We start from the raw sequence: 56,829 nt of genomic DNA on the forward strand, positions 1-56,829 counted from the left end.
GTGACCGCGGGCCGTGACGAGCTGCTTTCTTTGCTTACTTTCTTTGCAGCAGCAAAGAAAGTGAGTGCCGCCCCGCACAGGGGCAACGCTAATAGACCGACACGAAAGCGGGATCCAGCGAAACCGAAACCAAAACGCAAAGCAAAAAGCAAAAAGCAAAAAGCAAAAAGCAAAAACGGACCGGCACCGACCGCTTCCATAAGCAGGAAGCACCCAGCACCGGTCCGCAGAGACCGACTCTCAGCTCAAAACCTTACTGACAAGCCTCACACTCATCGAAGCCCGGATCGCCGGGGCGCATCATACAGACGGGACCATCGGCTTCCTGAGCCGCCTCCACCGCCGGCGCGCTCGCGGCAGCAGCATTGAAGCCACCATTCCCGGCAGCCGACGCCGCACCGCCACCAAACCCGCCAGCCGCACCCGCCCCACCGTCACCGGAAGAAGAAGAAGGCACCGCATTCAACGCACCGTGCGCCACGGTCGACTTCTCGACGTGCGTCGCCGCCATCGTGCGGAGGTAGTACGTCGTCTTGAGACCGCGAATCCAAGCGAGCTTGTAGACCTCGTCGAGCTTCTTGCCCGACGCGCCCGCCATGTAGATGTTCAGCGACTGCGCCTGATCAATCCACTTCTGACGGCGCGACGCCGCTTCCACGAGCCACTTCGGGTCGACTTCGAACGCGGTCGCGTAGATCGCGCGCAGATCGGCCGGAATGCGGTCGATGCGCGAAAGCGTGCCGTCGAAATACTTCAGATCGGACACCATCACTTCGTCCCACAGGCCGCGCGCCTTCAGATCACGCACGAGGTAGTCGTTGACCACCGTGAATTCGCCCGACAGATTCGACTTCACATACAGGTTCTGGAACGTCGGCTCGATACACGCCGACACGCCGATGATGTTCGAAATCGTCGCCGTCGGCGCGATCGCCACGCAGTTCGAGTTGCGCATGCCGTACGTCGAGATGCGCGAGCGCAGTTGCGCCCAGTCCATCGTCTCCGAGGTATCCACTTCGACATAACCGCCGCGCGCCTCGGCCAGGAGCTTCAGCGAATCCTGCGGAAGAATGCCGCGATCCCACAGCGAGCCGCGATACGTCGCGTAACGACCGCGCTCTTCCGCGAGTTCCGTCGACGCGTAGTACGCGTAGTAGCAGACGGCTTCCATCGAACGATCCGCGAATTCGACCGCCTCGCCCGACGCATAAGGCGTACGCAGCAGATGCAGGCAGTCCTGGAAGCCCATGATGCCCATGCCGACCGGACGATGCTTCAGGTTCGAGTTGCGCGCCTTCGGCACCGCGTAGTAGTTGATGTCGATGACGTTGTCGAGCATGCGCATCGCGACGCTGATCGTGCGCTTCAGCTTCGCGTGATCCAGCGCGTAGCTGCCATCGGCCTGCTTCACCATGTGCGCGACGAGGTTCACCGAGCCCAGATTGCAGACGGCGATTTCCGTCTCGCTCGTGTTCAGCGTGATTTCGGTGCACAGGTTCGACGAGTGCACGACGCCGACGTGCTGCTGCGGCGAACGCACATTGCACGGATCCTTGAACGTGATCCACGGATGGCCCGTCTCGAACAGCATGCCAAGCATCTTGCGCCACAGTTGCGCCGCCGGCAGCTTCTTGAACAGCTTGATTTCGCCGCGCGCGGCTTTCTCTTCGTAAGCGACGTACGCCTTTTCGAAGTCGGCGCCGAACAGATCGTGCAGGTCCGGGCAGGTCGACGGCGAGAACAGCGTCCAGTCGCCGCCTTCGACGACGCGCTTCATGAACAGATCGGGAATCCAGTTCGCCGTGTTCATGTCGTGCGTGCGGCGACGGTCATCGCCGGTGTTCTTGCGCAGCTCGAGGAATTCCTCGATGTCGAGGTGCCACGATTCCAGGTACGCGCACACCGCGCCCTTGCGCTTGCCGCCCTGGTTCACCGCGACGGCCGTGTCGTTCACGACCTTCAGGAACGGCACGACGCCCTGCGACTTGCCGTTCGTGCCCTTGATGTGCGAGCCGAGCGCACGCACGCGCGTCCAGTCGTTGCCGAGGCCGCCCGCGAACTTCGAGAGCAGCGCGTTTTCCTTCAGCGCTTCGTAGATGCCGTCGAGATCGTCGGCGACCGTCGTCAGATAGCACGACGACAATTGCGAGCGATGCGTGCCCGAATTGAAGAGCGTCGGCGTCGACGACATGAAGTCGAACGACGACAGCACGTTGTAGAACTCGATCGCGCGCGCTTCACGGTCGATCTCGTTCAGCGACAGGCCCATCGCCACGCGCATGAAGAATGCCTGCGGCAACTCGATGCGCGTGCCGTCGACGTGCAGGAAGTAGCGGTCGTACAGCGTCTGCAGGCCGAGATAGCCGAACTGCAGATCGCGATTCTGATCGAGCGCGGCGCCGAGGCGCTTGAGGTCGAACTGTTGCAGCTTGTCATCCAGCAGGCCGGCTTCGACGCCGCGCTTGATGAACTGCGGGAAGTATTCGGCGTAACGCTCGCCCATTTCGGCTTGCGTCACTTCCTCTTCGAGAATTTCGCGGCGGATCGTGTGCAGCAGGATGCGCGCCGTGACCTGACTGTACGCCGGATCCTTCTCGATCATCGTGCGCGCGGCGAGAATGGCCGAATCGTAGACCTGCGACATCGGCACGCCGTCGTACAGGTTCTTCACCGTCTCCGCGACGATCGGCTCGGCGGACACCGCATCGCCCAGATTCGCGCACGCGGAGACGATCAGCGCCTTCAGCGCTTCGAGATCGAGCGGACGCGTGACGCCGTTGTCCGTCACGTTGATCGCGCCTTCGTGCGACTGCGCGTTTTGCGCGGCCGAGCGCTCTTGCGAACGCTGCTGCGTGCGCTTCTCGCGATACAGCACGTACGCGCGCGCGACGTTGTGCTCGCCGCCGCGCATCAGCGCGAGCTCGACCTGATCCTGAATGTCTTCGATGTGGAAAGTCCCGCCGTGCGGACGGCTGCGCACGAGCGCGCGCACGACGGCTTGCGTCAGTTGCTCGACTTGCTCGCGCACACGCGCCGAAGCTGCGCCCTGACCGCCGTTCACCGCGATGAATGCCTTCGTCACGGCGATCGCGATTTTCGTCGGCTCGAACGACACCACGCTTCCGTTGCGACGGATGACCTTGTAGTCGGCAAACGTCGTGTTCGGCGCGAGCGCCTGAGCGCCCACGCCCTGCGCACCGCTCATCGGCTGTGCGGATGCGCCTTCGAATGAAGTCGTGGCGTTTTCGGTGGTTTGCATGTGCAAAACTCCTGGTGTTCGATTGGTGCGGATGGTCCGCGGATTTATCACTTATGCCGCGCGCGTGACGAACTCGTCGTGAAAGTCGCGCGGTGTTTTGGCGGTCAAGCCGGGCTGTGAATGCAGCAGGCTGAAAACACGAATCGCGGCGCTTACGGCCCGCATTGTCATTGGCGTCTCATGCGGTGCCCGCGTTGGCGCGCGGTGTCGGTCGACGCAATTCGCGCTTGCTTGCCTGCCTTCTTCACGGTGCTGCTCGCTGGCGCCCGACGCGCCCGACGCCTCTCTCCTCGCAAAGAGAAACCGTCTCGCGCATCGCCCCGGGCCAGCCAAACTTCTTCTACGCCGGAAAGCCGACGGCGCCGGCTCACTGGAGCGGGCGCCGCGTCAACAACACAAGATCTAGTGCAAAGTACGTCTGTCGGCACCAAGTATAGTGGACAACATCGCAGTCTCAAAAAGTTTTATTTGCCCTGAGTCTGCGGCAGCGGGGTTGACTTTTGCTATAGCAAAGCGCGACAAGGCCTCGCGCGCGACGCTGCTGCGCCGCAACGAGAAAGACCTTACGCAGCGCTCAGATGTTGGATTGAAACGGAAAGAACGACGGCGGCAGCGCGCTGCCGTGACGCAGACGCGACCACTCGAAATGCGGGCCCGGATCGGTCTTGCGGCCGGGCGCGATGTCCGAGTGACCCGCGACTGCATCGATCGGATAGCGCTTCACCACGACTCGCACGAGCGCGGCGAGCGCGTCGTACTGCGCGTCTTCGAAGGGCACGCGATCGCTGCCTTCGAGCTCGATGCCGATCGAGAAGTCGTTACAGCGCTCGCGCCCGCAGAACGACGAGACGCCCGCGTGCCACGCGCGTTCGTCGCAGGAGACGAACTGCTCGATCGCGCCGCCGCGACGGATCACGAAGTGCGCCGACACGCGCATGCCGCGCAGATGATCGAAGTACGGATGCGCGTCGTGATCGAGCTTGTTGAGGAAGAAATCGGCGATGGCGTTCGTCGTGAAATCGTCGGGCGGCAGGCTGATGTTGTGCACGACGATGAGCGTCGGCACCGCGTCGCCCGGACGCGCCTCGAAGTTCGGCGACGGCAGGCGCGTCGCGTGCGTGAACCAGCCTTGCGCGTCGATATGCGGATCGCGCTGTCTGACGACGTTGGCGTTCATCGTGCGTCGCGTCCGGTCGGACGGGCCGCGTAATGGCGCGCGTGATCGCTGCAGCAGAAGCGCTCGCCCGCGACGATGATCGATTCGCTGCGCGGCGTGTGCACGCCACACTGCGCGCAACGGATGAGCGGATCGGCGAGTTGCGGCGCGCTCGCGGCCGCGCCGTTGCCATGACCGTTGCCGCTGCGGGCGCGGCGTGCGTCATGCGCTCCGCCCGCGGCCGCGCCGCCGGCTGGCGCGTCGCCCTGCTGCGCGCGCTCGTTCGCGCGGCGCAGCTTCTTCAGAAGCCACTGGCACAGGAAAAAGAGGACGATCAGAAAGAAGAAATTTCGCATCGATTCAATGCCGATAGATTCAGACGCTCAGACGACCGCGCGATGCAGCAGCACTTCGAACACGAAGCGGCTGCCGACGTACGCGAGCAGCAGCGCGGCGAACGACGCCAGCACCCAGCGCAACGCGGCGCGTCCGCGCCATCCGGAGAGGCGGCGCGCGGTGAGCAATGCGCCGAACATCAGCCAGGAGACGAACGCGAACACAGTCTTGTGATCGAAGCGCAGCGCGCGATCGACCAGTTGCTCGTTGAACGCGATGCCCGACACGAGCGTGAGCGTGAGCAGCACGAAGCCCGCCGCGATCAGGCGGAACAGCAGCTTTTCAAGCGTCAGAAGCGGCGGCAGCGTGTCGAGCCAGCTCGCGAGCCAGCCATTGCCGGTATGACGCGTCGCGAGGCCGCGCATGCGCTGCAGGCGGCGTTCGAGCATCAGCATGAGCACGGCGTGCAGCGCGGCGATCGCGAAGAGTCCGTACGCGATGTTCGCGATCAGGAAATGCAGCTTGAACATCGGCGCGGCGGAATACGACAGCACGCGCACGCCGCCGAAGACGAGCGGCAACAGCGACGCGATGCACGCGAGCGGCAATACGAGCAGGCGCAGGCCGTCGAGCGGAAAGAAGAAGCTCTCGATCCAGTAGATGCCCGCGCCGAGCCAGAACATCGCGGAGAGCGCGAACGCGAAGCCGAAGATCATCGCGTTCTGGGGAAAGATGGTCGTGTGCAGCAGGAGGCCGTGCACGAGCAACGCTACTAATAATAGAGCGCGGCCCAATCCGCCCATGTCCGGCGATTTTTTGGCCGCCGCCGGCGATGCGATGCCCGGAGGCACGCCGGCCAGCGCCGGCTCCACGGCCGTGTGGCGATGCGCGCGCCAGCCCGCTACGGCGAGTCCGCCATAGAGAAGCGCAGTGAGGGCATACAGTACAATATCCATGTTCGAAGTTTACACTAGGCCCTTGAATCACGACGTTTTCTCCCTTGCGGCAACGCGGGGCGATTACGTCGTTTTGCGCTGAAAAAGGGCCGCATTCACTACCGTTTCCCATGCTCGATAACCTGACTCAACGGATGGCCCGCGTCGTCAAGACGCTGCGCGGCGAAGCCCGGCTCACCGAGGCCAACACGCAAGAGATGTTGCGGGAAGTGCGTCTCGCGCTGCTCGAGGCCGACGTCGCGCTGCCGGTCGTGCGCGAGTTCATCGCGAAGGTGAAGGAAAAGGCGCTCGGCGAGGAAGTGCTGTCGAGCCTGTCGCCGGGTCAGGCGCTCGTCGGCGTCGTCCAGAAGGAACTGACGGCCGTGATCGGCGGCGATTACGAAGGCAAGGCAGCCGAGCTGAATCTGGCGGTCGCGCCGCCCGCCGTGATCCTGATGGCCGGTCTGCAGGGCGCGGGTAAAACCACCACGACCGGCAAGCTCGCCAAGCTGCTGCGCGAAAAGAGCAAGAAGAAGGTCCTCACCGTTTCCGTCGACGTGTATCGCCCCGCCGCTATCCGTCAGTTGCAGACGGTGACGGAACAGGTCGGCGCCGACTTCTTCCCGTCGGAAGCGGATCAGAAGCCCGCGGATATCGCGCGCGCGGCGATCGACTGGGCGAAGCGGCACTATCACGACGTGGTGATCGTCGATACGGCCGGCCGTCTCGGTATCGACGAAGCGATGATGAAGGAAATCAGCGAGCTGCACGCGCTGCTCAAGCCCGCTGAAACGCTCTTCGTCGTCGACGCCATGTTGGGGCAGGACGCGGTCAACACCGCGAAGGCGTTCAACGACGCGCTGCCGCTCACCGGCGTCGTGCTCACCAAGCTCGACGGCGATTCGCGCGGCGGCGCGGCGCTTTCGGTGCGCAACGTCACCGGCAAGCCGATCAAGTTCGTCGGCGTCGCGGAAAAGCTCGACGGCCTCGAAGTCTTCCATCCGGATCGCATGGCGAACCGGATTCTCGGCATGGGCGACATTCTCGCGCTCGTCGAGGAAGCGCAACGCGGCGTCGACAGCCAGGCCGCGCAGAAGCTCGCGGACAAGGTCAAGAAAGGCGGCGACTTCGATCTGAACGACTTCAAGGCGCAGCTCTCGCAAATGAAGAAGATGGGCGGCCTCTCATCGCTCATGGACAAGCTGCCCGCGCAGTTTCAGCAGGCCGCGCAAGGCGCGGACATGAACAACGCGGAAAAGCAGATGCGCCGCATGGAAGGCATCATCAATTCGATGACGCTGCAGGAACGCGCGAAGCCGGAGCTCATCAAGGCGGCGCGCAAACGCCGTATCGCCGCGGGCGCGGGCGTGCACGTTCAGGAGGTGAACCGCATGCTCAACCAGTACGAGCAGATGCGCGGCATGATGAAGAAGCTGAAAGGCGGCAACCTGCAAAAGATGATGCGCGGCATGAAGGGCATGCTGCCCGGCATGCGCTGACCCGCACTTTTATTGAACCCGCGTTCTCTTCGGGCGTCCGACTCGAAAGAAACGCGGGTTTATCATATGGCGCACGCCGCCGTTTTTTTCCACACTTAGAAGTCAGCCTTTCCCGCTTCCCCTTATGAATCGCGAAGAAGCCCTCCATATTTTCAGCCACTCAGAAGAGATCGTGACGGCTGACGAAGTCAACGCATCGATCGGCAAGATGGCCACGGCCATCAAGGCTGCGACGAAAGACGACTTCCCGCTCGTGCTCTCGGTCATGGGGGGCGCGGCCGTGTTCACCGGCATGCTGCTGCCGCATCTCGACTTCCCGCTCGAGTTCGATTACATCCACCTGACGCGCTATCGCAACGCCATCAAGGGCGGCAGCGAGATGCAGTGGCGCGTCGCGCCGGCGGAATCGGTGAAGGATCGCGTGGTGCTCGTGCTCGACGATATTCTCGACGAAGGCGAAACGATGGCCGCGATCCGCGATCGCATCATGGCGATGGGCGCGAAGACGTTTCTGTCCGCGGTGCTGTGCGAGAAGATCATCCCGAAGGCGAAGCCGCTGCGTCCGGATTTTTGCGGATTCGAAGTGCCGGATCGTTACGTGTTCGGCTGCGGGATGGACGCGAAGGGTTACTGGCGTAATCTGCCGACGATCCGGGCGTTGACGGAAGGGGCGTGATCCCCGCCCGTATCCAAAAGAAAAGCGGCCCGCGGGCCGCTTTTTTCATAGCTGATGCACGAAAGTGCGTATGCCCGTGAGCATCATCTCGACGGAAATCGCGACAAGGACAAGCCCCATCAAACGCTCGAAAGCCGTCACCACGCGCTCGCCGAGCCATTGCTGAATCTTCTCGGCGAGAATCAGCACGATCGCGCAGACGATCATCGTCACCGTGAGCGCGCCTATCCATTCGAACATTTTGCCGGGCGCCTGCGACGTCAGCAGCATCACCGTCGCGAGCGCCGATGGCCCCGCCAGCGCCGGAATCGCGAGCGGCACGATCAGCGGCTCGCCGCCGCGCGAATCGCCGCCCATCGCGCCGTCCGGATGCGGAAAGATCATGCGCAGCGCGATCAGAAACAGCACGATGCCGCCCGCGATGCGCAACGAGACATCGGTGAGGTTCATCGCGCGCAGGAAGCGATCGCCCGCCAGCATGAACACCAGCAGAATGACGAACGCGATCGCCACTTCGCGCAGCACGACCACGCGGCGCCGCTCCTTGGCGACGCCGCGCAGCGCGTTGATGAAGATCGGGATATTGCCGAGCGGATCGGTGATCAGCAGCAGCAGGATCGTCGCCGACAGGAAGTTGTACTGCATTACTTCGCGAGCGCGGCCCGCACTTTCCCGACGACGACATCGGCGGCTTCATCGACCGGCAGCAGCGTGGCTTCCGCGTCGCGGCGGCCCTGATATTCCAGCTTGCCTTCCTTCAGCCCGCGATCGCCGATCACGATGCGATGCGGCACGCCGATCAATTCCCAGTCCGCGAACATCACACCCGGACGCTCGCCGCGATCGTCGAGAATCACGTCGATGCCGGCCTGCTGCAGCGTCGCGTACAACTTGTCCGCCTGCTCGCGCACGGCGTCGCTGCGGTCGTAGCCCATCGGGCAGATCACGACTTCGAACGGCGCAATGGCTTCCGGCCAGATAATGCCCTTGTCGTCGAAATTCTGTTCGATTGCCGCGCCCAGCACGCGCGTCACGCCGATGCCGTAGCAGCCCATCTGCATCGGCGCGGGCTTGCCGTTTTCGTCGAGGAAGGTCGCGCCCATCGAATCGGAATACTTCGTGCCGAGCTGGAACACGTGACCCACTTCGATGCCGCGGCAGATTTCGAGCGTGCCCTTGCCGTCCGGCGACGGATCGCCCGCGACGACATTGCGAATGTCCGCGACTTCCGGCTCGGGCAGATCGCGGCCCCAGTTCACGCCGGTCGTGTGGTAATCGACCTCGTTCGTGCCGACGACGAAGTCGCTCATGTTCGCGACCGTGCGGTCCGCGATCACGCGCACCGGCTTCTTCGTGTTGAGCGGACCGAGGTAGCCCGGCGGCGTGCCGAACCATTCGACGATCTCGGCTTCCGTCGCGAAGCGATAACCCTTCAGGCCCGGCAGCTTGCCCGTCTTGATGTCGTTGAGCGAGTGATCGCCGCGCAGCATCAGCAACCAGATGGTCGGTTCGGCGCCTTCGTTGTCGGTCGCGAGAACGATCGACTTGATCGTGCGTTCCAGCGGAATGTTCAGAAGCTGCGCGACCGCCTCGCACTTCGCGGCGCCGGGCGTGGGCGTCTTCTTCAGTTCTTCGGTCGGCGCGGCGCGTTGCGCGATGAGCGGCAGCGCATCGGCGGCTTCGACGTTCGCCGCGAAGTCCGAGCTCGGGCAATACGCGATGTCGTCCTCGCCCGTATCGGCGATCACGTGGAATTCGTGCGAACCGCTGCCGCCGATCGAACCGTTGTCCGCCGCGACCGCGCGGAACTCCAGCCCGATGCGCGTGAAGATGCGCACGTAGGCTTCGTACATCTTGCGATACGACTCTGCGAGGCCGTCGAGGTCTTTATCGAAGGAATAGGCGTCCTTCATGATGAATTCGCGGCCGCGCATCACGCCGAAGCGCGGACGGATTTCGTCGCGGAACTTCGTTTGAATCTGATAGAAGTTCACCGGCAACTGGCGATAGCTCTTGATCTCGCGGCGCGCGATGTCCGTCACGACTTCCTCGTGCGTCGGGCCCATGACGAAATCGCGCTCGTGGCGATCCTTGAAACGCAACAGTTCCGGGCCGTATTGCTCCCAGCGGCCCGACTCCTGCCACAGTTCGGCGGGCTGCACGGCGGGCATCAGCAATTCGAGCGCGCCCGCGCGGTTCATCTCTTCACGCACGATGGCCTCGACCTTGCGCACCGAGCGCAGACCGATCGGCATGTAATCGTAGATGCCGCCCGCGACGCGGCGGATCATGCCTGCACGCATCATCAGCTTGTGGCTGACGATCTCGGCGTCGGCGGGAGCTTCCTTCAGGGTGCCGATGAAGAAACGGGATGCTTTCATTCAAATTTTCCAAATGCGGCGCGCTTCGGAGCGGATAGCGCCGAAGCAGGCGGATCAAGGTGAACGACGGAACGACCGGCGAGAAAAGAAGATTTTGCCGCCTGCCGGATGCTCTGGCAAAGACATTCACACGGATGCCCCGAATTGGGGTTCGTGCCAGTGCGTCGAGGCCAATAACTGTTTATAATCAAAGCAATTTTAAAGGATTTGAAGGTGGCTGTATGCTGGATCGTGAAGGCTTTCGCCCGAACGTCGGCATCATCCTCTTGAACGCGCGCAACGAAGTGTTTTGGGGCAAGCGGCTGCGTGAACATTCCTGGCAGTTTCCGCAAGGGGGCATCAAATACGGTGAGACCCCTGTGCAAGCGATGTATCGGGAGTTACACGAAGAAACCGGCCTGCTACCGGAGCATGTGAAAGTTGTGGGTCGCACGCGCGACTGGCTGCGTTATGAGGTGCCGGACAAGTTCATCAAGCGCGAGGTGCGCGGACATTATCGCGGTCAGAAACAGATCTGGTTTCTGCTGCGCATGGTGGGCCGCGATTGCGACATCTGCCTGCGCGCGACGGACCATCCGGAATTCGATGCCTGGCGCTGGAACGAGTATTGGGTACCGCTGGATGCGGTCATCGAGTTCAAGCGCGACGTTTATCAAATGGCTCTATCCGAGCTGTCCCGCTTTCTGCGGCGTACCAACTCCCGCGGTGAGCGCGGCGAGCGAGCCGCGCATCACGGGCCGCGCTATCCACGCGTCGTCCAGACGATGACGATCGAAGCTCCTGCCGTTACTGCCTCCGGCGCGGCAGTTCAGGCAGAATGCACGGTCAGCGAAGAAGTGCATGTGATCGTGCAGCGCTCATCGTGAATCCGGGCACTGCAACGCTTCGAGCACTTTGACACTCAACTCGATTGCGATCGATGGCACGGCGAACTTCTCGCCGTGCCATCTCGCTTTGTTCCGCCGGGCGGGCGCATGAAGCCCGCGCGCATGTTTCCGGGAAGACCCAATTGAAAGTGAATGCCTCACTCGCGGTAATCGCGGCATCCGCGGCAGCGCTCGCCGTGCTCGCCGGCTGTTCCAGCAACAAGGCGCCGTCCACGCAGGACGACGGCGTGTTCACCTATCTGCTCGACCGCAAGCCGAACTGGACCGAAGAAAAAATCGACACGATGCCACCGCTGCCGCAGGCATCGAATCTTGTCGCGTTCAACGTGTCGCAGAACACGCCGCTCACGTTCGCCGTCGACAAGACCACGCTCACGGTCGGCAAGGATGGCGTCATTCGTTACGTGATCGTCGCGACGAGTCCGGCGGGCGCGCGCAACGTCAACTATGAAGGCATTCGTTGCGACACCTACGAATGGCGTCGCTACGCGAGCATCAACGACGATCAGAACGGCTGGGATCAAGGTTCCGCATTCGACTTCAAGCGCATCGAAAACGGCGAGCTGAACGCGTATCAGGCGGCGCTCTATCAGGATTATTTCTGCACGAGCAAGCTGCCCGTCGGCACCGCGAAACAGATCGTCAACAACATGGAATACAAGCGCACGCAAAGCGTGATCAATCTGCGCTGATTGCGCCGCGCGTCGGCGTGACGATGTGAAAACGCCCGCTGATTCAGCGGGCGTTTTCGTTTCAGACGAGCACGAGATTGTCGCGATGGATCAGTTCCGGCTCCAGCATGTAGCCGAGCACCGATTCGATCTCGCCGCTCGGCCGGCGATGAATCAGCCGCGCCTCCGAACTGCTGTAGTTCGTGATGCCGCGCGCGACTTCCTGCCCTTGATCGTCGACGCACGCGATTACTTCGCCGCGATCGAAGGCGCCTTTCACGTCGATGACGCCGATCGGCAAAAGGCTCTTGCCGTCGGCGGTGAGCTTGTTGACCGCGCCCTTGTCGATGACGACATGCCCGCGCACCTGCAAGTGATCCGCCATCCACTGCTTGCGCGCCGCCATGCGTGCGGTGCGCGCGATGAGTTGCGTGCCGATGATCTCGCCCGATGCGAGGCGCGTGAGCACATCGGCTTCGCGGCCGCTCGCGATGACCGTGTTCGCGCCGCTGTGCGCGGCACGCTTCGCAGCGAGAATCTTGGTCAGCATGCCGCCGCGTCCTAGGCTCGAACCCGCGCCGCCCGCCATCTGCTCGAGTTCGGGCGTGCCGGCGTCGGCTTGCTCGACGAGCGTCGCGTTCGGGTCCTTGCGCGGATCGGCGGTGAAGAGGCCACGCTGATCGGTGAGAATGACGAGCGCATCGCCTTCGATCAGATTCGCGACGAGCGCGCCGAGCGTGTCGTTGTCGCCGAACTTGATTTCGTCGGTGATGACGGTGTCGTTCTCGTTGATGATCGGCACGGCCCCCAGGCGCAGCAGCGTGAGCAGCGTCGAGCGCGCGTTCAGATAGCGTTCGCGATCGGCGAGATCGGCGTGCGTGAGCAGAATCTGCGCGGTGCGGATGCCGTGCGCGCCGAAGCTGCTTTCGTAGACTTGCGCGAGACCCATCTGGCCGACCGCGGCCGCCGCCTGCAATTCGTCGATTTCGCGCGGTCGCTTTGTCCAGCCGAGCCGGTGAATGCCTTCCGCGATCGCGCCCGAACTCACGAGCACGACTTCCTTGCCCTGTTCGCGCAGCGCCGCGATCTGCGACGCCCAGCGCGAGATTGCCGCATGATCGAGCCCGCGACCGTCATTGGTGACGAGGCTCGACCCTACTTTCACTACGATTCGCTTCGCAGCGGCGATGACCGAACGCATCGTGCGCTTTCTCCTCGTGGTTGCTTTATTCCTTCGTTTCGTCGTCGCGGAAGCGCACGTCGGCTGCGAGATCTTCCGCTTCAGCCGCGCGCGATGCGTCCGAATGCTGCGAGATGTAATCGTAGATCGCGTAGGTGAGCGCCTCGCAGCCCTGACCGGTCAACGCTGAAATCTCGTAGACCGGACCGTCCCATTCGAAGCGCTCGACGAAATCGGCGATGCGCGCCTCGCGTTCGTCTTCCGGCACCATGTCGAGCTTGTTCAGCACGAGCCAACGCGGCTTCTCGTAAAGCTGCTCGTCGTACTTGCGCAGTTCGTTGACGATCGCCTTCGCTTCCGCGACCGGATCGACGTTTTCATCGAACGGGGCCATGTCGACGAGATGCAGCAGCACGCCCGTGCGCTGCAAGTGCCGCAGGAAACGATGCCCGAGGCCCGCGCCTTCCGCCGCGCCTTCGATGAGACCCGGAATGTCCGCGATCACGAAGCTCTTGCTCGGCCCGACGCGCACTACGCCGAGATTCGGCGCGAGCGTCGTGAACGGATAATCCGCGATCTTCGGCCGCGCGTTCGACACCGACGAGATGAAAGTGGACTTGCCCGCGTTCGGCATGCCGAGCAGACCGACATCCGCGAGCACTTTCAGCTCGAGTTTGAGCATGCGGCGCTCGCCCGGCTTGCCGTCGGTTTTCTGACGCGGCGCGCGGTTCGTGCTCGACTTGAAATGCAGGTTGCCGAGGCCGCCCGCACCGCCCTTCGCGATCAAGACCTGCTGATTGTGCTCGGTCAGATCGGCGATGATCTCGCCCGTTTCCTGATCCGAAATGATCGTGCCGACCGGCATGCGCAGCGTGATGTCGTCGCCGCCCTTGCCGTAGCAATCCGCGCCGCGGCCGTTTTCGCCGTTGCGCGCCTGATGCTTCTTGGAGAACCGGTAGTCGATCAGCGTGTTGATGTTGCGGTCGCCGACCGCGTAGACGCTGCCGCCGCGCCCGCCGTCGCCGCCGTCCGGTCCGCCGAACGGGACGAACTTTTCGCGGCGCATCGACGCGCTGCCATCTCCTCCGTCGCCGGCGATGACTTCGATCCTCGCTTCGTCAATGAACTTCATGCGTTGCTCCGTCCCGTGTATTCGCTCTATTTTGCCGTGACCGACCTGGCCGGTCACTCATAACCAATTTTTGACCGCACCAAATAAAAATGGCCCCGCGAACTTCGCGGGGCCATTTCTTCGGTCCTGAAGCCCGTGCGTAAAACTTACGCTGCCGGGACGACGACGACCGTGTGCTTCTTCGCAGCGCCCTTGGTCACGAACTTGACGTGACCGTCGGCCAGCGCGAACAGCGTGTGATCCTTGCCGATGCCGACATTCTCACCCGGGTGCATGCGCGTGCCGCGCTGGCGAACGATGATGCCGCCTGCGTTGATTGCCTGGCCGCCGTACACCTTCACGCCGAGGCGTTTGCTCTCGGAGTCGCGGCCGTTGCGGGAAGACCCGCCTGCTTTTTTGTGTGCCATTTGCTTAGCTCCTTAACCGATGCGCTTACGCGTTGATCGCGTCGATGCGCAGTTCGGTGTAGTTCTGGCGATGGCCAGCGTGCTTTTGGTAGTGCTTCCGGCGGCGCATCTTGAAGATGGTCACTTTCTTGTGACGACCTTGGGACACGACGGTAGCCTTGACGGAAGCCCCACTGACCAGCGGCGTACCGAACTGAATCGATTCGCCTTCGCCTACTGCGAGAACCTGGTCGAGCGTGATTTCAGCGTCAATGTCTGCCGGTATCTGTTCTACTTTAAGTTTTTCGCCAACGGCAACTTTGTACTGCTTGCCGCCGGTTTTTATGACCGCGTACATTGAGAACCTCACTCAGAATTCTTTTTCCACGCACCACGCGGGGAAAACACGCGATTATACATAGAGTTACGCTCGACGTCAAAGCGCCGTGACGATGCCCGCGCGGGCGGCGCAACGCGCGATCCGGCTCCGAACCTCGGCGAAAACGAAGCGAATCGCAGCCGAAATTCGCCGACATTGCGCGAGTCGGAACACCGGACCACCCGGCGTCTGTCGGATTCGCCTTATAATCCGCCGGATTACCCTTTTTGCCGATCATGTCGTCCACCGCCACTTCCTCTCCCAACGCCGCCGCGCTGCTCGCCCCGATCGCCGAGGACATGCAGCAGGTCAATCGCGTCATCCGGCAGCGCCTGGCATCAGAAGTGATGCTGATCAACCAGATTTCGGAGTACATCATCGGCGCGGGCGGCAAGCGGCTGCGGCCGGCGCTGCTGCTCCTCGTCTCGGGCGCGCTGGGCGACACGACCGGGCATCGTCACGAATTGGCGGCGGTGGTTGAGTTCATCCACACGGCGACGCTGCTGCACGACGACGTCGTCGACGAATCGGATTTGCGCCGCGGCCGCAAGACCGCGAACGCGCTGTTTGGCAATGCGGCAAGCGTGCTGGTCGGCGACTTCCTGTATTCGCGCTCGTTCGAGATGATGGTGAGCGTCGGCAAGATGCGCGTGATGGAAATCCTGTCCGTCGCGACCAACATCATTTCCGAAGGCGAAGTGCTGCAACTGCTCAACATGCACGATCCGGACGTGGACGAAGCACGCTACATGCAGGTGATCCGCTACAAGACGGCGAAGCTGTTCGAAGCGGCGGCGCAGCTCGGCGCGGTGCTTTCGGGTGCGGATGCGCGGACCGAAGCGGCGGCGGCGGAGTTCGGCCGGCGCATCGGCACGGCGTTCCAGATCATGGACGACTGGCTCGACTACACCGGCACGCCCGAATCGATGGGCAAGAACGCCGGCGACGACCTGCGCGAAGGCAAGCCCACCCTGCCGCTCATTTATTTGATGGAGCACGGCACGCCGGACCAGGCGGCCCTCGCACGCGAGGCGATCGAGCAAGGCGGCACGGATCGCTTCGACACGATCTTCCACGCAATCACGACGTCCGGCGCGCTCGATCACACGCTGGAATGCGCGCGCAAGGAAGCTCAGGCAGCGGCAAATGCGATTTCTTCATTTCCCTCTTCCATCTACAAAGATAGCCTGCTAGAATTATGTTCTTACTCGACGTCACGGCAGTCTTGAACGAGACTGAAGCAGCGTAAGAGTCCAAGTTGGTCAAATTCGGGGTGTAGCTTAGCCTGGTAGAGCGCTACGTTCGGGACGTAGAGGCCGGAGGTTCGAATCCTCTCACCCCGACCAGAATTGCAAAAACCCGCATGGTTCGCCATGCGGGTTTTTTATTTCCGGCGGCAAAACCGCGTACGCTGGCCGAAAGGCCGAGGGCGAGCTTGCCGGCCCGTCTGCTATATTGCCTCCCATCTCCGCCCCTACTCGATCGCCGCGTGGACAACCTTCCCTTATGGGCGCAAATTTGCGCCATTTTTCTGCTTCTCTTCCTTTCCGGCTTTTTCTCGATCTCCGAAACGTCGATGATGGCGCTCAATCGCCATCGCCTGAAATATCTGGCGAGCCAAGGATCGCTACGCGCCCGCACGACGCAAGGCCTGCTCGCGAAGACCGATCAGCTTCTCTCGGTCATCCTGATCGGCAACAACCTGATCAACACGATCATCCCGGTGCTCACGACATCCATCGCGCTGCGCACCTTCGGCCATAACAACCTCGTCCTGTCGATCACGACGGGCGTCATTGCATTCCTGATCATCGTGTTCGCGGAAATCGCGCCGAAGATCGTCGGCGCGACGTATCCCGAGAAAGTGGCGCTGCCGGCGAGCCTCGTGCTCGCGCCGCTCATGCGCGTCGCGCGGCCGCTCATCTGGTTCGTCAATCTGTTCGCCAACGCGATCCTCGCCGCACTGCACATCAACACGAAGGGCAAGCGCGATCAGCGGATCTCGCCCGAAGAGTTGCGCACCATCGTGCTGGAAACGGGCAGCTTCATGCCGACCAAGCACCGCAGCATCCTGCTCAATCTGTTCGATCTGGAGAACATCACCGTCGATGACGTGATGATCCCGCGCCGGCGCATCGAAGCGCTCGACTTCGACGCGCCCTTCGAACAGATCCTGCACCAGCTCGAGACGTGCTACCACAACAAGCTGGTCGTCTTTCAGGGCGACATCGATCGCGTGCTCGGCATTCTGCACGTGCGCAAGACGCTCTCGGCGCTGCACAACCAGGAACTCGAGCGCGACACGCTGCGCGAACTGCTCACCGAACCGTATTTCGTGCCCGCGGGCACGCCTGTCTTCCAGCAATTGCAGTACTTCCAGGAAAGCGGCCACCGTATCGCGATCGTGGTCGACGAGTACGGCGAATTGCAGGGCCTCGTCACGCCGGAGGACATCATCGAAGAGCTGATCGGCGAATTCACGACGACGATTCCGCGCGGCGCCGGCTCGCGCGGCGGCTGGGACGAGAGCGGCGAGTGCATCGTGGCGGGCAGCATGCCGTTGCGCGAACTGAACCGCTGGCTGCATCTGTCGATGCCGACGGACGGCCCGAAAACGCTTAACGGCCTGATCCTCGAAACGCTCGAAGACATCCCCGACGGCGACGTTTCGGTGCAGATCGCGGGCGTGACCTTCGAAGTCATGCGCAGCGACGACCAGGCGATCCGAACCGTCAAGATTTTCCGCCCGCCCGAAGGCACGCGACACGCGCTGCGTTAGCCATTCGGACGACTGTGCGCCGACGGCCGAGGACGGGATCATCGGATCATCTCGACTCGACCGCCGACGCCATGATTTCCCCTTCCTTCCGCGAAACGCCATCCGACCACGAGACGCCCGCCGTCTCGCTGCTCACCGACACCTTGCGCGAAGCCGCCGAGCGCGGCGCGTCCGATATCCATGTCGAACCGTCCGAGCACGCATGGCGCATCCGGCTGCGCGTCGATGGCGCGTTGCACGTATTGAAGCGCCCGCCGCCCCATTTGCGCGATGCGTTCGTCACGCGGATCAAGGTGCTCGCGCGAATGGACATCGCCGAGCGGCGCGTGCCGCAGGACGGCCGGCTGCGGCTGAATCTGCCGGGCGGGCGGATCGGCGACTATCGCGTCAATTCGCTGCCGACGCTCTTTGGCGAAAAACTCGTGCTGCGGCGGCTCGAAGCGCTGCCGCCCGACCTTTCGCTCGCCTCGCTCGGTCTCGACGACGCGCAAGGCCGCGCGGTCGAATCGGCGATTCGGGCACCCCACGGTCTCGTCCTCGTGACCGGTCCGACCGGCAGCGGCAAGACCGTATCGCTCTACTGCTTCCTCCAGATGCTCAACGCGGAAGCCCGCAACGTGTCCTCGGTCGAGGATCCTGTCGAAATTCAACTTGCGGGCATCAATCAGGTGAGCGTGCGCGAAAAGGCGGGACTGACCTTCGCCGTGGCGCTGCGCGCGTTCATGCGTCAGGATCCGGATGTCATCATGGTCGGCGAAATACGCGACGCGGAAACGGCGGACGTCGCGGTGAAGGCTGCGCAAACGGGCCATCTCGTGCTCTCGACCTTGCACACGAACGATGCGCCCGCCGCGATCGCGCGTCTCATCGATATCGGCGTCGCGCCTTACAACCTCGCGTCGGCGCTCAAGCTCGTCACCGCGCAACGGCTCGTGCGCAAGCTGTGCGAGTTCTGCCGCGCGCCGTCGGCGTTGGCGCTCGCGGACGGGTTTCATCCGTTCGAGCCGCGCGGCTGTCCGGCGTGTCATGGCGTCGGTTATCGCGGGCGCGTCGGCGTGCACCAGGTGATGCCGGTATCGGATGAACTGCGCGAGTTGATCGTCTCGCGCGCCGCGACGCATGCGATCGCGCGCGCGGCGCAGGCGCAAGGCATGCCCGCGTTGCGCGATGCGGCGTTCGCGCGCGTGCGCGAAGGCGTAACGAGCGTCGCCGAAGCAGTCGACGCGACGGAGATCGAATGATGAACGACGCGCTCGAACTGCGCTTCGCGTGGCGCGGCATGGACAGCGAAGGCCAGCCGATGCGGGGAAAGATCATCGCCGCCGACGCCCTCGCGGCCCGCGCGTCGCTGCGGCGCGAAGGCGTGATCGTCACCTTGCTCGAAACGCTCGGCGCCGCGCCGCCGCCCAAAGCGAGGACCGCCGACGTGACCGTCTTCACGCGACAGCTCGCCGGCCTGCTGCGCGCGGGACTGCCGCTCGTCGGCGCGCTCGAATTGCTCGCCGGCAGCGCGTCCGCCAGCGGAATGCCGCGCATCGTGCGCGCGCTGGCCCGCGATATCACGCGCGGCGTGCCATTCTCGGGCGCGCTGGCACGGCATCCGGCTGCGTTCGGCACGCTGTACTGCCAGCTGGTTTCGGTCGGTGAAGTCGCGGGTGCGTTGCCGACGGTGCTCGCCCGCCTCGCCGACGACCGCGAGCGGGCGGCGTCGCAACGGGCCAGATTGCGCGCCGCGCTCACCTATCCCGTGATGGTGCTGCTGCTTTCGCTCGCGATTACGGCGGGATTGCTGATTGGCGTCGTGCCGACCTTCAAGACGATCTTCGACGGCTTCGGCGCCGCGCTGCCCGCGCCGACGCGTTTCGTGCTCGCGCTTTCGGACGGCGTCGCGAATGTCAGCGTGCCGTTCGGGATTGCAGCCGCATCTGCGGTATTCATCGGATGGAATTGGATGAAGCGTTCGCCCGATGCACGCGCCGCCGCCGATCACGCCGCGCTGCGCCTGCCGCTTGCAGGCAAGCTGCTGCGCTCGCTCGCGGTCGCGCGATGGAGCCGCGCGCTCGGCACGCTGCTCTCGGCGGGCACGCCGCTGTCGGATGCGTTCAACTCACTCACGCATGCCACAGGAAACCGCGTGTTCGACCGCGCCACCGTCGACATCGCCGCGCGCCTGCACAACGGCGAGCGTCTCGCGGCCGCAATGCGCGCCGTCGGATGCTTTCCGCAGGACGTCGTGCAGCCGATCGCGGTCGCCGAAGAATCAGGCTCGCTCGATGCGATGCTTCTCGATCTAGCCACGCTCGCCGACCGTCAGGTGGACGAGCGCATCGGCGGCTTCGCGAGTCTTTGCGAGCCGATCGTCATCGCGGTGCTGGGCGCGCTCGTGGGCGGCCTTGTCATCGCGATGTATCTTCCTGTCATTCAGCTCGGCAACGTGGTGTAGCATCGCGGGCCAAAGCAACCGTTCGTCCATCATGCAGCCTTCGTTCGATCCGACCGCCGCGCATTTCGCGAGCCGCTATCTGGCGGCGTTCGCGGCGCTGCCCGTGGCCGTGCAGTACGGGTTCGCCATCGTGTTCGGCCTCGTGATCGGCAGTTTTCTTACTGTCGTCGTGCATCGTCTGCCCGTCATGCTCGAACGCGCGTGGCGCGCGGAAGTCGACGCAGCCATTCCCGAGGCGTCCGATGCCACCAAATTCGCCGCCGCCGATCCCTATCCCGAGCGCTTCAATCTCGCCGTGCCGCGCAGCGCGTGTCCGCATTGCAAGCACGTGCTGCGCGCGTGGGAAAACATTCCCGTCATCAGCTATCTGGCCCTGCGCGGACGTTGCTCGGCATGCGGCGCACGCGTGAGCCCGCGCTATCCGCTGACCGAACTCGCGACCGGCGCGCTGGCGGCGCTATCGCTTTACGCGTTCGGTCCCACGTGGCCCGCGCTGGCCGCGTTCGGTCTATGCGCGGCCTTGCTGACGGCAGGGCTCATCGACTACGACACACGCTATCTTCCCGATGTACTGACGCTGCCCTTGCTTTGGGCCGGGCTTCTCGTCAATTTCGGCGAAGGCGGATTCGCGACGCTGCACGACGCCGTGACGGGCGCAGTCGCAGGCTATCTGTTCCTGTGGTGCGTGTACTGGCTCTTCAAGCTCGTGCGCGGCGTGGAAGGCATGGGCTACGGCGACTTCAAGCTGCTCGCCGCGATCGGCGCGTGGCTCGGATGGTCGGCGCTCGCGCAAGTGCTTCTGATCGCGGCCGTCGCGGGCGCCGCGTTCGGCATCGTGGCGACGTGGCGCAAGCGCATGCGTTTCGAAGAGCCGTTGCCGTTCGGACCGTTTCTCGCGGCGGGCGGCGCGATCACGCTTTTCATCGGCACGCCGCTTTATGCATTGTTAGGTTGATCGAACCGAACGGAGCAACGGATGTTCAGCATTGGTCTTACCGGCGGCATCGGCAGCGGCAAGAGCACGGTCGCTGATCTCTTCGCAGCGCGCGGCGTGCCGCTGATCGACACGGACCTGATCGCCCATCGAATCACGGCGCCGGGCGGCGTCGCGATGCCGCTCATCGCGAGCGAATTCGGCGACGGATTCATCGCGGCGGACGGCTCGCTCGATCGCGCGAAGATGCGCGCGCTCGTCTTCGCCGACGACACCGCGAAGGCGCGCCTCGAAGGCATCGTGCATCCGCTGATTCGCGCCGAGACGGAACGCCAGCGGTTCGCGGCGCAGGGCGCGTATCACATCGTCGTGGTGCCCTTGCTCGTCGAGTCCGGTGAATGGGCGAGCCGCGTGTCGCGCGTGCTCGTGGTGGATTGCCCCCTCGAGACGCAGATCGCTCGCGTCATGCGGCGCAACGGCTTCACGCGCGAACAGGTACTCGCGATCATCGCGAAGCAGGCGTCTCGCGAAGCGCGTCTCGCGGCTGCCGACGACATCGTGCTCAACGATGAAACCGCCACGCTCGACACGCTCGCGCAGCAAGTCGAAACACTGCACGGCCGTTATCTTTCGCTTGCGTCCGCATGACGCGACGGCGATCGCCTGAGTTAGCGAAATCGTCGAAAAGTTCCCCGTTTTCCGCCGAAACGAGCCATTCGGCGCCCGAATATGGCCCGATTTGCTAGGGTGAGGATGCGGCATTAGAATGTGCTCACTTCCGCTCATGGAAGCAACCGACCCACGCCGAGGCGAGCGCGCTTGATCCTTTACGAGTATCCCTTCAACGAGCGAATCCGGACGCTGCTGCGCCTCGAAGACCTGTTCGAGCGCTTCACGTTCTTTCTGACTCAGGAAGACGCGCGAGAACATCACGTTGCACTCACGACGCTCTTCGAGATCGCGGAAGTCGCTGGCCGCACGGACCTCAAAGCCGACCTCATGAAGGAACTGGAACGGCAGCGGCAAACGCTCGCGCCGTTTCGCGGCAATCCGGGCATCGAACAGGAAGCGCTCGAAGCCGTGCTCGGCGAAATCGAGCAGACGCTCGCCGGCCTCACCGAAATGCACGGCAAGACCGGCCAGCATCTCGCCGACAACGAATGGCTCGCGAGCATCCGCAGCCGCACGATCATTCCCGGCGGAACGTGCAAGTTCGATTTGCCGTCGTATTACGCCTGGCAGCAGTTGCCGGTCGAGGAGCGCCGCCAGGACATCGCGAAGTGGGTCATGCCGATGCTCGCGTTGCGCGACGCGGCGGCCATCGTATTGCGGCTCGCGCGTGAGTCGGGTCAGGCATCGAAAGTCATGGCGATGCAGGGCAGCTACCAGCAGATGTTGTCCGGCCGCACGTATCAGCTGATGCAAGTGCGCGTCTCACCGGACACGCGCGTGATTCCGGAAGCAAGCGCGAACAAGTACATGCTGTGGGTGCGCTTCACGGTGCAGGACGGCGATCTGAAACCGCGCGCCGTCGATGTCGACGTGCCGTTTCATCTGACGCTTTGCAGCCTTTGAATCGGAACGGTTTGGCCTCATGTGGTCAAATATCGTCCGTAACCGGCTCAATTCGTATTCGTCATGACCACTGTCGTCAAATGTCCGACCTGCGGCAAGGATGTCCGCTGGGTTCCCGAAAACCGCTTTCGCCCGTTCTGTTCCGAGCGCTGCAAGCAGATCGATCTCGGCGCGTGGGCGGCCGAGAAGTACAAGATCGCGGGTAATTCGCAGGAAACGCCGCCGGACGAAGACAATCGCGGCGGACTCAACTGAGCGCCGTTATTCGCGCTCTTCCTCTTCGAGCCATTCCAGAATCGGAATGGCTGCCGGCAGGAGCGGCGCGACCTCGACGGGAAGCGTCTGCCAGGCGATCGCCTGACCTTCGCGGCCGACCGGCGAACCGTTCCACTCCGTCACTTTGCAGAAGAAAAGCCGCACGTACGCATGGGGATAATCATGCTCCAGCGTGCGCCAGAGCTGGCACGCGGTGACATCGATGCCGAGTTCCTCGTGCAGTTCGCGACCGAGCGCCGCCTCGATGCTCTCGCCCGGCTCCAGCTTGCCACCGGGAAACTCCCAGTAACCTTCATACGGTTTGCCCGCGGGCCGCTGCGCAAGCAGATAGCGCCCGTCGTGCTGCACCATCACGCCGACGGCCACTTCGGTCACCTTGCGGCCATCGGGCGCGATGTCCGGCTTCGCATCGGTCATTGCTTGCGTCCCGACCAGTCGCGCGCGAATTGCCACGCCACGCGGCCCGAGCGCGATCCGCGTTCGAGCGCCCACACGAGCGCATCGCCGCGTGCGCTTTCGACTTCGGCGTCGGCGCAGCCGAAGTGCTTCAGCCAGTGTCCGACGATCGACAGATAGTCGTCCTGCTTGAACGGATAGAAGCTGACCCAAAGGCCGAAGCGCTCGGAAAGCGAAATCTTTTCTTCGACCACTTCGCCGGGATGAATCTCGCCGTCGGACGTGTGCTTGTACGTCTCGTTGTCGCTCATGTATTCGGGCAACAGATGGCGGCGGTTCGACGTCGCGTAGATGAGCACGTTGTCCGATTGCGCGGCGACGGAGCCGTCGAGCGCGACCTTCAGCGCCTTGTAGCCCGACTCGCCTTCCTCGAACGAGAGATCGTCGCAGAAGACGATGAAACGCTCGGGCCGCGTGGAGATCAGATCGACGATATCGCCGAGATCATGCAGATCGTCCTTGTCGACTTCGATCAGGCGCAAGCCGTCCTTCGCATACGCGTTCAGACACGCCTTGATCAGCGACGACTTGCCCGTGCCGCGCGCGCCCGTCAGCAGAACGTTGTTCGCGGGCAGCTTGTTCACGAACTGTTGCGTGTTCTGCCGAATGAGCGATTTCTGACGATCGATGTTCTGAAGGTCGTCGAGCGAGATCTGCGAGATGGCGGAAACGGGTTGCAGGAAGCCGCGTCCCTGACGCTTGCGCCAGCGAAACGCCACCGCGGATTCCCAGTCGATATCGGGCGCGGCGGGCGGCAACATGCCTTCGATGCGCGCCAGCACCGCTTCGGCGCGCGTGAGAAATTGTTCGAGTTTATCCATCGAGTTGTCCGCGTTCAGGAGCGATAGTCGGCGTTGATGCTCACGTAATCATGCGAAAGGTCGCAGGTCCAGACGGTCGCTTGCGCGTCGCCGCGCCCGAGCACGACGCGAATCAGGATCTCGCTCTTCTTCATCACGCGCTGGCCGTCTTCTTCCTTGTACGCGGGATTGCGCCCGCCGGCTTTCGCGACCAGCACGTCATCGAGATAAAGATCGATCTTGCCGACATCGAGATCCGTTACGCCCGCATAACCGATCGCAGCGAGAATGCGGCCGAGGTTCGGATCGGACGCGTAGAACGCGGTCTTAACGAGCGGCGAATGGCCGATCGCGTAGGCAATCTGACGGCACTCCGCCGCGTCCTGGCCGCCCTCCACCGTGATCGTCATGAACTTGGTCGCGCCTTCGCCGTCGCGCACGATGAGTTGCGCGAGTTCCTGCGCCACTTCGGTCACGGCGTCGCGCAATGCGGCGTACGCGGGCGAATCCGTCGATGTGATCGGGGGCAGCGACGACTTCCCCGACGCGATCAGGATGAACGAATCGTTGGTGGACGTATCGCCGTCTATCGTGATGCAGTTGAACGAACGATTCGCGACGTGCTTCACGAGCTGATCGAGGACCGGCTGCGCGACGTTCGCATCGAATGCGAGGAAGCCGAGCATCGTCGCCATGTTCGGGCGGATCATGCCCGCGCCCTTGCTGATGCCCGACAGCGTGACGACGTGACCGTCGATCGTTACCTGGCGCGACGCCGCCTTCGGCAGCGTGTCGGTCGTCATGATCGCTTGCGCGGCGTCGAACCAGTGCGCGGCTTGTTGATTCGCGAGCGCGGCGGGCAGACCGGCCTTCAGGCGATCGATCGGCAGCGGCTCCAGAATCACCCCGGTCGAGAACGGCAGGATTTGCTGCGCATCGAGATTGGCGAGACGCGCGAGCTCCGCACAGGTTTCGCGCGCGTGCGCCATGCCCGGCTCGCCGGTGCCCGCGTTCGCGTTGCCCGTATTCACGACGAGCGCACGAATGCCCTTGCCGCCTTGGCCCGCCGCCGCGAGATGCTCACGGCAGACCGTAACCGGCGCGGCGCAGAAGCGATTCTGCGTGAAAACGCCCGCGACGCTCGCGCCTTCATCGACGCGAATGACGAGCACGTCCTTGCGATTGGGCTTGCGAATGTTCGCCTCCGCGTAACCGAGCGTGACGCCGGGGACGGGATGAAGCGCTGCGGGATCGATCGAGGGGAAGTTGACGGCCATGTTCGCGTCTCGCTGAAAGTGGCGAATGCCGGCTCATCGAACCGGCACATGATGAAAGACTGACGCCGGCCAGCGGATTCGAACCGGCGCCGTGAATGATGGATGCTGCAAAGACAAACGACGCATCGCTGCGTCGCTTGTTCGTCAGGTCACGAGCCGATTACACCAGCTTGCCGTGACAGTTCTTGTACTTCTTGCCGCTGCCGCACGGGCACGGATCGTTGCGGCCGACCTTCGGCACGTCGTCCGAAGGACGCGTCGCCACGCTGATGTCGTCGCCCGCGGCCATCGCCTGGCTGACCATCTGCGCGGTGGCGCTCGCCGCCGCCGCGGCGGGCGTCGGCTCGGCGGCCGGCGCGTTGAAATCCGCGTGCGTGAACGACACGTTTTCCAGATGGCTGCCTTTCTCTTCGTACTGCTCGGCGGCTTCTTCGAGCTGCTCCGGCGACTGGATCTGCACGTTCATCACGACGCGCGTGACTTCCTGCTTCACGGCGTCGAGCATCGCGGCGAACAGTTCGAACGCCTCGCGCTTGTATTCCTGCTTCGGGTTCTTCTGCGCATAGCCGCGCAGATGGATGCCCTGCCGCAAGTGATCGAGCGCGGCGAGATGCTCGCGCCAGCGGCTATCGAGCGTCTGCAGCATGATCGAGCGCTCGAACGCGCTGAACGATTCGCGGCCGACCATCGCGACCTTCGCTTCGTACGCTTCGTCGGCGGCGGCGAGCACGGCTTCGCAAATTTCTTCCGCGTCGATCGAATTCGACTCGTTGATCATCTCCTGAACCGCGAGATCGAGCGACCAGTCGTTGCGCAGCACTTCTTCCAGCTCCGGCGCTTCCCACTGCTCTTCGATGCTGCCCGCCGGCACGAAGGTTCGCACGACGTCGCCGATCACGCTTTGACGCATCGCCGCGATGGTTTCCTGCACGTCGTTCGCTTCGAGCAGTTCGTTACGCTGCTGATAGATGACCTTGCGCTGATCGTTCGCGACGTCGTCGTATTCGAGCAGTTGCTTGCGGATGTCGAAGTTGCGCGCTTCGACCTTGCGCTGCGCGCCTTCGATCGAACGCGTGACCATGCCTGCTTCGATCGGCTCGCCTTCCGGCATCTTCAGGCGATCCATGATCGCGCGCACGCGATCGCCCGCGAAAATGCGCAGAAGCGGATCGTCCAGCGACAGATAGAAGCGCGACGAACCCGGATCGCCCTGACGGCCCGCGCGGCCGCGCAGCTGGTTGTCGATACGGCGCGACTCGTGACGCTCGGTGCCGATGATATGCAGACCGCCCGCCGCCTTCACGTGATCGTGCAGCGCCTGCCATTCGTCGTGCAGCTTCTGGATGCGCGCGGCTTTCTCGTTCTCGGGGATCGAGAGATCCGCTTCGATGAACGACGCCTGCTTCTCGACGTTGCCGCCAAGCACGATGTCCGTGCCGCGGCCGGCCATGTTCGTCGCGATCGTGACGGCGGCCGGACGGCCCGCCTCCGCGACGATCGCCGCTTCGCGCGCGTGCTGTTTCGCGTTGAGCACTTCGTGCTTCACGCCCGCCTGCGTGAGCAGGTGCGACAGCAATTCGGACGCTTCGATCGACGTCGTGCCGACGAGCGTCGGCTGACCGCGCTCGACGCAATCGCGGATGTCGCGAATCACCGCATCGTAACGCTCTTTCGACGTCTTGTAGATCTGATCCTGCTTGTCGACGCGCTTCGGCGGACGGTTGGTCGGAATCACGACCGTTTCGAGGCCGTAGATTTCGTTGAATTCGTAGGCTTCCGTGTCCGCCGTGCCGGTCATGCCGGACAGCTTCGAGTACATGCGGAAATAGTTCTGCAGCGTGATGGACGCGAGCGTCTGGTTCTCGGCCTGAATCTGGACGTGTTCCTTCGCTTCGACCGCCTGATGCAGACCGTCCGACCAGCGGCGGCCGGTCATCATGCGGCCGGTGAATTCGTCGACGATCACGACTTCGCCGTTCTGCACCACGTAGTGCTGATCGCGCAGGAAAAGCGTATGCGCGCGCAACGCGGCATAGATGTGGTGCATCAGCGTGATGTTCTGCGGCGCGTAGAGACTCTCGCCTTCGCCGATCAAACCCCACTCGGCGAGCAGGCGCTCGGCCTTCTCGTGGCCCGATTCGGTCAGGAACACCTGACGCGCTTTTTCATCGAGCGTGTAATCGCCCGGCTTTTCGACGCCGGTGCCGTCGGCCTTCTCTTCGCCGATCTGCTGCTCGAGCAGCGGCGGCAGCGCGTTCATGCGCACGTAGAGATCGGTGTGATCTTCAGCCTGACCGGAGATGATGAGCGGCGTGCGTGCCTCGTCGATGAGGATCGAGTCCACTTCGTCGACGATCGCGAAATTGAGCGGCCGCTGCACGCGCGCGTTGGTCTCGTAGACCATGTTGTCGCGCAGATAATCGAAACCGAACTCGTTGTTCGTGCCGTACGTGATGTCCGCCGCGTACGCTTCCTGCTTCTGCGAGTGTTCCATCTGCGACAGATTCACGCCGCACGACAGACCGAGGAAGTTGTAGAGGCGCGCCATCCATTCGGCATCGCGCTGGGCGAGGTAGTCGTTCACCGTCACGACGTGCACGCCGCGGCCCGACAGCGCATTCAAATACGCGGCGAGCGTCGCGACGAGCGTCTTGCCCTCGCCGGTACGCATTTCCGCAATCTTGCCGTAATGCAGGACCATGCCGCCGATGAGCTGCACGTCGAAGTGGCGCATCTTCAGGACGCGCTTGCTCGCCTCGCGGCAGACCGCGAACGCCTCGGGCAGGATCACGTCGAGCGATTCGCCGCCCGCGACGCGCTGGCGGAACTCATCGGTCTTGGCGCGCAGCTGGTCGTCCGAATACTTCTCGACGGTCGGCTCGAGGGCATTGATTGCCGCAACGGTCTTTTGATACTGCTTGACCAGCCGCTGATTGCGGCTGCCAAAAATCTTCTGAAGGAAACCGGTCGTCATCGGATCAGTGTCTGCGTCGCGGCTTCGGACGGCCACAGCACAAAGCTGCGTCCGGGCTCGGAGAACCTCGGCGACTTAAGTCCATAAGGTGAAATTCGAATCGGGAATTTTAGCATGTGAGTTTGGCAGACCTTGCGTCGGCGTGCCCGCGCGTGCGTAGACGGAACGCGACAGTCAACCCGCTGAAAGCTCGGGCGAAACTCGTTTCCCCGCCCGAAGCATCTGGCCGCCTCGCGTACAATCGAACCGTTCCGTCGGGCCTGCGCCTATACAAAAATGAGCCGCTTTTCTACGAATTCAAGATCGGGTTTCGATCCGCGGCGGCCGCAAGCCGTCGCCGACGTCCTCGATCGCACCGATGCGTTCCGCGCGTTGCGCGCGGGCGTCGAGCAAGTGGCGGCGCTGCAGCGCGATCTGAGCTCGCTTTTGCCGGATTATCTGGCGTCGAACGTGGAACCGGGTTTCATCAAGGACGGAGTCCTCGCGCTTTTCGCCGCGCACAACGCGCTGGCGGCGCGGTTGCGGCATATCGAGCCGCGTCTGCTTTCCGACCTGCAACAACGCGGCTGGGCCGTCAACGCGCTGAAAATCCGCGTCCGTCCGCAGCCGATGAAAGAATCCGCGCCGCCGAAGCAGGCGCGCATGTCGGCGGCGGGCGCAACGGCGCTGCATGATCTGGCGGCCTCGCTCGAGCCGTCGCCTCTACAGGAAGCGCTCGCGCGGATGGCGGCGCGGCATCAGGCGCGCGGACAAAAAAAATGAGCGGCGCCCGGCCGCTCATTCTTGTTCATCCGTTGAGGCTTTCAGTTAAGCAAACGCGGTCTGCGTGTCGAAACCGAAACCGCGCGGTGCGGTTTTCGTATCTTCAAATGTGACGATTTCATAAGCGTCTTCGTTCGCGAGCAACTCACGCAGCAGCATGTTATTCATCGCGTGACCGCCCTTGTACGCCTTGTACGACGCCAGCAACGGACGGCCGACCACGTACAGGTCGCCGATCGCGTCGAGCATCTTGTGCTTCACGAATTCGTCGTCGTAACGCAGGCCGTCATTGTTGAGGATGCGGTACTCGTCGAGCACGATCGCGTTGTCCATGCTGCCGCCGCGCGCGAGCCCCAGTTCGCGCATCATCTCCACTTCATGCGCGAAGCCGAACGTGCGGGCGCGCGCGATTTCACGCACATACGACGTGGTCGCGAAATCCACTTCGAGCGCCTGACCGGTCTTGTCGACGGCCGGATGGCGGAAATCGATCGTGAAGCTCAGCTTGAAGCCGAAATACGGTTCCAGGCGCGCGAATTTGTCGCCGTCGCGTACTTCGATGGGCTTCGTCACCTTGATGAATTGCTTCGGCGCGTTCTGCTCTTCGATACCCGCCGATTGAATCAGAAACACGAACGATGCCGCGCTGCCGTCCATGATCGGGATTTCCTCGGCGGTCACATCGACATACAGATTGTCGATGCCGAGGCCCGCGCACGCCGACATCAAATGCTCGATGGTCGAGACGCGCGCGCCGTCCTTCTGCAGCACGGAAGCGAGACGCGTGTCGCCAATCGCCATCGCGGACGCGGGAATATCGACCGGCTCGGGCAGGTCGATACGCGAAAAGACGATGCCCGTCCCGATCGGCGCTGGGCGCAGGGTCAGGTCGACCTTGCGGCCGGAATGGAGCCCGATCCCCACGGTTTTGACGACGGTCTTGATTGTTCGCTGCTTCAACATGATGTTCTTTCCGATTCAAGATCCTATAAAGGAAATTAATCGTGCGTTAAATTCTAATAGGTCGAATTATACTCCATTCGCCGCATGCCGTCCTGATCCAGGTGGTATCAACTGTTTCCCTGTGTTACGCCAAGGCGAAGGATTTGTGAAGTAGAACGGGCCGATGGCCGGAATGGAGGCATTTCCGGTCATCGGCCCCAAATTGCAGCTCAATGCGAGGGCGCTTCAAGCGTTGCGCGCGGGCAACGCGGCGCGCCGCTGCACTCAGCGCAACGTCGCCAGGATACTGCGAGCGTCGCTGACTTCGAACTTGCCGGGCGCTTCGACATTCAGCGTCTTGACCACGCCGTCGTCGACCACCATCGCGTAGCGCTGGGAACGGATTCCCATGCCACGCTCGGACAAATCCTGATCCAGTCCGAGTGCCTGAGTGAAACGCGCACTGCCGTCCGCAATCATCTTCACCTTGCCCGCGGTTTGAAGATCGCGTCCCCACGCGTTCATGACGAACGCGTCGTTGACGGAAACGCACCAGACTTCGTCGATGCCTGCCGCGGACAAATCCGCCGCCGCTTCGACATAGCCGGGCACGTGTCTGGCGGAGCACGTCGGCGTGAACGCGCCCGGCAATCCGAAGATCACCACGCGCTTGCCTGCGCTCCGCTCGCGCACCGGGAACGCATTCGGTCCCACGGCACAGCCCTCGGTGGCCTCGTCGATGAACTCGAAGAGACGCACGTCGGGCAACGTTTCACCCACTTTGATCATGCTCGGTCCTTCCCTCATCAGTGCTCGCGGACATCCTCGCGATCGCATCGTCCCGCAACCGCGCCGAAAGTCTCCGCAGCGATTTCGGCTTCACTCTGCCTTCCTCGACGTCAGGGGCAGATTCGTGGAGGTCGGCTGGCCACGGCCCGGCGTCCGTTTTGCATCAGGACGCGGCCTTGGACAGTCGCCCCACGCGAAGCCTGCATCGTGCGCGCCGGACGTTCAGCGCGTGCACGCGGTGTGCCGCTTCGTCACGAACTCAGCAGCAAATAACGTGCGCTTCGCTCAGTCCGCCTGCTTGCGCAGGAACGCCGGAATGTCGTAAGTATCGACGCCTTTTTCCTGCAGCGCCTGCACGTGCGAAGCCGCCGTTTCACGCGTCGAGCGCCACACTGCCGGCGTGTCGAGCTGACCGTAATCCGTCGTGCTCTGACCGTGCTGCGTACCGTACGAATTGTGCGCGGCGGCGTGATGCGCGTGTGCGACCGGCTGATTGTCGGTGCCCGTGCGCAGGAGGGTCATCGGCGCTTGCTGCTGCTTCTTCGCCGCGCGGCCCAGGCCCGTCGCCACCACCGTCACGCGCAGCGCGTCGCCCATCGCGTCGTCGTACACGGCGCCGAAGATGACCGTTGCATCGTCGGCTGCGTAGGACTTGATGGTGTTCATCACTTCACGCGTTTCCGACAGACGCAGCGAACGGCTCGACGTGATATTCACCAGCACGCCGCGCGCACCCGACAGATCCACGCCTTCCAGCAGCGGACTCGCGACCGCCTGTTCCGCGGCGAGACGCGCGCGATCGACGCCGGCAACCGTCGCCGTGCCCATCATCGCCTTGCCCTGCTCGCCCATCACCGTCTTCACGTCTTCGAAGTCGACGTTCACGAGACCATCGACGTTGATGATTTCAGCGATACCGGCGACAGCGTTGTTCAGCACGTCGTCCGCGCACTGGAAGCACTTGTCCATCTCGGCGTCATCGCCCATCACCTCGAACAGCTTGTCGTTCAGCACGACGATCAGCGAGTCGACGTGATCCTCCAGTTGCTGCGAGCCCGCTTCCGCGACGCGCATGCGGCGGCCGCCTTCGAACTCGAACGGTTTGCTCACGACGCCAACGGTGAGAATGCCCATTTCCTTGGCGATCTGCGCGACCACCGGCGCCGCGCCCGTGCCCGTGCCGCCGCCCATGCCCGCGGTGATGAACACCATGTGCGCGCCGCGCAGTGCGTCGGCGATACGCTCGCGCGCGTCTTCCGCCGCTTCCTTGCCCTTCTCCGGCTTCGCGCCAGCGCCGAGACCGGTCATGCCCAGTTGCAGAACCGCCGGCGCGCGCGAACGGGCGAGCGCTTGCGCGTCGGTGTTCATCACGATGAAGTCGACGCCCTGCACGCCGCGGTTGATCATGTGCTGAACCGCGTTGCCGCCAGCACCACCAACGCCCACGACCTTGATGATCGTTCCGTTGGTTTCCGTTTCCAGCATTTCGAAATCCATGTTGCCTCCGTCAAGAATGAAGATCGGCGTTATTCGACGAGAGATCGGGCAACCCCTTGTCGCGCACCAGCCGCCGGTACCGGCGCGAAATTCTTTTTGTTGCGTGTTGCGTATTGCTTAGAAATTCCCGAGGAACCAGTCTTTCATCCGCGAGAAGACTTGTCCCATCGAACCGTTCTGTACCGCGACCTTGCGGCCGCGCATGCGTTGCGAGCGTCCTTCGGCGAGCAGGCCCATTGCCGTCGAATAGCGCGGATTGCGCACGACATCGGCAAGGCCGCCCGCGTATTCCGGCACGCCGATGCGCACCGGTTTCAGGAAGATGTCTTCGCCGAGCTCGACCATGCCGGGCATCATCGCCGCGCCGCCGGTCAGCACGACGCCGCTCGACAGCAGTTCTTCATAGCCCGACTCGCGCACGACCTGCTGCACCAGCGAGAACAGCTCTTCGACGCGCGGCTCCACGACCGCCGCCAGCGCCTGCCGCGACAGCGTGCGCGGACCGCGCTCGCCCAGCCCCGGCACTTCGATCATTTCGTCCGGATCAGCGAGCGCCTGCTTCGCGATGCCGTAGCTCACCTTGATGTCTTCCGCATCCGGCGTCGGCGTGCGCAGCGCCATCGCGACGTCGCTCGTGATCTGATCGCCCGCGATGGGAATCACCGCCGTATGTCGGATCGCGCCTTCGCTGAAGATGGCGATGTCCGTCGTGCCGCCGCCGATATCGACGAGCACCACGCCCAGTTCCTTCTCGTCCTCGGTCAGCACCGCAAGCGACGACGCGAGCGGCTGCAGAATGAGGTCGTTCACTTCGAGGCCGCAGCGGCGCACGCACTTCACGATGTTCTGCGCCGCGCTCACCGCGCCCGTCACGATGTGCACCTTCACTTCGAGGCGGATGCCGCTCATGCCGATCGGCTCGCGCACATCCTCTTGCCCGTCGATGATGAATTCCTGGGTGAGGATATGCAGCACCTGCTGATCGGTCGGGATGTTGATCGCCTTGGCCGTTTCGATCACGCGCGCGACATCCGCCTGCGTGACCTCCTTGTCCTTGATCGCGACCATCCCGCTCGAATTGAAGCTGCGGATATGGCTGCCCGCGATCCCGGTGAATACGTTTGTGATCTTGCAATCCGCCATCAGTTCGGCTTCTTCGAGCGCGCGCTGGATGGATTGCACCGTGGCCTCGATATTGACCACGACGCCCTTCTTCAACCCCTTCGAGTCGCTCTGACCGAGTCCGATTACCTCGTAGTGGCCTTCGCCCTTCAATTCGGCGACGATCGCGACCACCTTCGACGTTCCGATGTCGAGGGAAACCAGCAGGTCTTTGTAGTCTTTGCTCATAGCGTGCTCATGCCTGTGATGTCTGCTTACTTCTTGGCCTTGTCGGTGTCGTTGATGAAGCGCATGTTCGCGGCTCGTATGGCAAAGCCGTTCGGGTACCGCAAATCCGCATATTCGATGTCCTTCCCCCAGCGTCCCGTGACGGACGGCCACGACGCGACGAAACGCTTGCAACGGTCGTTCAGCGTGTCCTGATTACGCTCGCGTCCGAGTTCGACCTGCGTGCCGTTCGACAGCTTGACCGTCCACGCGAAGCGCGGCGACAGCGTGACTTCTTCCGGCTTCGCGTCGAGCGGCGCGAACCACTTCTCGAAATCGTGATACCGCGCGACCACTTCCTTCGCCGTGCCCTCGGGGCCGTCGAACGCTGGCAGATCGTCGTCGAGTTCGCCCTGATTCGCGGTGAAGAGATCGCCGTCCACGCTCACCAGTTGATCGTTCCCCCACGTGCCGAGCGGCTTGTATTCCTCGAGCGTCACCGCGAGCGCGTTCGGCCATACGCGGCGCACGCTCGCGTGGCGCACCCACGGCACCTGCTCGAACGCGGCGCGCGCCGCATCGAGATCGACCGTGAAGTAGTTGCCCTTCAGATGACCGATCACGCTTGCCCGCACGACCGGCGAGCTGATGTGCGCCGTATCCCCGTCGATCTGAATCTCGCGCAGGCGAAACTCGGGACGCTGGATCGCCCAGTACCCCGCGGCGCCGAGAAGCAGCAGCACGAGCACGACGTGCAGCCCGTTGGCGGCGAGGTTGAGTTGGCGAACGTTGTTCCACATGGTTTCGCTTGTTCGTGTCCTGTGTGTGATCGACCTAGTTCTTCAGCGTGAGCGACAGCACTTTCACGACGAGATCCTTGTAGCTGATGCCGACCGCGCGCGCGGCTTTCGGCGGCAGCGAGTGATCGGTCATGCCGGGCGCCGTGTTCACCTCGAGGAAATACGGGTTGCCGTCCGAGTCGAGCATGAAGTCGGCGCGGCCCCAGTCGGTGCAGCCGAGAATCTCGAACGCGCGCTTCGTCAGCTGCTTCATGCGCGTTTCTTCGGCTTCGGTCAGGCCGCACGGAATCAGGTATTGCGTGTCGTCCGCGACGTACTTCGCGTGATAGTCGTAGAACTCGCCCGCCGGCACGATCTTGATGACCGGCAAGTCGAGATCGCCCGCGATGCAGCACGTAAATTCGCCGCCGCCCTCGATGCTCTTCTCGACGATCACGATCTTGTCGTAATTCACCGCTTCTTCGAGCGCGGGCACGAGCGTTTCCGCGCTCTTCACCTTGATGACCGCGACGCTCGATCCTTCGCTCGCCGGCTTGACGAAGAGCGGCAGCCCGAGCTTCGCGATGATGTCCTGCGCGCGCGCCGCGTAGTCTTCGCCGCGAAAGACGGTTTCGAACGGCGGCGTGGGAATGCCGGTCTGCTGCCACACGAGCTTCGTGCGCAGCTTGTCCATGCCGAGCGCCGAGCCGAGCACGCCGCTGCCCGTATAGCGGATGCCGTAGAAATCGAGCGCGCCCTGCAGTTGCCCGTTCTCGCCGTAACCGCCATGCAGCGCGATGAACGCGCGCACGAAGCCTTGCGCCTTCAGATCCGAAAGCGGATGCCGCGCCGGATCGAACGCGTGCGCGTCGATGCCCGCCTCGCGCAAGCCTTCGAGCACGAGGCGCCCGGAATTGAGCGAGACCTCGCGTTCGGCGGAATTGCCACCGAGCAGCACCGCGACTTTGCCGAAGACTTTCGGATCGATTTGATTCACTTGATTGCTCATGGTCTTGCTCTTACTGAGGCTGGGGGTTAGCCAGCTTGCCGCATACGCCGCCGATGGAACCCGCGCCCATGGCGATCACCACGTCGCCGTTGCGCGCGATGGTCGTCACCGCGTCGGGCACTTCGTCGATCGTCTCGACGAACACCGGCTCCACCTTGCCCGCGACGCGGATCGCACGCGCGAGCGCCCGGCCGTCGGCGGCCACGATGGGCGCTTCGCCGGCGGCGTAGACATCGGTGAGCACGAGGGCGTCGACCGTCGACAGCACCTTCACGAAATCCTCGAAACAGTCGCGCGTGCGCGTATAGCGATGCGGCTGGAACGCGAGCACGAGACGCCGCCCCGGAAACGCGCCGCGCGCCGCCGCGATCGTCGCGGCCATTTCGACCGGGTGATGACCGTAGTCGTCGATGAGCGTGTACGCGCCTTCGCCGCTCGCCGCGCTCACTTCGCCGTAACGCTGGAAGCGACGGCCTACGCCGTTGAATTCAGCGAGCGCACGCTGGATATCGGCATCCGCGACTTCGAGTTCAGTCGCGATCGCGATTGCCGCGAGCGCGTTCTGCACGTTATGCGTGCCCGGCAGATTCAGCACGATGTCGAGCGACGGCGCGTCTTCACGCAGCGTCGTGAAATGCATGCGGCCGTCGCGCGCCTCGACGTTCACCGCGCGCACTTGCGCTTCCGCGCCGAGACCGTAGCGGATGATCGGCTTCGACACGAACGGCAGGATTTCGCGGACGTTCGGATCGTCGACACATAGCACGGCAATGCCGTAAAACGGCAGCCGATGCGTGAACTCGATGAACGCCTGCTTGAGCCGCGCGAAGTCGTGGCCGTAGGTGTCCATGTGATCGGCGTCGATGTTCGTGATGACTTCGATCACCGGGAAAAGATTCAGGAACGAAGCGTCCGACTCATCGGCTTCAGCGACGATGAAATCGCCCGTGCCGAGACGCGCGTTCGCGCCCGCGCTGTTCAGCCGCCCGCCGATGACGAAGGTCGGATCGAGCCCGCCCGCCGCCAGCACGCTCGCGACGAGCGAAGTCGTCGTCGTTTTGCCGTGCGTGCCGGCGATGGCGATGCCCTGCTTCAGGCGCATGAGTTCCGCGAGCATCACGGCCCGCGGCACGATCGGCACGCGGCGATGCCGCGCCGCGAGCACTTCTGGATTGTCGGGACGCACGGCCGTCGAAACGACCACCGCATTCGCGCCTTCGATGTTCTGCTCGTGATGACCGATCTCGACGCGCGCGCCAAGCGCACGCAGACGCTCGGTGACCGCGCCGTTCGAAAGATCGGATCCGCTCACGTGATAGCCGAGATTGAGCAGCACTTCGGCGATCCCGCTCATGCCCGCGCCGCCGATCCCGACGAAATGTATATGTTTGACGATGTGCTTCATTTAGTGTGCCTCCCGAGCTTGCGCGTCGAAACGCGCGCCGGCCACGTCGGCGCAAATGCTCGCGACTTTTTCGGTCGCGTCCGGTTTCGCCAGCGCGCGCGAGCGCTCGGCCATAGCCGCGAGCGTGTCGCGCGTCTGTACGCGTAACCAGTCGGCGAGCTTTTGCGCCGACAGATCGCGTTGTTGTATCAGTTCAGCCGCGCCGTTCTTCGCGAGGAACGCGCCGTTGGTCGTCTGGTGATCGTCGACGGCGAACGGGAACGGCACGAAGAGCGCCGCCACGCCGACCGCGGCGATTTCCGAGACGGTCATCGCGCCCGACCGGCAGATGACGAGATCCGCCGATGCATACGCGCTCGCCATGTCTTCGATGAACGGCACGAGTTGCAGGTCTTCACCGCGCGTGAGACCCGCAGCCGCGTAGTTCGCTTCCAGTGCTTCGATATGCTTCGCGCCCGCCTGATGCACGATGCGCGGGCGCTCTTCCGATGCGAGCATCGCGAGCGCCTTGGGCACGGTTTCGTTGAGCGCGGCAGCGCCGAGACTGCCTCCGACGACGAGCACGTTCAGGCGTCCCGAACGCGCGGCGTAGCGTTCTTTGGGTGGCAATGCGCTCGTTAGTTCCGCACGGATCGGATTACCGGTCCATTCTGCATTCGGCAGAGCATTGGGAAACGCGACGAGCACGCGCTTTGCGAGATGCGCGAGCACCTTGTTCGCGAGCCCCGCGATGGAGTTCTGTTCGTGCAGCACGAGCGGGCAGCCCGCGAGCTTCGTCATGATGCCCGCCGGAAACGTGATATAGCCGCCCATGCCGAGCACGACGTCCGGCTTCACGCGGCGCAGCGCGGCGAGGCTTTGCGAACATGCGCGCAGCAGATTCACCGGCAACATCAGCTTGGTCTTGACGCCCTTGCCGCGCACGCCGCCGAAGCGCACGTATTCCATCGGAATGCCGTGCTTCGGCACGAGCGTCGCTTCCATGCCGCTCGCATTGCCGAGCCACACGACGCGCCAACCGTGCGCCTGCATCCAGTGCGCGACCGCGAGCCCCGGGAACACGTGGCCCCCGGTGCCGCCCGCCATCACCATCAAGGTGCGGTCGCGTTGCGCGGTCATACTTTTCCTCCGCGCATCAAGACGCGATTTTCGTAGTCGACGCGCAGCAACACCGCCAGCGCGACGCAGTTCAGCAAAATGCCCGAGCCGCCGTAGGAGACGAGCGGCAGCGTGAGACCCTTGGTCGGCAGAAGACCGAGATTCACGCCCATGTTGATGAACGTCTGCGCGCCGAACCAGATGCCGACGCCCTTCGCCATCAGACCGGCGAACGTGCGATCGAGCGCAAGCGCCTGACGGCCGATCTCGAACGCGCGGCGCACGATCCAGTAGAACAGCAGGATCACGCAGATCACGCCGACGAAACCGAGCTCCTCGCCGATCACCGCGAGAATGAAGTCGGTATGCGCTTCCGGCAGATAGTTCAGCTTCTCGACGCTGCCGCCCAAGCCGACGCCGAACCACTCGCCGCGCCCGAACGCAATCAGCGAGTGCGTCAATTGATACGCCTTGCCTTGCGCGTAACGGTCGTCCCACGGATCGAGGTACGCGAAGATCCGCTCGCGACGCCACGGCGACAGCCACACGAGCATCGTGAACGTGCCCACCGCCGTCAGCACGAGGCCGCCGAACAGCTTGCCGTTGACGCCGCCGAGAAACAGCACGCCCATCGCGATCGCGGCGATCACCATGAACGCGCCCATGTCAGGCTCGAGCAGCAAGAGCGCACCGACCGCGCCGACCGCGACCGCCATCGGCAGAAAGCCCTTGCCGAAGCTGTGCATGAATTCCTGCTTGCGCACGGTGTAGTTCGCAGCGTAGATCGTCACCGCGAGCTTCATGATCTCCGACGGCTGCATGTTCGTGATGCCGAGCGGAATCCAGCGGCGCGCGCCGTTCACGCCTTTGCCGACGTGCGGAATCAGCACGATGATGAGCATCGCCAGCGCGACGAGAAAAAGCTTCGGCGCGTACTTTTCCCACGTCTTGATCGGAATCTTGAACGCGATGGTCGCGCCGACGAGCGCCGTCGTGATCGAAACGAGGTGACGCACGAGGAAGTGATAGTCGCGATAGCTCGCGTACTTGGGCGAATCCGGCATCGCGATCGACGCCGAGTACACCATCACGATGCCCAGGCCGAGCAGCGAGATCATCACCCACAACAGCGAATAGTCGTAGTCGAGCATGCGCGAGCGCGCCGGGCGCACGCCGTTGACCGCGCTCGAAATGCCGCCGCGCGTGCCCGAATTCGAGCGGCCCGCGAGCGAGTCGCCGGGCATGGCGTTGCGCTGTCCGGTGAGTTTCGATCCGAAGCGTTCCGACCAGCTCATAGCATCACTCCCCGCGCGGCGGCGATATCTTCGACCGCGCCGCGAAACACGTCGGCGCGATGTGCGTAGTTCTTGAACATGTCGAGGCTCGCGCACGCGGGCGAAAGCAGCACGGCGTCGCCGGCTTCCGCGATTTTCGCGGCGGCGTTCGTCGCTTCCTCGAGCGTCGCGTGATCCTGCAATTCGACATTCGTCGATGCCAGCGTTTCGCGGATGCGTGCCGCGTCGCGGCCGATCAGCATCACGGCGCGCGCCCAGCGTGCGACCGGCGCTTCGAGCGGCGAAAAGTCCTGGCCCTTGCCGTCGCCGCCGGCGATCAGCACGACGCGTTGCGCGAGGCCGTCGAGCGCGGCGACCGTCGCGCCGACGTTCGTGCCTTTGCTGTCATCGACATAATCGACGCCGTCGATCTGCGCGATCACTTCGACGCGATGCGGCTCGCCGCGATACTCGCGCAAGCCGTGCAAAAGCGCCGCGAGCGGCAGATCGATCGCGCGAGCCAGCGCCAGCGCTGCGAGCGCGTTCGCCGCGTTGTGCAGACCGCGGATGCGCAGCGCGTCGACGGGCATCAGACGCTTGGAAACGAGGTTCGGCTCGGCCTCGTCCTTCTTGCGGCGACGCGAAGTCGCAGTCTCTTCCGACGCGTCCTGATCGATGCCAACGACGAGCCACTGCATGCCGTTATCGCGCAGCAAACCGTAGTCGCCGACATTCAGCGGCTCGTTCAGTCCGAACGTCACGACGCGATGTTGCGCGACGTTCGCCGCGAGCTTCATGACGCGGCTGTCGTCGCGGTTCAGCACGCGCGTCGTGGCCGGGCCGAAGATGCGCCCTTTCGCGGCGGCGTAGGCGTCGAGGCCGCCGTGCCAGTCGAGATGATCCTGCGTGATGTTCAGCACCGCGGCGGCATCCGGTGCGAACGTATGCGCGGTTTCGAGCTGGAAACTCGACAGTTCGAGCACCCAGACATCGGGCAGCGCGGTCTGGTCGATGGCTTCGGTCAGCTTGTCGAGCATCGCCGGGCTGATGTTGCCCGCGACCGCGACCGACTTGCCCGCGCGCTCGCACAAGAGGCCGGTGAGCGCGGTCGTGGTGGTCTTGCCGTTCGTGCCCGTGATCGCGATGACTTTAGGCGCATAGCCGTTCGCGCCGAGTCCGGCGAGCGCCTGCGCGAACAGTTCGAGTTCGCCCCAGACGGGAATGCCGCGTTCTTTCGCTGCAGCGATCAGCGGCGCGAGGTCATCCGCGAGCGGCGACAGCCCCGGGCTGATCGCGACGAGTTCGATGCCGCCATCGAGCAACGCGGGCGTGAACGCGCCGCCGACGAAATCCGCATCGATGTTGTGGATCGCGAGTTCGGAGAGATTCGGCGGCGCTTCGCGCGTGTCGGCGATCCGCAGGCGGCAACCGTGCCTGGCGCACCAGCGCGCCATCGCCAGACCGGATTCACCCAGCCCAAGCACGAGCACCATCGGACTTTGCCGACCGACAAACTTCTCGCCAAACATCGCTTTACCTTTTACCGAAACTTGAATGAATCAACGCAACTTCAACGTCGACAGACCGAACAGGCACAACATCAACGTGATGATCCAGAAGCGCACCACGACTTGCGTCTCGGTCCAGCCGGACAGCTCGTAATGGTGATGCAGCGGCGCCATCTTGAAGAAACGGCGGCCTTCGCCATAACGGCGCTTCGTGAACTTGAACCAGAAGACCTGCAGCATCACGGAAAGCGTTTCCGCGACGAACACGCCGCCCATGATGAACAGCACGACTTCCTGACGAACGATCACCGCGATCGTGCCGAGCGCGCCGCCGAGCGCGAGCGCGCCGACATCGCCCATGAAGACCTGCGCGGGGTGCGTGTTGTACCAGAGAAACGCGAGACCGGCGCCACCCATTGCGGAACAAAAGATCAAAAGCTCGCCCGCTCCGGGAATGTGCGGGAACAGCAGGTACTTCGAATAGACCGACGAGCCCATCACATACGCGAACGCGCCGAGCGACGCGCCGACCAGCACGACCGGCATGATGACGAGGCCGTCGAGGCCGTCGGTGAGATTCACGGCGTTGCTCGACCCGACGATGACGAAGTAGGTCATCGCGATGAAGCCCCACACGCCGAGCGGATACGTGATCGATTTGAGGAACGGCAGCATCAGGTCGGCGCGCGCGGGCAGGCCCATCGAGAGGCCGCTGCGCACCCACGCCATGAAGAGATCGAACACGCGCGCGTTGTTCGCTTCGGACACGGAAAACGCGAGATACACCGCCGCGAACAGGCCGATCACCGATTGCCAGAAATACTTCTCGCGCGACGACATGCCGCGCGGATCCTTGTGCACGACCTTCCGATAGTCGTCCACCCAGCCGATCACGCCATAGCCGAACGTGACGAGCATCACGATCCACACAAAACGGTTCGTGAGATCGGCCCACAGCAACGTGGAAATGGCAATGCCGATGAGGATCAGCACGCCGCCCATCGTCGGCGTGCCGGACTTCACGAGATGCGTCTGCGGGCCGTCCTTGCGCACGGCCTGGCCGACCTTGAGCAAGGTCAGCTTGCGGATGACCCACGGGCCGCAGACGAGACCGATCAGAAGCGCCGTTGCCGTGGCGCCCACCGCGCGGAACGTGATGTAGGTGAACACGCGCATGAAGCTGGCGTCATTCTGAAGCCATTGCGCGAGTGCGAGTAGCATGCTGGTCCTTCTCTTCAGTGAATCAATGTGCAGCGGGCGCATGGCCCGCTGCGGGTTGTTGTGGACTCGTCAAGGCATCCACCACGCGCTCCATCTTCATGAAGCGCGAGCCTTTCGCGAGATACGTGGCCTTGTTGCCGTAGCCTGCCTGTTCGAGCGCGGTGAGCAGTTCGCGGACATCGGCGAAATGCTGCGCGGTTTGCTTCGATGCGGCCGCGTTGAATGCGTTCACCGAATCGACGCTCGCGGCGCCGAGCGCGAAGAGCGCATCGATGCCGCACTCCGCCGCATACGCGCCGACTTCGCGATGAAACGCCGGACCTTCCTCTCCGACTTCGCCCATGTCGCCCATCACGAGCACGCGGGGCGTTGCCTGCGATGCGAGCACGTCGATCGCGGCGCGCATCGAATCGGGATTCGAGTTGTACGTGTCGTCGATGACGGTCGCGCCGGCGAGCGCGCCGAGCATCGCGCGCTTCACCTGCAAGCGGCCTTTAACCGGCTCGAACGCTTCGAGACCGCGCTTGATGACATCGAGCGAAACGCCTGCGGCAAGCGCTGCCGCGGTCGCCGCCATTGCGTTGCGCGCGTTGTGTTCGCCGAGCACGTTCAGCGCGATGTCGACCGCGCCCTGCGGCGTTTGCATGTGGACCGTCGTGCCTTCGAGCGTACCGGTGACGGCGGCCTGCGATGCATCGGCGGTCAGCGCGAAATCGATGATCGCGTTGCCGGTCGCGGCCGTGCGCCAGAAGACGGCGTACTGGTCGTCGGCGGGAAACACGGCCGTGCCGGTATCGCCTAGCGCATGAATGACCGATGCGTGCTCGAGCGCGACCGCTTCGACCGTCGCCATGAATTCCTGATGCTCGCGCTGCGCGTTGTTGACGACGGCGACATCCGGCGCGGCGATCTTGCCGAGCACTTCGGTTTCGCCCGGATGATTCATGCCCAGTTCGACGACCGCGAGCTTGTGCGACGCCTTCAGACGAAACAGCGTGAGCGGCAAGCCGATGTCGTTATTGAAGTTGCCCGCCGTCGCGAGGCGCGCTTCCTCGCCGACCGCAGCCGCGAAGATCGACGCGATCATCTCCTTGACCGTCGTCTTGCCGTTGCTGCCCGTGACCGCGACGAGCGGCATCGTGAAGCGCTTGCGCCAGCCGTGCGCCAACGCACCGAGCGCCGCGCGCGTGTCCTTTACCTTGATGACCGGAAGTGGCCAGGCACCGGAGTTGCTCGGGTCGCGTGACACGAGCGCAGCAGCCGCGCCGCTCTTCGCCACCTGATCGAGGAAATCATGCGCATCGAAGCGATCGCCCTTCACCGCGACGAACAGATCGCCGGCCTGCACGCCGCGGCTGTCCGTGACGACGCGCGCGATGGCGATACCCGCATCGCCCTTAAGGACGGCGCCGGGAATCATCGCGGCGGCTTCGCGCAAAGTGAACATCGTCATTCGCCGCCTCCGCGTTGTTGTGTGGCGCGTGCGGCCAGCGCGAGACGCGCGTGATCCTGATCCGAGAACGCGCGCTTCTTGCCCATGATTTCCTGCGTGGCTTCGTGCCCTTTTCCGGCGAGCACGACGACGTCCTCGCGCGCCGCACTTCGTATTGCTTGCAGAATCGCGCTCGCGCGGTCTTCGACGCGGCGCGCCTTCGCGGCTTCGCTCATGCCGGCGGCGATTTGATCGATGATCGCGACGGGATCTTCGCTGCGCGGGTTGTCGCTCGTGATGACGACCTGATCCGCGAGGCGTTCGGCGATTTCGCCCATCAGCGGACGCTTGGTGGCGTCGCGGTCGCCGCCGCAGCCGAACATGCAGACGAGCTCGCCGCCGCGCGCCTCGGCGATCGGGCGCAGCGCGGTGAGGGTCTTGTCGAGCGCGTCGGGCGTGTGCGCGTAGTCGATCACGACGAGCGGCTCGTCGCTCTGAATGCGTCCGCCGAGACGCTCCATGCGGCCGTTGACCGATTCGAGCTTTTCGATGCGCGCGATGGCGGCATCGAACGGCACGCCCACTTCGAGCAGCACGCCGAGCACGGAAAGCAGATTGCTCACGTTGAACGTGCCGAGCGTGCCGACTTCGACATCGGCTTCGCCCCAGTCCGACGACAGATGAAACGCAGTGCCGGTCGCAGTCGCGCGGACTTGCGTTGCGAGCAGGAACGCGTCGGCGCTCGGCGCGGCATCGGTGGGCATCTCGACGCCGTAGGCAATCGTCCGCACCTTGCCGCGCAGCGATTCGATCAGACGCTGACCGGCCGCATCGTCGCGATTGACGATTGCCGTCTTCAGCGACGGCCACGCGAAAAGACGCGCCTTTGCCGCTTCGTACGCCTCGAACGTGCCGTGGTAGTCGAGATGATCCTGCGTGAGATTCGTGAAGATGGCGATATCGAAATCGACGCCGTTCACGCGCCCCTGATGCAGCGCATGCGACGACACTTCCATCGCGACGCCTTCCGCGCCCTGAGCTTTCAATTGCGCAAGATTGCGCTGAAGCTGCGGCGCGTCGGGCGTGGTGAAGCCGCTATGCACCAGTTTGCCCGGCATGCCGATGCCGAGCGTGCCGACGATCGCGCACGGACGGCCGAGCGCGGAGAGCGCAGTCGCGATCCATTGGCTGCACGAAGTCTTGCCGTTCGTGCCCGTCACGCCGACGGTAAGCATCGACGCGGTCGGCTCGCCGTACCACGCGGATGCGATCGGGCCCGCGAGTTCGTTCAGCGCCTTCACGGCGAGCGTCTTCGACGCGTCCGGCTTGCCCGCGAAATTCTCCGGCTGATAGAGCGCCGCAGCCGCGCCTGCGGCGAGCGCGGCGTCGAGATACGGACGGTTGTCCGCGCCGTCGACCGCATAGGCTAGAAACACGTCGCCGCTTTTGAGCGAGCGCGTGTCGGCGTGCAATTGCGCCTCGGGCTGCGCGTGGGCGCGCAGCCATTGAACGGCTTGTGATACGTCCTTTTGCATCTTGCTCTGTCGGGTTTGCGCGCTCATCGCACGACTCCCGGGTGCGTCTTCGTATTGCTCGACACCGCGAATTTCTTCGCGGTATTCGCGTTGTTCGTATTCGCCGGCTGCTTGGCGGCCGCTTGCGTGGCGGAGTTCGGATCGTCCGTCACGACCATTTGCTTCACTGGCATATCGGGCGGCACGTTCAGCGCGCGCAAGGTATCGCCGACGATGCCCGAGAACACCGGACCCGACACCTGACCGCCGAAGTGGCTGCCGACCGTCGGTTCATCCACCGATACGGCCACGACGATGCGCGGATTCGGCATCGGCGCCATGCCGACGAACGATGCCCGGTACTTCGAATGGTCGTAGCCGTGGCCCGCATGCTTGTACGCCGTGCCCGATTTGCCGCCGACGCGATAGCCGGCCACCGCCGCATCCGGCGACGTGCCGCCCTTCGACACGACGGTTTCGAGCATCGCACGCACTTCGCGCGCGGTAGTCGGCGAAAACACTTGCTGACCGAGCGGCGGCTGATCGCCCGCCGTGCGGAAAATCGAGACCGGCAGGATCTTGCCGTCGTTCGCGATGGCCGTGTACGCGCGCCCGAGCTGGAACAGCGACACGGACAGGCCGTAGCCGTACGACATCGTCGCCTGCTCGATGCGTCGCCAGCTCTTCCACGGGCGCAGACGCCCGGTCACGGCGCCCGGAAAACCGACTTTCGGCGCCTGACCGAGCCCGATGCTCGTGTACATGTTCCACATTTCCTCGGGACGCAATTGCATCGCAATTTTGGTCGCGCCGATATTGCTCGACTTCTGAATCACGCCGCCGACGGTGAGCGTGCCGAAGCCAGAATCGTCCGTAATGCGGGCGCCGTCGAGCACGAACACGCCGCCGCCCGTTTCGACGAGCGTATTCGGCGTCACCCGATGCAGATCGAGCGCGAGCGAAACGGTGAACGGCTTCATGATCGAGCCCGGCTCGAAGGTGTCCGTGAGAATGCGGTTGCGCAACTGCTCGCCGGTCATCCGCGAACGATCGTTCGGGTTGTACGTGGGATAGTTGACGAGCGCGAGCACTTCGCCCGTCTTCACGTCGATGACCATTGCCGCGCCGGCCTTCGCCTTCGTCTTCTCGACGGCGGCCTTCAGGTTCGTGTACGCGATGTACTGAATCTTGCTGTCGATCGAAAGTTCGACGTCCGCGCCGTTGTGCGGCACGACTTGCTCGTCGACGTCCTCGACGATATGGCCCATGCGGTCCTTGATGACGCGGCGCATGCCCGGCGTGCCGGCGAGGACGTTCTGGTCGCCGAGTTCGACGCCTTCCTGTCCCTTGTCTTCAATGTTAGTAAAGCCGATCAGGTGCGCGGTGATTTCGCCTTCCGGATAGAAGCGCTTGTATTCGCCGCGCGAATAGATGCCGGGAATGTCGAGCGCGGCGACCTTCTGCGCGACTTCGAGCGGCACTTGGCGCTTCACATAGACGAAGGTCTTGTCCATCGAGAGCTTCGCGCGAAGCTCTTTTTCCGGCATTTCGAGAAGTTTGGACAATTGCGCGAATTTGTCCGCGCCGAGATCGTTCGGCACGGCTTCGGGAATCGCCCAGATGGCCTTCACCGGCAAACTCGTTGCGAGCACGAGGCCGTTACGGTCGCGGATCTGCCCGCGCGTCGCAGGCATTTCGAGCGTGCGCTGATAGCGGCTTTCGCCCTGTTTCTTGAAGAACGCGTTGCCCGGGCCCTGAATCCAGAACGCGCGCCCGGCCAGCGCGACGAACGCCATGAATAGCAGGAACACGACGAGCTTCGAGCGCCACATGGGCAGGCGCACGGCGAGAAGCGGATTCGGCGTGTGAGCGATGTCTTTCTGCTTCGCGGACTTTTTCATCGCTTGGCTCCGCGTGCAGGCGGCGCCGACGCCGGCAGCGGCGGCGGCATGGGTGCGTCGGCGGCCTTGTTGGCGGCCGTGTCGTAGGTGAGATATTGCGTTCGGCCGGTCGTCACGGGCTGCATTTTCAGTGAGTTGGTGGCCAACTGCTCGATGCGCGATGTCTTCGACAACGCGCTCTGCTGGTACTGCAACTGCGCGTAATCCTGTTGCAGTTGACGCTCTTGTGATTGCGCCCTTTGCAAGTCGATGAAAATCTCCCGCTGCTGATTGGTGGAGCTGACGACCGACAGCGCGCACCCGAGCACGATGATGAGCAGGAAGATATTGAGGCGATTCATGGCGCGATCCGCTCGGCGATACGCATCACCGCGGAACGGGCGCGCGGGTTATCGGCGACTTCGGCATCACTCGGAAACACGCGGCCGACCACGCGCAGCGGCGGGCTGGGAAGATCGACCGCGCGGATCGGCAAACGACGGTCCACCGCCGGCGCGCTCGCGTGCGCCTGCATGAACCGCTTGACGATCCGGTCTTCGAGTGAATGAAAGCTGATCACGACCAGCCGCCCCCCTTGCTCCAACAATGCCAATGCCGATTCGAGTACTACCTGCAGCTCCGCAAGCTCTTGATTGACGTGAATCCGTATAGCCTGAAAGGTGCGAGTTGCCGGGTCCTTGCCCTTTTCACGGGTTTTGACGACGTGACCCACGATTTCGGCAAGCTCGCGCGTGCTGTCGAGAGGCCCAAGACGGTCGGACTCTGCCCGGCGAGCAACAAGCGCCTTTGCAATCTGAAAAGCAAACCGTTCTTCCCCATAATCTCTGATGACCTCCGTGATTTCCTGCACCGTGGCACGCGCGAGCCACTCTGCCGCCGACTCGCCCCGAGTCGGGTCCATCCTCATGTCGAGCGGACCTTCTGCGCGGAAGCTGAAGCCGCGCTCCGGGTCGTCCACCTGCGGCGACGACACGCCTAGGTCCAGCAACACGCCCGACACCCGCCCTACTCCGCGCTCGCTCGCCGCGTCGCGCAACGCCGCGAAGCTGTCGTGCACGATCGAAAAGCGCGAATCCTGAATCTGTTGCGCCGTGGCGATCGCGAGAGGATCCTTGTCGAAGGCGATCAGCCGCCCCGCGTCACCCAGTCGCTGCAAAATCGCCCGGCTATGACCGCCGCGCCCGAAAGTGCCATCTATATAGATGCCGTCCGCGCGCGTGAGCAGCCCGTCTACCGCTTCCTTCAGCAGCACCGTGCGATGCTGCAGTTCATTTCCCATCGCAGGAGCCATGTTGTTCAGCGCCGCGTCAGAAAGTGAAGTTTTTCAGCGCGTCGGGCATGCCCTGCGCCATGGCCGCAGCTTCCTTCGCCGCGTAAGTCTGCGAGTCCCACAACTCGAAGTGCGCGCCCATGCCGAGCAGCGTCACTTCTTTTTCCAGCGACGCGGCAGCGCGCAGCTCGGGCGAGACCAGCACGCGCCCGTTGCCGTCGAGTTCGACATCCATTGCATTACCGAGAAAGATGCGCCGCCACCACATGGCTTCCATCGGAAGCGCGGCGACCTTGGCGCGGAAGACTTCCCACTCCGGGCGGGGAAAGAGCAACAGGCATCCATCCGGGCTCTTCGTGAGCGTCACCCGGCCTTCTGCCTGCCCTTGCAGCGCTTCCCGATAGCGCGACGGAACCGACATCCGCCCTTTCGCATCGAGCGTCAGCGCCGACGCCCCTTGGAACACTCGCCCTTCTCCCCGTTTTCGGACGCCCACCACGACGCCCGTCCCTCTCCAGTTTTGCTCGAAAATGGGTTGTGAATCACACAAAAGACCACTTTCTCACACTGTCTCCCACTTTAGAGGAACGCATTTCCTCGGTCAAGACGCGTACCTTTTTTTCGAGTGCTTTTTATTTGCTAGAACAAGGACTTAGCGCAGGAGCTTGAAGTAACGGCAAAAGAGAAAACCGTTATGAATTAGAGAGCTAGTGCGGGATGTGAAGGTAGTACGTGAAAAGAGCAGGCGAAATGAGGGAAATGTAACGGTTCTTACAGCCGTTTTTTGATTCGATGATGAGTTTCGGCGGCGAATGCCTCGCTCGACCCGGCAAGCGAGCGAACGAGGCTTTGTCACACTATATGTAATAGGCCGTGCGCGTCATGACTTTGGAAGCTGCGCGCATCAACGCGCGCACCGGAAACGGAACCTCGCTCCCACCAGCGCCGATGGCTGCTGCGGCGTGCGCGCTTTCATCGAGACGCATTTGCTCGACGATCGCGCGGGATGCGTGATCGTTGACGGGCAAGGTCTTCATGTGGCCATCGAGATGCTGCTCGACCTGACGCTCGGTTTCGGCCATGAAGCCGAGACTCGCGCGATCGCCGAAGCGCCCCGCGACGAAACCGATCGCCAGCGCACCCGCGTACCACAACGGGTTCAGCAGGCTCGGCCGCGATTCCAGATCTTTCAGCCGCGTCGATGTCCACGCGAGATGGTCTTCCTCTTCACGCGCCGCTCGCTCGAAACTGGCCTTGAGCTCAGGCGAGCTTGTGGCGAGCTTCTGCGCCTGATAAAGCGCTTGCGCGCAGACTTCGCCAACGTGATTCACGCGCATCAGTCCGGCCGAATGGGCGCGTTCTTCTTCGGTGAGTTGCGATTGTTCCGAGAGGACATCGCCGGTCGCGTCCAGAGGCGACATCGTCGATTCAGGAATCGGACGCGACATGCGGCTCACGCCCGTCATGGACCGCAAGCCTCGATCGAATTCGCTGATGACTTCATCGAGCGTCATGGTGTCACCTCTCTCTTCATGGTCCGCAGACGGAGCGGACGCTCGCGGAAAACGCGAATTTTAGCGCACATCGACTGGCGCCGAAGGGGCGCGGGCTTGCCGGATACCGCGTTCAGCGGCCACGGAGCATGTGCGATTTCTCCGGATTACAGGCTCGAAGTCTGATCGCGAATATGGCACCAACCTGACGCCGTCGACCGCCCGATCGCCCCTTATGAAGCACCTGTTTTGGTAATTAGGGCAAACACGGGTCGCAAATATCCTGCAAAACCAACATTTTAGCGCCTGTTGCGTAAACGTCACATGAGTCCGGCGGACCAGCCCCTTTTCCTTTGTCCGTTAAAGCCTCTTTGTTACATTACGTGTCACCTTCGTTAAGAAGCAGGCAGGGACCGTCAACACACTGGCGCTAAGAACAGTGACCTTGCCAAAAGTCGCAAACACTCCTTGGAGATTCAATCAATGAAAAAGTCGCTTCTCGCTCTCGCCGCACTGGGCGCATTCGCAGGCGCCGCACATGCGCAGAGCAGTGTGACGCTGTACGGCATCATCGACGCTGGCTTCGCGTACAACAACAACAGCAACGGCCAAAAGCTGTACTCCATGAACAGCGGCAACCTGCAAGGTAGCCGTTGGGGCCTGCGCGGCACGGAAGACCTCGGTGGCGGTCTGAAGGCCATCTTCGTGTTGGAAGGCGGCTTCAACGTGTTCAACGGCCAGCTGGGCCAAGGCGGCGACCTGTTCGGCCGCCAGGCTTATGTCGGTCTGGGCTCGACGCAATTCGGTACGGTCACGCTGGGTCGCCAGTACGACTCCGTGGTTGACTACACCGGCGCATTCGAAGTCGGTAGCCAGTGGGCGTCGTACTTCGGCGCGCACCCGGGCGACCTGGACAACATGAACAACTCGAATCGCGTGAACAACGCGATCAAGTACACGAGCGCGAACTACGCCGGCTTCACGTTCGGCGGCCTGTACAGCCTCGGCGGCCAAGCTGGCCAGTTCAACCGCAACCAGATCTGGTCGGTTGGTCTCGGCTACTCGCAGGGTCCGCTGCAATTGGGCGCGGGCTACTTGAACGTCAAGGACCCGAACTACTCGTTCTTCGGCAACAACGCCACGAGCCGCAACGCTGCCACGACGCCTACGGCTTCGAACATGTCGAGCCGCGTGTACTCGGGCTTCGCATCCGCCAAGACGCAGCAAGTCATCTCGGCTGGCGGTGCTTACACGTTCGGCGCAGCCACCATCGGCGCGACGTATAGCAACACGCAGTTCAAGGACGTCAACAACGAAGCAGGCGCTGGCCTGAACCCGGCTGGCTACACGGGCGGCTCGGGCAAGTTCCATAACGCCGAAATCAACTTCAAGTATCAGCTGACCCCGGCCCTGCTGCTGGGCGTGGCATATGACTACACGAAGGGTTACGGCCTGGCCGATGCCAAGTACCACCAAGGCATGCTCGGCGCGGACTACTTCCTGTCGAAGCGCACGGACGTGTACATCGACGGTATCTACCAGCACGCAAGCGGCACGGATTCGTTGAACCGCCCTGCGGTTGCGAACATCAACGGCCTGTCGGCGTCGTCGACGTCGAACCAGGTTGCCGCTGTTGTCGGTATCCGCCACAAGTTCTAATAAGGTCGTAACAAAGCAGTACGCACTGAAAGGCGCCTTCGGGCGCCTTTTTTTCGTTCCGCTGCGGGCAACAAAAAAGCCTTCGCATCTCGCGACACGAAGGCTTTTCGTTTTGGACGATGCAGCCGCTACGCGCGGCCGTCGCGCAATTCCCGCCGCAAGATCTTGCCGACATTGCTCTTCGGCAACTCGTTGCGGAACTCGATCATGCGCGGACGCTTGTAGCCGGTCAGCCGTTCCCTGCAGTACGCGATGACATCCGCTTCCGTCAGGCTCGCATCCTTGCGCACGATGAAGAGCTTCACCGCTTCGCCCGACGCCTGATCCTTCACGCCCACCGCGGCAACTTCGAACACGCCGGGCAGCATCGCGACAACATCTTCAATCTCGTTCGGATACACGTTGAAGCCGGAGACGAGAATCATGTCCTTCTTGCGATCGACGATCTTCACGTAGCCGCGCTCATCGAGCACGCCGACGTCGCCTGAGCGGAAGAAGCCGTCGGGGGTCATCACCTTCGCGGTTTCGTCGGGACGATTCCAGTAGCCCGCCATCACCTGCGGGCCGCGAATGCAGATCTCGCCGGGCTGGCCGAGCGGCACTTCGTTGTTGTCGTCGTCGCGGATGGAGATTTCCGTGGACGGAAGCGGCAAGCCGATCGTGCCCGTGTATTCGGTCGCCGTCACCGGATTGCAGGTCACGCACGGCGAGGTTTCGGACAAGCCGTAACCCTCGACGATCGGCACGCCGGTCGCCGCGAACCAGCGCTTCGCGACGGCTTCCTGCACGGCCATCCCGCCGCCGTTCGCAGCGATGAGCTTCGAGAAATCGAGCTTGTTGAAGTCTGGATGATTCAACAACGCGTTGTAGAGCGTGTTGACGGCCGGGAATGTGTTGATGGGAACGCCCTTCAGTTCCTTGATGGTTCCGGCGATATCTCGCGGGTTCGGTATCAGCACGCCAAGGCCGCCGGTACGGATCGTGAGCATGCCGCAGACCGTCAGCGCGAAGATGTGATAAAGCGGCAGCGCGACCACGCAAACGAACTGATCGATGTCGGGACGGCGCTTGCGGGCCGGGTCGAGCCACACTTCTGACTGCAGCGTGTTCGCGATCAGATTGCGATGCGTGAGCGTCGCGCCTTTCGCGACGCCCGTCGTGCCGCCGGTGTACTGCAGGAACGCGACGTCATCGGGACTTTGGGTGACCGGCTGGAGCGTGCCGCGGCCGCCTTCGCTCAGCGCTTCGTTGAATCGGACGCTGCCAGGCAGTTTCCACTCTGGCACCATCTTCTTCACGCTGCGCACGACGAAGTTGACGAGCACCCCTTTCAAACCCATGAGATCGCCCATCGCCGCGACGACGATATGTTTGATCGCCGTGTTCTTGACGACCGCCTGCAACGTGCCGGCGAAATTCTCCAAAATGACGATTGCTTCCGCGCCGCTGTCCTTGAGCTGATGCTCGAGTTCGCGCGGCGTGTAAAGCGGATTCACATTGACGACAATGTAACCCGCGCGCAATACCGCCGCGATCGCGATCGGATACTGCAGCACGTTCGGCATCATCAGCGCGACGCGCGCGCCCGGCTTCATTCCTCGCTTCTGGAACCACGCGGCCAGCTTTCTCGACATCGCGTCGAGTTCGGCGTACGTGATCGCCTGGCCCATGCACACGAACGCGCGGCGATCGCGATTCGCGCGAAAGCTGTCCTCGAGCAGCTCCGAAACGGACCGATACGCGGATGGATCGATCTCCGCAGGCACGCCGGCCGGGTAAGACTTCAGCCAGGGTTTCTCCATACGGCGTCTCCTTTATATGATTTTAGAATGATCGTGCGGAAACGAGATCCTAGCTTTTCGGCCGGTCTCCGACAATCGGGTTAGACGCCTTCCACCAAACCCGTCCGAGTCCGCCGCTCCGAAGCTTGTCAATGCATTGGCTCCACTTCCACCAGGCAGTCGTAAAACGTCGCCGAGCCCCCGAGGTCGGTCAGCGCCTGACTCGTCACCTGATTGGCGTTGCGGCCATCGGGAGACAACTTCTTCCACCAGATCGACAAGCCGACGACGACGCCTTCGCGCGCGCGTTCCGTCACGCGCGCGCGGGCCTGCATCGAACCGCGATCGTTGAAGATGCGCACGACTGCGCCATCGGCGATGGCGCGCGCTTGCGCGTCGGCGGGGTGAATATCGAGATGCGGTTCGCGCTCCGCCGCCCGCAGACTTTCGATGTTCACGAAACTGCTGTTCAGGAAGTTGCGCGCGGGCGGCGAAATCATCGCGAGCGGATAGCGGGCCGCCAGATCCGGCGATCCGTCCGCGGACTCGTACGGCGGCAGGTAATCGGGCAACGGATCGAGTCCTTCGCGTTTCAGGCGCTCGCTGTAGAACTCGCATTTTCCCGACGGGGTGCGGAACCCGCCTTCGGCCAGCGGCGCTTCCGCGATTCCGAGCTTCAGCCAGCCGGACGCCTTCAACGTGTCCCAGCTCTGACCTTCGAGCGTCGGGTCGTTCCAGCGGAATGCCTTCGATGCGATCTGCTCGTCGGTCTCGAAAAGCGCCGGCTCGGTAAGGCCCAGGGCGCCTGCGAGTCCGCGGAATATTTCAGTGTTCGGGCGCGCTTCGCCGACGGGTGGAATCGCCGGCAGATTCGCCATTACGTGCGTGTGCCCGTAGGACTTGTGGACGTCGAGATGCTCGAGCTGCGTCGTCGCGGGAAAGACGAGGTCCGCGTAATCGGCGGTATCTGTCTGGAAGTGTTCGAGCACGATCGTGAACAGATCCTCGCGCGCGAAGCCCGCCTCGACTTTCGCCGAATCGGGCGCGACCGCAACGGGATTCGAGTTGTAGACGATCAGCGCTTCGATCTTCGGCCCGAATGTTTCGTCGCCCGGATGCAGCAACGCGTCGCCGATCGCGTTCATGTTGATCGCGCGCGGAAGCTTCGAGGGCCAGCCCGGCAGCAAATCGGGACGCTCGAGCGCGGTGCCGTCGATCGGCGCCCAGCCGGACGACGAAAGCAGCAGGCCTCCGGCGCGCTCGCGCCACGCGCCAGTCAACGACGGCAAGCAAGCAATCGCCCGCACGGCATTGCCGCCACCGCGCACGCGCTGCATGCCGTAATTGAGGCGAATTGCGGCCTTCTTCGTCGATCCGAAAGCACGGGCGAGTTCGATAACGACCTTTTCGTCGATGCCGCAAATCTGCGCCACGCGCGAAGCCGGATACTGCGCCGCGCGCGCCGCAAGTTCATCGAAGCCGACGGTATGCGCGCTCACATACTCGTGATCGATGAAATTCTCGCGGATCAACACGTCGATCATGCCGAGCGCGAGCGCGGCGTCGGTGCCCGGGCGCAACGCGATGTGCTGATGGCACTTCTCCGCCGTGAGCGACTTGTACGGATCGATCGCGATCAGCTTCGCGCCACGACGCTTTGCCTCCTGCGCGCGCGTCCAGAAGTGCAGGCTCGACGCGATCGGATTCGCGCCCCAGATCAGAATCAGCTCGCTCTCTTCGTAATACTCCGAATGCATTCCGAGGCTCGCGCCGTACGTGTAGCGCAGGCCGGCGGCGCCCGCGGCCGCACAAATCGTGCGTTCGAGTCGCGATGCGCCAAGCACGTTGAAGAATCGGGCAGCGACGCTTTCGCCTTGCACCAGGCCCATCGTGCCCGCGTAACTGTATGGAACGATGGCTTCAGGCGCGCGCCGGGCGATAGGCTGCAGGCGTTCGGCGGCGAGTCGCAATGCTTCGTCCCAGCCGATCGGCTCAAATCGGCCCTCGCCCTTTTTGCCGATTCGACGCAACGGAGTCAGAAGACGATCCTTGTGATGCGTACGCTCGGCATAGCGCGTGACCTTTGTGCACAACACACCTTGCGTCGGTGGATGATCAGGTTCGCCGCTGACTTTGACCGCTTTTCCATCCTTGACCGTTACGCGCATCGCGCAAGTATCGGGGCAATCGTGCGGGCACACGGCTCGGGCAAACTCGGCTGGAGCGTTCATCGGAAAGTCCGTAAATCGAAGTAAAAGCGGCAGATGACGGAATTCTATTACGGCCGCTATGCGATCGACCGTCCGATGGCGCAAATAGCGGCGGCGTAGAATGGAACGACCAGGCGCGGTCAATACGCGCAATCCGAATTCAAACGTGAGAGCAGTTCAAATGAATCTGATCCCAGAAATCGAAGCATCGCACGACGAGATCAAGACGCTCCGACGAACGATCCATGCCCATCCCGAATTGCGCTATGAAGAGGTTGGCACCGCAAAACTGGTTGCCGAGAGCCTCGAAAGTTGGGGAATCCAAGTGCATCGGGGATTGGGCAAGACAGGCGTCGTCGGCGTGTTGAAGCGCGGCGCCGGTAGCGCCTCGATCGGGCTGCGCGCGGATATGGACGCACTGCCCATTCAGGAATTGAACACTTTCGGACATCGATCGACGAACGACGGCCGTATGCATGCCTGCGGCCACGATGGTCATACGGCGATGCTGCTCGGCGCGGCGAAATATCTGGCCAAGCACGGCAAATTCGATGGGACGGTCGTCTTCATCTTCCAACCGGCTGAGGAAGGCGGCGCGGGCGCGAAGGCCATGATCGAAGATGGTCTTTTCAAGCGGTTTCCGGTCGATGCGGTGTTCGGCATTCACAACTGGCCTGGCATTCCGGCGGGGCATTTCGGTGTCGTCGAAGGGCCGATCATGGCTTCGAGCAACGAGTTTCGCATCGCCATTCGAGGAACCGGTTCGCACGCGGCCTTGCCACATAACGGGCGCGATCCCGTTTTTACGGCGGTTCAGATCGCGAACGGGCTTCAGAGCATCATCACGCGAAGCAAGAAGCCGATCGATACGGCCGTGCTTTCCATTACGCAGATTCACGCTGGCCAGGCTGCCAATGTGGTGCCCGATCAGGCTTGGCTCGGAGGAACTGTGCGTACTTTTACGGTGGAGACGCTCGATCTAATCGAGGCGCGCATGCGCAAAATCGCCGATGCAACCGCAGCGGCCTACGACTGCGAGGTGGAAACTCATTTCCACAGAAACTATCCGCCGACGATCAATTCGCCTGAAGAGGCAAGATTCGCGGCGGAAGTTATGGCAGAAGTGGTGGGCAAGGATAAGGTCGATAGCGCCGTCGAGCCGACGATGGGCGCCGAGGACTTTTCGTTCATGCTTCTCGAAAAGCCCGGATGTTATGCGTTTCTAGGTAACGGCGACGGCGGGCACCGGGAGCAAGGACACGGCGCGGGGCCGTGCATGTTGCACAACGCCAGCTACGACTTTAATGATGGTTTGTTATCGATCGGATCGTCGTACTGGGTAAGACTGGCGGAGAAATTCCTCGCCCGTTGATGGTCGCCGTTACGCTTCTGCTGGCTTAATTGCGATTTAGATTTTCACGCCCCAACGCAAAAACCCCACCTTTTGGGGTGGGGTTTTTGTTTGAAGCATGAGGAGCCTGACGATTACCTACTTTCACACGGGTATCCGCACTATCATCGGCGTGGAGTCGTTTCACGGTCCTGTTCGGGATGGGAAGGGGTGG

50 protein-coding genes and 1 tRNA gene are annotated in these 56,829 nt (G+C 63.1%); 16 read left to right on the plus strand and 35 right to left on the minus strand.

All coding sequences use genetic code 11. The features are described from left to right. From QCE58_RS13575 to QCE58_RS13595, 5 genes are all read right to left on the minus strand, one after another. A partial coding sequence (locus tag QCE58_RS13575) for a hypothetical protein (RefSeq protein ID WP_309779656.1) occupies positions 1–200 on the minus strand: 200 nt, incomplete at its 3' end. 53 nt (positions 201–253) lie between these two features. Then, positions 254–3,259, minus strand: a complete 3,006-nt coding sequence (locus QCE58_RS13580) for a ribonucleoside-diphosphate reductase subunit alpha (protein WP_250481652.1) — start codon at positions 3,257–3,259, stop codon at positions 254–256. Between the two features lie 574 nt (positions 3,260–3,833). Then, a complete protein-coding gene (ampD, locus tag QCE58_RS13585) occupies positions 3,834–4,436 on the minus strand; it encodes a 1,6-anhydro-N-acetylmuramyl-L-alanine amidase AmpD (RefSeq protein ID WP_250440204.1) in 603 nt (200 codons plus the stop codon). Continuing rightward, positions 4,433–4,771, minus strand: coding sequence for a PP0621 family protein (locus QCE58_RS13590; protein WP_250481653.1), 339 nt, complete (start codon positions 4,769–4,771; stop codon positions 4,433–4,435). Before QCE58_RS13590 ends, ampD begins: the two co-directional genes overlap by 4 nt. A gap of 27 nt (positions 4,772–4,798) precedes the next feature. Further along, on the minus strand, positions 4,799–5,707 hold the full coding sequence (locus QCE58_RS13595; protein ID WP_008342934.1) for an inner membrane protein YpjD: 909 nt from the start codon (positions 5,705–5,707) through the stop codon (positions 4,799–4,801). Between the two features lie 110 nt (positions 5,708–5,817). Here QCE58_RS13595 and ffh point away from each other — a divergent pair, with 110 nt between their 5' ends. Then, entirely contained in the window at positions 5,818–7,185 is a 1,368-nt protein-coding gene (ffh, locus tag QCE58_RS13600) for a signal recognition particle protein (RefSeq protein WP_250481654.1), read from the plus strand. 124 nt (positions 7,186–7,309) lie between these two features. After that, complete coding sequence (locus QCE58_RS13605) at positions 7,310–7,861, plus strand: hypoxanthine-guanine phosphoribosyltransferase (RefSeq protein WP_008342939.1); 552 nt, start codon at positions 7,310–7,312, stop codon at positions 7,859–7,861. A 45-nt stretch (positions 7,862–7,906) separates the two neighbouring features. On the opposite strand, the gene QCE58_RS13610 is transcribed toward QCE58_RS13605, so the two are convergent. Continuing rightward, positions 7,907–8,506 carry a MarC family protein gene (locus QCE58_RS13610; protein ID WP_008342940.1) on the minus strand — a complete coding sequence of 200 codons (600 nt, stop codon included), beginning with the start codon at positions 8,504–8,506 and terminating at the stop codon, positions 7,907–7,909. Then, entirely contained in the window at positions 8,506–10,242 is a 1,737-nt protein-coding gene (locus QCE58_RS13615) for a proline--tRNA ligase (protein WP_008342941.1), read from the minus strand. Before QCE58_RS13615 ends, QCE58_RS13610 begins: the two co-directional genes overlap by 1 nt. Before the next feature lie 221 nt (positions 10,243–10,463). Between QCE58_RS13615 and QCE58_RS13620 the strand changes: the two genes are divergently transcribed. Further along, entirely contained in the window at positions 10,464–11,108 is a 645-nt protein-coding gene (locus QCE58_RS13620) for an RNA pyrophosphohydrolase (protein ID WP_008342943.1), read from the plus strand. Between the two features lie 149 nt (positions 11,109–11,257). Continuing rightward, complete coding sequence (locus QCE58_RS13625; RefSeq protein WP_033537265.1) at positions 11,258–11,821, plus strand: CNP1-like family protein; 564 nt, start codon at positions 11,258–11,260, stop codon at positions 11,819–11,821. Between the two features lie 61 nt (positions 11,822–11,882). Here the strand turns inward: QCE58_RS13625 and proB are convergent, their stop codons facing one another. The 4 genes from proB to rplU all read right to left on the minus strand — a co-directional run bounded on the left by proB (position 11,883) and on the right by rplU (position 14,856). Continuing rightward, positions 11,883–13,001, minus strand: a complete 1,119-nt coding sequence (proB, locus tag QCE58_RS13630) for a glutamate 5-kinase (RefSeq protein WP_250481655.1) — start codon at positions 12,999–13,001, stop codon at positions 11,883–11,885. A gap of 25 nt (positions 13,002–13,026) precedes the next feature. Further along, positions 13,027–14,112 (minus strand): Obg family GTPase CgtA, encoded by a 1,086-nt coding sequence (gene cgtA, locus QCE58_RS13635; protein WP_008342949.1) that lies wholly within the window; start codon positions 14,110–14,112, stop codon positions 13,027–13,029. A 146-nt stretch (positions 14,113–14,258) separates the two neighbouring features. Beyond that, entirely contained in the window at positions 14,259–14,519 is a 261-nt protein-coding gene (rpmA, locus tag QCE58_RS13640; protein WP_008342952.1) for a 50S ribosomal protein L27, read from the minus strand. Between the two features lie 25 nt (positions 14,520–14,544). Continuing rightward, complete coding sequence (gene rplU, locus QCE58_RS13645; RefSeq protein ID WP_008342953.1) at positions 14,545–14,856, minus strand: 50S ribosomal protein L21; 312 nt, start codon at positions 14,854–14,856, stop codon at positions 14,545–14,547. Between the two features lie 257 nt (positions 14,857–15,113). On the opposite strand from rplU, the gene QCE58_RS13650 reads away from it, so the two are divergent. The 9 genes from QCE58_RS13650 (at position 15,114) to yacG (ending at position 22,863) form a co-directional block, all read left to right on the plus strand. Then, positions 15,114–16,106 carry a polyprenyl synthetase family protein gene (locus tag QCE58_RS13650; RefSeq protein WP_008342955.1) on the plus strand — a complete coding sequence of 331 codons (993 nt, stop codon included), beginning with the start codon at positions 15,114–15,116 and terminating at the stop codon, positions 16,104–16,106. A gap of 40 nt (positions 16,107–16,146) precedes the next feature. Next, positions 16,147–16,223, plus strand: a tRNA-Pro gene (locus tag QCE58_RS13655). 143 nt (positions 16,224–16,366) lie between these two features. Beyond that, on the plus strand, positions 16,367–17,656 hold the full coding sequence (locus tag QCE58_RS13660) for an HlyC/CorC family transporter (protein ID WP_309779660.1): 1,290 nt from the start codon (positions 16,367–16,369) through the stop codon (positions 17,654–17,656). Between the two features lie 71 nt (positions 17,657–17,727). Beyond that, entirely contained in the window at positions 17,728–18,897 is a 1,170-nt protein-coding gene (locus QCE58_RS13665) for a GspE/PulE family protein (RefSeq protein ID WP_175982751.1), read from the plus strand. Next, positions 18,894–20,099, plus strand: a complete 1,206-nt coding sequence (locus tag QCE58_RS13670; RefSeq protein WP_250481657.1) for a type II secretion system F family protein — start codon at positions 18,894–18,896, stop codon at positions 20,097–20,099. The genes QCE58_RS13665 and QCE58_RS13670 overlap by 4 nt, the downstream gene beginning before the upstream one ends. Positions 20,100–20,130: 31 nt before the next feature. Then, positions 20,131–21,054: an A24 family peptidase gene (locus QCE58_RS13675; protein ID WP_175982749.1), complete on the plus strand. Its 924-nt coding sequence runs from the start codon at positions 20,131–20,133 to the stop codon at positions 21,052–21,054. A 21-nt stretch (positions 21,055–21,075) separates the two neighbouring features. Then, positions 21,076–21,681 (plus strand): dephospho-CoA kinase, encoded by a 606-nt coding sequence (gene coaE, locus QCE58_RS13680; RefSeq protein ID WP_175982748.1) that lies wholly within the window; start codon positions 21,076–21,078, stop codon positions 21,679–21,681. 171 nt (positions 21,682–21,852) lie between these two features. Next, positions 21,853–22,608 (plus strand): cell division protein ZapD, encoded by a 756-nt coding sequence (gene zapD, locus QCE58_RS13685; RefSeq protein WP_008342965.1) that lies wholly within the window; start codon positions 21,853–21,855, stop codon positions 22,606–22,608. Positions 22,609–22,671: 63 nt separating this feature from the next. Beyond that, entirely contained in the window at positions 22,672–22,863 is a 192-nt protein-coding gene (gene yacG / locus QCE58_RS13690; RefSeq protein ID WP_008342966.1) for a DNA gyrase inhibitor YacG, read from the plus strand. A 6-nt stretch (positions 22,864–22,869) separates the two neighbouring features. On the opposite strand, the gene QCE58_RS13695 is transcribed toward yacG, so the two are convergent. The 4 genes from QCE58_RS13695 to secA all read right to left on the minus strand — a co-directional run bounded on the left by QCE58_RS13695 (position 22,870) and on the right by secA (position 28,391). Continuing rightward, positions 22,870–23,301 (minus strand): NUDIX domain-containing protein, encoded by a 432-nt coding sequence (locus QCE58_RS13695; RefSeq protein WP_008342968.1) that lies wholly within the window; start codon positions 23,299–23,301, stop codon positions 22,870–22,872. Continuing rightward, positions 23,298–24,161: an ATP-binding protein gene (locus QCE58_RS13700; RefSeq protein WP_239295169.1), complete on the minus strand. Its 864-nt coding sequence runs from the start codon at positions 24,159–24,161 to the stop codon at positions 23,298–23,300. The genes QCE58_RS13695 and QCE58_RS13700 overlap by 4 nt, the downstream gene beginning before the upstream one ends. A gap of 14 nt (positions 24,162–24,175) precedes the next feature. Beyond that, positions 24,176–25,417: a bifunctional glutamate N-acetyltransferase/amino-acid acetyltransferase ArgJ gene (gene argJ / locus QCE58_RS13705; RefSeq protein WP_239295170.1), complete on the minus strand. Its 1,242-nt coding sequence runs from the start codon at positions 25,415–25,417 to the stop codon at positions 24,176–24,178. A gap of 160 nt (positions 25,418–25,577) precedes the next feature. Then, positions 25,578–28,391, minus strand: coding sequence for a preprotein translocase subunit SecA (gene secA, locus QCE58_RS13710; RefSeq protein WP_034471684.1), 2,814 nt, complete (start codon positions 28,389–28,391; stop codon positions 25,578–25,580). Positions 28,392–28,667: 276 nt separating this feature from the next. On the opposite strand from secA, the gene QCE58_RS13715 reads away from it, so the two are divergent. Further along, complete coding sequence (locus QCE58_RS13715) at positions 28,668–29,153, plus strand: DUF721 domain-containing protein (RefSeq protein WP_250521400.1); 486 nt, start codon at positions 28,668–28,670, stop codon at positions 29,151–29,153. Between the two features lie 45 nt (positions 29,154–29,198). Here QCE58_RS13715 and lpxC read toward each other — a convergent pair whose 3' ends face one another. The 18 genes from lpxC to coq7 all read right to left on the minus strand — a co-directional run bounded on the left by lpxC (position 29,199) and on the right by coq7 (position 49,635). Beyond that, complete coding sequence (gene lpxC, locus QCE58_RS13720; protein ID WP_008342975.1) at positions 29,199–30,116, minus strand: UDP-3-O-acyl-N-acetylglucosamine deacetylase; 918 nt, start codon at positions 30,114–30,116, stop codon at positions 29,199–29,201. A 264-nt stretch (positions 30,117–30,380) separates the two neighbouring features. Further along, a complete protein-coding gene (locus tag QCE58_RS13725) occupies positions 30,381–30,884 on the minus strand; it encodes a peroxiredoxin (RefSeq protein ID WP_175982744.1) in 504 nt (167 codons plus the stop codon). Between the two features lie 285 nt (positions 30,885–31,169). Next, positions 31,170–32,381 carry a cell division protein FtsZ gene (gene ftsZ / locus QCE58_RS13730; protein WP_008342979.1) on the minus strand — a complete coding sequence of 404 codons (1,212 nt, stop codon included), beginning with the start codon at positions 32,379–32,381 and terminating at the stop codon, positions 31,170–31,172. Between the two features lie 117 nt (positions 32,382–32,498). Further along, entirely contained in the window at positions 32,499–33,731 is a 1,233-nt protein-coding gene (gene ftsA, locus QCE58_RS13735) for a cell division protein FtsA (RefSeq protein WP_008342980.1), read from the minus strand. Between the two features lie 26 nt (positions 33,732–33,757). Continuing rightward, positions 33,758–34,510 (minus strand): cell division protein FtsQ/DivIB, encoded by a 753-nt coding sequence (locus tag QCE58_RS13740; RefSeq protein ID WP_008342982.1) that lies wholly within the window; start codon positions 34,508–34,510, stop codon positions 33,758–33,760. A gap of 34 nt (positions 34,511–34,544) precedes the next feature. Further along, the gene (locus QCE58_RS13745; protein WP_008342984.1) at positions 34,545–35,486 is read right to left on the minus strand and encodes a D-alanine--D-alanine ligase; all 942 of its coding nucleotides are present in this window, start codon (positions 35,484–35,486) and stop codon (positions 34,545–34,547) included. 22 nt (positions 35,487–35,508) lie between these two features. Further along, positions 35,509–36,903, minus strand: a complete 1,395-nt coding sequence (gene murC, locus QCE58_RS13750; protein ID WP_034471448.1) for a UDP-N-acetylmuramate--L-alanine ligase — start codon at positions 36,901–36,903, stop codon at positions 35,509–35,511. Then, positions 36,904–38,022, minus strand: a complete 1,119-nt coding sequence (gene murG, locus QCE58_RS13755; RefSeq protein WP_239295172.1) for an undecaprenyldiphospho-muramoylpentapeptide beta-N-acetylglucosaminyltransferase — start codon at positions 38,020–38,022, stop codon at positions 36,904–36,906. Beyond that, the gene (gene ftsW, locus QCE58_RS13760; protein ID WP_008342990.1) at positions 38,019–39,296 is read right to left on the minus strand and encodes a putative lipid II flippase FtsW; all 1,278 of its coding nucleotides are present in this window, start codon (positions 39,294–39,296) and stop codon (positions 38,019–38,021) included. Before ftsW ends, murG begins: the two co-directional genes overlap by 4 nt. After that, complete coding sequence (gene murD, locus QCE58_RS13765; protein ID WP_250481661.1) at positions 39,293–40,804, minus strand: UDP-N-acetylmuramoyl-L-alanine--D-glutamate ligase; 1,512 nt, start codon at positions 40,802–40,804, stop codon at positions 39,293–39,295. The genes ftsW and murD overlap by 4 nt, the downstream gene beginning before the upstream one ends. 30 nt (positions 40,805–40,834) lie before the next feature. After that, positions 40,835–42,004, minus strand: a complete 1,170-nt coding sequence (gene mraY / locus QCE58_RS13770) for a phospho-N-acetylmuramoyl-pentapeptide-transferase (RefSeq protein WP_008342993.1) — start codon at positions 42,002–42,004, stop codon at positions 40,835–40,837. 22 nt (positions 42,005–42,026) lie between these two features. After that, on the minus strand, positions 42,027–43,457 hold the full coding sequence (gene murF, locus QCE58_RS13775; protein ID WP_250435212.1) for a UDP-N-acetylmuramoyl-tripeptide--D-alanyl-D-alanine ligase: 1,431 nt from the start codon (positions 43,455–43,457) through the stop codon (positions 42,027–42,029). Then, positions 43,454–44,998 (minus strand): UDP-N-acetylmuramoyl-L-alanyl-D-glutamate--2,6-diaminopimelate ligase, encoded by a 1,545-nt coding sequence (locus QCE58_RS13780; RefSeq protein ID WP_034471439.1) that lies wholly within the window; start codon positions 44,996–44,998, stop codon positions 43,454–43,456. The genes murF and QCE58_RS13780 overlap by 4 nt, the downstream gene beginning before the upstream one ends. Then, positions 44,995–46,851: a penicillin-binding protein 2 gene (locus QCE58_RS13785; protein ID WP_034471437.1), complete on the minus strand. Its 1,857-nt coding sequence runs from the start codon at positions 46,849–46,851 to the stop codon at positions 44,995–44,997. The genes QCE58_RS13780 and QCE58_RS13785 overlap by 4 nt, the downstream gene beginning before the upstream one ends. Then, on the minus strand, positions 46,848–47,192 hold the full coding sequence (gene ftsL / locus QCE58_RS13790; protein WP_008342999.1) for a cell division protein FtsL: 345 nt from the start codon (positions 47,190–47,192) through the stop codon (positions 46,848–46,850). Before ftsL ends, QCE58_RS13785 begins: the two co-directional genes overlap by 4 nt. Beyond that, positions 47,189–48,130, minus strand: coding sequence for a 16S rRNA (cytosine(1402)-N(4))-methyltransferase RsmH (gene rsmH, locus QCE58_RS13795; RefSeq protein ID WP_008343001.1), 942 nt, complete (start codon positions 48,128–48,130; stop codon positions 47,189–47,191). Before rsmH ends, ftsL begins: the two co-directional genes overlap by 4 nt. 28 nt (positions 48,131–48,158) lie before the next feature. Then, positions 48,159–48,587, minus strand: coding sequence for a division/cell wall cluster transcriptional repressor MraZ (mraZ, locus tag QCE58_RS13800; RefSeq protein WP_008343002.1), 429 nt, complete (start codon positions 48,585–48,587; stop codon positions 48,159–48,161). Between the two features lie 391 nt (positions 48,588–48,978). Next, positions 48,979–49,635, minus strand: coding sequence for a 2-polyprenyl-3-methyl-6-methoxy-1,4-benzoquinone monooxygenase (gene coq7, locus QCE58_RS13805; protein WP_034471434.1), 657 nt, complete (start codon positions 49,633–49,635; stop codon positions 48,979–48,981). 462 nt (positions 49,636–50,097) lie between these two features. Between coq7 and QCE58_RS13810 the strand changes: the two genes are divergently transcribed. After that, positions 50,098–51,273, plus strand: coding sequence for a porin (locus QCE58_RS13810; protein WP_008343007.1), 1,176 nt, complete (start codon positions 50,098–50,100; stop codon positions 51,271–51,273). Between the two features lie 128 nt (positions 51,274–51,401). Here the strand turns inward: QCE58_RS13810 and QCE58_RS13815 are convergent, their stop codons facing one another. Both QCE58_RS13815 and QCE58_RS13820 read right to left on the minus strand, forming a co-directional pair. Beyond that, positions 51,402–53,075, minus strand: a complete 1,674-nt coding sequence (locus QCE58_RS13815) for a long-chain fatty acid--CoA ligase (RefSeq protein WP_008343008.1) — start codon at positions 53,073–53,075, stop codon at positions 51,402–51,404. Positions 53,076–53,203: 128 nt separating this feature from the next. Beyond that, positions 53,204–55,285: a molybdopterin oxidoreductase family protein gene (locus tag QCE58_RS13820; protein WP_309779669.1), complete on the minus strand. Its 2,082-nt coding sequence runs from the start codon at positions 55,283–55,285 to the stop codon at positions 53,204–53,206. 160 nt (positions 55,286–55,445) lie between these two features. Between QCE58_RS13820 and QCE58_RS13825 the strand changes: the two genes are divergently transcribed. Continuing rightward, complete coding sequence (locus QCE58_RS13825; RefSeq protein ID WP_250481665.1) at positions 55,446–56,636, plus strand: M20 aminoacylase family protein; 1,191 nt, start codon at positions 55,446–55,448, stop codon at positions 56,634–56,636. Positions 56,637–56,829: the final 193 nt, after the last annotated feature.

It is taken from the genome of Caballeronia sp. LZ028, from assembly GCF_031451415.1.
In the GTDB taxonomy this organism is placed as follows: Bacteria; Pseudomonadota; Gammaproteobacteria; order Burkholderiales; family Burkholderiaceae; genus Caballeronia; species Caballeronia zhejiangensis.

What these genes read in the sequence shown, in the direction of transcription:
- QCE58_RS13580 (WP_250481652.1), bottom strand. Translation starts at nt 3,259, where the DNA reads ATGCAAACCACCGAAAACGCCACGACTTCATTCGAAGGCGCATCCGCA.
- ampD (WP_250440204.1), bottom strand. Translation starts at nt 4,436, where the DNA reads ATGAACGCCAACGTCGTCAGACAGCGCGATCCGCATATCGACGCGCAA.
- QCE58_RS13590 (WP_250481653.1), bottom strand. Translation starts at nt 4,771, where the DNA reads ATGCGAAATTTCTTCTTTCTGATCGTCCTCTTTTTCCTGTGCCAGTGG.
- QCE58_RS13595 (WP_008342934.1), bottom strand. Translation starts at nt 5,707, where the DNA reads ATGGATATTGTACTGTATGCCCTCACTGCGCTTCTCTATGGCGGACTC.
- ffh (WP_250481654.1), top strand. Translation starts at nt 5,818, where the DNA reads ATGCTCGATAACCTGACTCAACGGATGGCCCGCGTCGTCAAGACGCTG.
- QCE58_RS13605 (WP_008342939.1), top strand. Translation starts at nt 7,310, where the DNA reads ATGAATCGCGAAGAAGCCCTCCATATTTTCAGCCACTCAGAAGAGATC.
- QCE58_RS13610 (WP_008342940.1), bottom strand. Translation starts at nt 8,506, where the DNA reads ATGCAGTACAACTTCCTGTCGGCGACGATCCTGCTGCTGCTGATCACC.
- QCE58_RS13615 (WP_008342941.1), bottom strand. Translation starts at nt 10,242, where the DNA reads ATGAAAGCATCCCGTTTCTTCATCGGCACCCTGAAGGAAGCTCCCGCC.
- QCE58_RS13620 (WP_008342943.1), top strand. Translation starts at nt 10,464, where the DNA reads ATGCTGGATCGTGAAGGCTTTCGCCCGAACGTCGGCATCATCCTCTTG.
- proB (WP_250481655.1), bottom strand. Translation starts at nt 13,001, where the DNA reads ATGCGTTCGGTCATCGCCGCTGCGAAGCGAATCGTAGTGAAAGTAGGG.
- cgtA (WP_008342949.1), bottom strand. Translation starts at nt 14,112, where the DNA reads ATGAAGTTCATTGACGAAGCGAGGATCGAAGTCATCGCCGGCGACGGA.
- rpmA (WP_008342952.1), bottom strand. Translation starts at nt 14,519, where the DNA reads ATGGCACACAAAAAAGCAGGCGGGTCTTCCCGCAACGGCCGCGACTCC.
- rplU (WP_008342953.1), bottom strand. Translation starts at nt 14,856, where the DNA reads ATGTACGCGGTCATAAAAACCGGCGGCAAGCAGTACAAAGTTGCCGTT.
- QCE58_RS13650 (WP_008342955.1), top strand. Translation starts at nt 15,114, where the DNA reads ATGTCGTCCACCGCCACTTCCTCTCCCAACGCCGCCGCGCTGCTCGCC.
- QCE58_RS13665 (WP_175982751.1), top strand. Translation starts at nt 17,728, where the DNA reads ATGATTTCCCCTTCCTTCCGCGAAACGCCATCCGACCACGAGACGCCC.
- QCE58_RS13670 (WP_250481657.1), top strand. Translation starts at nt 18,894, where the DNA reads ATGATGAACGACGCGCTCGAACTGCGCTTCGCGTGGCGCGGCATGGAC.
- QCE58_RS13675 (WP_175982749.1), top strand. Translation starts at nt 20,131, where the DNA reads ATGCAGCCTTCGTTCGATCCGACCGCCGCGCATTTCGCGAGCCGCTAT.
- coaE (WP_175982748.1), top strand. Translation starts at nt 21,076, where the DNA reads ATGTTCAGCATTGGTCTTACCGGCGGCATCGGCAGCGGCAAGAGCACG.
- yacG (WP_008342966.1), top strand. Translation starts at nt 22,672, where the DNA reads ATGACCACTGTCGTCAAATGTCCGACCTGCGGCAAGGATGTCCGCTGG.
- QCE58_RS13695 (WP_008342968.1), bottom strand. Translation starts at nt 23,301, where the DNA reads ATGACCGATGCGAAGCCGGACATCGCGCCCGATGGCCGCAAGGTGACC.
- QCE58_RS13700 (WP_239295169.1), bottom strand. Translation starts at nt 24,161, where the DNA reads ATGGATAAACTCGAACAATTTCTCACGCGCGCCGAAGCGGTGCTGGCG.
- argJ (WP_239295170.1), bottom strand. Translation starts at nt 25,417, where the DNA reads ATGGCCGTCAACTTCCCCTCGATCGATCCCGCAGCGCTTCATCCCGTC.
- secA (WP_034471684.1), bottom strand. Translation starts at nt 28,391, where the DNA reads ATGACGACCGGTTTCCTTCAGAAGATTTTTGGCAGCCGCAATCAGCGG.
- QCE58_RS13715 (WP_250521400.1), top strand. Translation starts at nt 28,668, where the DNA reads ATGAGCCGCTTTTCTACGAATTCAAGATCGGGTTTCGATCCGCGGCGG.
- lpxC (WP_008342975.1), bottom strand. Translation starts at nt 30,116, where the DNA reads ATGTTGAAGCAGCGAACAATCAAGACCGTCGTCAAAACCGTGGGGATC.
- QCE58_RS13725 (WP_175982744.1), bottom strand. Translation starts at nt 30,884, where the DNA reads ATGATCAAAGTGGGTGAAACGTTGCCCGACGTGCGTCTCTTCGAGTTC.
- ftsZ (WP_008342979.1), bottom strand. Translation starts at nt 32,381, where the DNA reads ATGGATTTCGAAATGCTGGAAACGGAAACCAACGGAACGATCATCAAG.
- ftsA (WP_008342980.1), bottom strand. Translation starts at nt 33,731, where the DNA reads ATGAGCAAAGACTACAAAGACCTGCTGGTTTCCCTCGACATCGGAACG.
- QCE58_RS13740 (WP_008342982.1), bottom strand. Translation starts at nt 34,510, where the DNA reads ATGTGGAACAACGTTCGCCAACTCAACCTCGCCGCCAACGGGCTGCAC.
- murC (WP_034471448.1), bottom strand. Translation starts at nt 36,903, where the DNA reads ATGAAGCACATCGTCAAACATATACATTTCGTCGGGATCGGCGGCGCG.
- murG (WP_239295172.1), bottom strand. Translation starts at nt 38,022, where the DNA reads ATGACCGCGCAACGCGACCGCACCTTGATGGTGATGGCGGGCGGCACC.
- ftsW (WP_008342990.1), bottom strand. Translation starts at nt 39,296, where the DNA reads ATGAGCTGGTCGGAACGCTTCGGATCGAAACTCACCGGACAGCGCAAC.
- murD (WP_250481661.1), bottom strand. Translation starts at nt 40,804, where the DNA reads ATGTTTGGCGAGAAGTTTGTCGGTCGGCAAAGTCCGATGGTGCTCGTG.
- mraY (WP_008342993.1), bottom strand. Translation starts at nt 42,004, where the DNA reads ATGCTACTCGCACTCGCGCAATGGCTTCAGAATGACGCCAGCTTCATG.
- murF (WP_250435212.1), bottom strand. Translation starts at nt 43,457, where the DNA reads ATGACGATGTTCACTTTGCGCGAAGCCGCCGCGATGATTCCCGGCGCC.
- QCE58_RS13780 (WP_034471439.1), bottom strand. Translation starts at nt 44,998, where the DNA reads ATGAGCGCGCAAACCCGACAGAGCAAGATGCAAAAGGACGTATCACAA.
- QCE58_RS13785 (WP_034471437.1), bottom strand. Translation starts at nt 46,851, where the DNA reads ATGAAAAAGTCCGCGAAGCAGAAAGACATCGCTCACACGCCGAATCCG.
- ftsL (WP_008342999.1), bottom strand. Translation starts at nt 47,192, where the DNA reads ATGAATCGCCTCAATATCTTCCTGCTCATCATCGTGCTCGGGTGCGCG.
- rsmH (WP_008343001.1), bottom strand. Translation starts at nt 48,130, where the DNA reads ATGGGAAATGAACTGCAGCATCGCACGGTGCTGCTGAAGGAAGCGGTA.
- coq7 (WP_034471434.1), bottom strand. Translation starts at nt 49,635, where the DNA reads ATGACGCTCGATGAAGTCATCAGCGAATTCGATCGAGGCTTGCGGTCC.
- QCE58_RS13810 (WP_008343007.1), top strand. Translation starts at nt 50,098, where the DNA reads ATGAAAAAGTCGCTTCTCGCTCTCGCCGCACTGGGCGCATTCGCAGGC.
- QCE58_RS13815 (WP_008343008.1), bottom strand. Translation starts at nt 53,075, where the DNA reads ATGGAGAAACCCTGGCTGAAGTCTTACCCGGCCGGCGTGCCTGCGGAG.
- QCE58_RS13820 (WP_309779669.1), bottom strand. Translation starts at nt 55,285, where the DNA reads ATGAACGCTCCAGCCGAGTTTGCCCGAGCCGTGTGCCCGCACGATTGC.
- QCE58_RS13825 (WP_250481665.1), top strand. Translation starts at nt 55,446, where the DNA reads ATGAATCTGATCCCAGAAATCGAAGCATCGCACGACGAGATCAAGACG.